This is a genomic window from Streptomyces nigra, assembly GCF_003074055.1.
Lineage (GTDB): Bacteria > Actinomycetota > Actinomycetes > Streptomycetales > Streptomycetaceae > Streptomyces > Streptomyces nigra.
The window spans coordinates 455370-512207 of the sequence record NZ_CP029043.1 but is presented as its reverse complement, the minus strand read 5'-3'; the positions used below and the strand labels follow the sequence as shown (position 1 = coordinate 512207).

Sequence of the window (56838 nt, the reverse complement as noted above, 5' to 3'; positions counted from 1 at the left end):
GGAAGCGACGGCCGAAGGTGCGTTCGCTCATGCCGACGCGCTCCGCCATCGCGGCGACGGTCACCTCACCGGCCAGGTTGTCCTCGATCCACTCCAGCACCGGTTCGAGGACCGAACCGCGGGGCACCGGCGGGTTCTCGTGGACGATGAACTGCGCCTGCCCGCCCTCCCGTTCGAGCGGGACCACGGACATCCGGGCGCAGTGCGCGGCCACCGCCGAGCCCAGGTCGCCGCGGATCATGTGCAGGCACATGTCCAGCCCCGCGGCGGCCCCGGCCGAGGTGAGGACGGAGCCGTTGTCCACGTAGAGCACGTCGGGCTCCACCTTCACGGCGGGGAAGCGCCGGGCCAGTTCGTCGGTGGCCATCCAGTGGGTGGTCGCACGCAACCCGTCCAGCAGCCCGGCCTCGGCCAGCACGAAGGCGCCCGTGCACACGGAGGCGATCCGGGTGCCGGCCCGCGCCGCCTCGCGCAGTGCCGCCACGACCGCGTCCGAGGGCGGCCCGGAGTGGTCGCAGCCCGGCACGACGACGGTGTCCGCGTCCGCGAGCCCGTCGAGACCCCGGTCGATCCGCAGGCCGAAGCCCTCCGTCCGCACCTCGGGCCGCTCGGCGCACAGCCGCACCCGGTAGGGACGGCGTCCGTCCGGCAGCCGGGCCCAGCTGAACAGCTGGAAGGGCGCCGCCAGATCGAACGGCACCACGTCGTCGAGGACCAGGATCGCCACGGTGTGCATGGACGCCACCCTAGGCGGGTTCCCGCCACACGGGGAAAGCCTGGTCGCATGCCATGGGACTCGGACAACGGCAGGTGCAGCCGATTGGCGGGAACCCGTGGGTACCTGTCGTTTCCGCCGCTGTGCGCGGCCGGGGGCGATCTCTAGCGTGGGCGCTGCCATCAGCCGCCCACCCCGAGGACCCCGTTCCCCATGACGAAGTTCCTGCTCACCCTGCACGTCCTGGCCGCCATCCTGGCCGTCGGACCCGTCACCGTGGCCGCCAGCATGTTCCCGCCCGCCGCGCGGCGCGTCCCGGCGGCGGACGGCGCGGTCGAGGTGGGCACGGTCCGGCTGCTGCACCGCATCTGCCGGGCGTACGCCGCCCTCGGGGTGTCGGTGCCCCTGCTCGGTCTCGCCACCGCGCTGGCCATGGGCGTGCTCGGCAGCGGCTGGCTGATCGCGTCGATCGCGCTGACCGCGGCCGCCGCCGGTCTTCTCGTCGCGTTCGTCCTGCCCCGCCAGGAGGAACTGCTGGAGGACCTGGACGCCGGACGGACCGTCGACCGTCCCGCGACGGTCCGGCTCGCCATGTTCACCGGGATCTTCAACCTGCTGTGGGCCACCGTCACCGTCCTGATGATCGTCCGGCCGGGCTCCACGACGGGCGCCTGAGTCCCGACGCATAGCACCGGTTCGTCGCCCGTCAAGCGCTCTGGCAGAATTCGTACTTCAGTGTGCGTCGGCGCCTAGACTTCACAGCCGTGCCCAAAATGCACACAGGGCCACGACAGGAAAGGCGCGTCGACGGGTGTTCCAGGATTCCCCCATCTACGACCGGCTCATCGCGGAGCGCGGCGACATCCCCACGCAGGTGCGCAGGGAGGCGGAACGCGTGAGCAGGGACCTGGAGTTCGTCCTCGAGCCGCTCCGGTCCCCCTCCCGCCCGCCGGTGTCCGTGGGCCAGGCCGCGCCGGCCCCGGCCTGGCAGCGTGCCGCGCTTCCGCCGGGGCCGCCCCCGCTCTGATCCCGGCCGGTCAGACCATCGTCGCGTCGGTGCCGTCGGTGTGCGCGGACCGCCCCGGTGCCGGGGCGGCGAGCCACTCGGCGATGGTCCGGGCGATCGGCTGACCGGTGTCCACCTCGATGAACCCGAACTGGCCGGACTGGTTGCACTCCAGGAACCACCAGATCCCGTCGGCGTCCTCGGCGAAGTCGAAGGCCCCGTAGGCGAGTCCGGCCTGCCGGAGGTAGGACTGGACGGCTTCTGCGACCCGTGGCCGCACCTCGACGGGCTCCCACGGGCTGTCCGACTTCGCGAACCGGACGTCGACCTCGGCGTCGGCGCCGGTCGGCTTACGGGCCGCCAGCAGCCGCCCGCCGACCGCGGTCAGCCGGATGTCGGCGCGCTTGACGATCCGCCGCTGCAGCAGCGTCGGCCCGAACGCCACGGCGGAGAAGTCCGCGTCCGGGGCCACCCTGCTCGTCGGCACCGCGCGCGGCGGGTCCTGCGGGTGCGCGCCCGACACCGGCTTCACCACGAGATCCGGGTGCCGCGCGGCGAACTCCCGGGCGGCCTGCGGGAAGGTCGTGATCAGCGTGGCGGGGACGGGCAGCCCGCAGCGCTGGGCGAGCCGCAGCTGCCACGGCTTGTAGCGGGCCCGGCGGGCCGCGTCCGGATGGTTCATCCAGCGCAGTTCACCGGCCCGCAACATGCCGTAGAGGGCCTGCCCGGCCTCCTCCGTGAGCCACGGCGAGGGCGCTGCGGCCCGCGTCGCCGCGCTGCCCGGCCGGCGCACCCAGACCGACCGCAGGCCGCTCAGGGCCACCGTCCGCCCACCCGACGACAGATGCCCGTGGAAGGCGCCGTACGCGTACTCGCCGGACAGGGCGACACCGCCGGTCAGGTCGGCGGGATCGAGCCGGACCACCGGAACACCGGTGGCGTGCAGATGCACGACCACCATGTCCGCCGTCACGTCCTCTTCGTTGGTCAGAATCAAGACGGTCATCTTCGGCGGCCTGCGTTCAGTCGTCGAAGTGGGTCTTGGATCCCGCCGTGGACGTCGTGGTGCCCAACTCCCGCAAGAGCGCGTGGTCGCGGGCGGCTATGCGCCCGTCACGCAGCACGTTCAACTGCAGACCGGAGTCGTAGACGTACACAGCGGTGATCTCCAACTCCGCTGCCGGTCGTGCGTAGTTGAGCGCGAACGGTTGCATCGTCTCTCCCTCACAGGTGCTGCTCCGATCGAGCCTGGCCACCCAGCGCGTCACGCTGCCCGACGACGCCCTGCGGTATCCACTTACTTAAACGAATCGAACGAGTGGTTGGTTTCCTTACTTTCCGTGACCAACGGCGTCCGTCGTCCCGACCCGGGCGAACGGCGCAGCGTGCGCAGTGCCAGCAAGAGCACGCCGATGTCGTCCAGATACACGGGATCGGGCATCAGGTCGGTGGGCAGGACGAAGTAGAGGACGGCTCCCCAGAAGACCCAGCGGGGGCCGGCCGGCAGCCCGGCGCGGCGCATCGCCCGCCGGGTGCGCACCAGACGCGTCAGGACCGCGAAGGCCGCGACGAACAGGACGACGGCCAGGACCGCCACCACGGCGATCCACGGGGTGCTCGGCTCCACGGACCCTCCTCCCGGCGGTGGCGCACGCCACACGCTCCGCAGGTCGGATTCCCCCTCGCGCCCCGCACATGGCATGACGGGGGTCACCCGGCCGCATCACGTCACCCGTCAGGACGGAAGACGCGCGAACCGGGCCGGTCACCTGCTCGGGCGGGCGTGCGAAACCGGTCGGCGCCGCACCGGAACACCTCCGCCGACCGCCGTACGCCCCACCGGGGCATCCGGCGCAGCGGCCCTACGCCCCGCCGTCAGCGGTCGGCGTTCTCCCGGGGCCGTTCGGCGGTCTCCTCGGGAGCGGGGGCCTGCCGGCGGACCCGGGCGGAGGACTTGAGCCGCTCGAAGGTGCGGGTCAGCTGCTGCAGCGGGGACGGGGCGGGGTCGGCGGGCGGCGCGGGCGGCAGCGCGGCCACCGTGTCGGCGGTCTCCCGGAAGGCGGCCAGCGCGGCGTGCGCCTCCTCGGCGGCCTCCCGGTACAGGTCGCGCGACTTCGTCATCGCGTCGAGCGCGTCGGCGTACATCTTCACGAGTGCGCGCTCGCGCTCGAGTTCCTCCTCCACGGTGAGCAGGCTCCAGTCCTCGCGCAGTGCGGTCAGGGTGTCCTCGGCGCCGGGCGGGAGGGCGTGCGGCAGGGCCGCGTAGCGGGTGACGGCGTGGATGAGCTCGGCCGGCTCGGTGCCGTCGAGGAAGACGGTGCGGACGGTGAAGTCGTCCGGGTCGTAGCCGGCCGGGGCCGGGGTCCCGGGGAGCACGACGGCACCGCCGCGCGGCAGCTGCGGGCCGAGGTCGCGCAGGGCGTAGTTGACGACGCGCAGCTGGCTGGGGACAGCGCGGTGCTCCACGACCCGGTGGCGCAGTCCGGGCGGCAGCATGCCGGCCAGCGGGGTGCGGCCGCGTTCGTCGGTGGTCATGGCCTCGTGGACGAGGACGTGGATGCTTCCTCCGTCGCGGACGGCGTCCCGCAGCAGCCGGCGTACGGCCTTGTCGTCCGTGGGCAGGAGGTTGACGGTGCGCAGGGGGAGGCCGGTGGCGGCGTCGCGGGCCCAGGGCGTGTCGTGCCCCTCGGGCCAGAACAGGGTGGCCGGCGACGGCCAGCGGGGGTCCCAGGGGGCGTCGGCCTCCGCGACGAGCGTCCACGCGTGCGTGCCGTCACGGCTCGTCTCCAGGGCCAGCCGGGCGCGGACGGTCGTCGGGGTGCCGGCGATCCGCCAGCGGGCCTCGAAGGCCGTCGCGTCGCCGTCCTCGGGGCCGGGCCGTTCGCGGAAGTCGTCGAGGGCTCCGTCGTCCTTGTGCCGGGTCAGGGCGCCCAGCAGGTCGTCCCGCGCGGCGGGTCCGACGTGACGGCCGCGGGCCGACCACACGGTGGGGGGAGTCACGGGGCGGGTGCGGGAGGAGCTGGGCATGAGTCCATCTGTGGCCGGGGGCACGTGCTCCTCCCAGTATCGTCACCGGGCGCGCGAACCGGGTGAGCGGGGGGTGCACACGGGGTGTGTGTCGTGCGCACCGACCCGCCGGCGCTCACCCGTGGTCCGGGCCGTGGACCGTCGTGACAATGGCTCGGTGAGCGGGACCCGTCCACCATCCGCATCGGGACGGGTCCCCTCGCCGGCCGGTCGGCGTCCGGTCAGTTGTGGTACGTGATGTACCCGTTGCCGTCCCGGTCGTTCTGGCTCTTGGTGTAGGAGTGGGTGTCGGCACCCGCTCCCGACGGCTTCTTCAGGTAGATCGTGTCCTTGTCGTTGTTCCACATGAAGTTGCAGTTGTCGCGGTAGACGACGTTGCCCGCGTCGGAGTCGGTGCCGCGGCCGCCCCGGAGCTTCACGTAGTCACCGGGCTGGAGGTAGTGGTCGGCGGTGAAGGTGAACCGGTTGCCGGCCTTGTCCTTCACGACATAGCCCTTGAGGTTGACCGTGGAGCCCGACGAGTAGTTCTTGATCGTCAGGTACTCGTCGTCGGTGTTGCCGGTGGCGCAGGCGTTGGAGTCGCGGCCGGGCGCGTCGTACTGGATGCCGCGGACCTTCAGCGCCGACGAGTACTCGGCGGCCTGGGCCGGGGCGGCGGTCAGGGCCGCGAGGGCGCCGGCGGCGGCGGCGGTTGTGGCGATGGTGCGTATACGCATGGAGAAACTTCCCCCCTGTGTGGAGCTTGTGTGAAGATCAGGAGTGTATACAGCCACTCCGACGGCGACGACCACTTCCCCGGAACGCGGGACGCGGGAGCCTCAGTGGGGGTAGGCGCGAGGCGGCCGCTGGCGGGGGAGCCCGTCCCGGAACTCCTCGATACGCGTGCTGATCTGGCGCATCAGCGCCGTGTCCTCCAGGCGGTCCAGATAGAGGTTGCGTCGGGCCAGGGCAGGCGCGTCCACGCAGAGATACAGCGCCATGAGCGGATTGACGAACAGCTCGCTGTCCTTGGTGCGCTCGGTGAAGCGCACGTCCCCGAACTCGCCGCGCACGGCCGCCGCGACCGAGCCCTGGACGATGCTCGGATACTCCGGCGTCTCCCGCCGCGCGTACTCCACCGCGTCCAGGAACAGCCGCCCCTCCTCGCTGGCGCGCGGCAGGGAGAACGCACCGAGGTAACCGCCGTCCCGGTCCAGGGCCGCCAGGTTCTCCAGCACCAGGGCGTGGCTGACCCCGTGATAGGCGTCCACGCCGAAGCCGAGGCAGGCCACCAGCCGTACGGCGACCTCGTCGAGCCCGGCCACCGCGGCCAGGCTGGCCATGTCCTCCTCCGGGGTGCCCAGCCCGTGCTCGTCGCCGCGCATCAGGATGTCGGTGCCGCCGTCCACCAGCACCACCGCGTCGACGCCGCCGAGGTGGTCCAGCAGCGTCCGGTACGCGGCCCGCAGCGGCCGTACGCCGGTCAGCGGGAACGCGTACACCGTGGCGGGCAGGTCGTGCGCGGCGAGCCAGCGGGCGAGGCTCCGCTCGGGGAAGTAGTGGCCGCGTGCCTCGGTGTCCGGGCGTATGGCGGCGACGTCGAGGTCGACCCACACGCCGTCGTCCAGGCCGAACAGGTCCGAGAAGGAGAGGCTGGCGAGGTGCACCTCCTTGCCCGCCGTGCGCAGCGCCAGGGCGAGGGGCAGTCCGGCATAGACGTCGAAGCCGCCGCCGGCACCGGCCACGAGTACGCGCCGCGCGTCCCGGAGCCGGGTCAGGAAGGGGGGTTCCAGAAGCGAGAACATCAGCGGAAGTTAACAGACGGTCACCTTCCGGGCGCGGCTGTCTCCCGTGCGGGCATGACGAAGGGCCGGGGTTGGCGGCCCCGGCCCTCCGTGCGCTGCTCGCGGACGCGCTTACGCGCCGCTCTCCCGCAGCATGTCCTCACGCTCGACGATCTTCACGCGCTCACGGCCCTGGGGCTCGCCCAGCGCCTTCTCGGCGGCGTCGAGCTTGTACCAGCCCTCCCACGTCGTGAAGCGGACCTCGCGCTCGGCCAGGAACGCGTCGACGGCCTCCGGCTCGGGCGAGCCCGGCGTCTGAAGACGGCCGTTGGCGAAGTCGTCCAGCAGGTTCGCCACCGTCTCGTTGGCGTCGCCCTTGGTGTGGCCGATCAGGCCCACCGGGCCACGCCGGATCCAGCCGGTGACGTACGTCGACTGCAGGTGCTCGCCGGACTCCTGGACGACCCGGCCGCCCTTGTCCGGGACGGTCCCCGAGTCGATGTCCCAGGGCAGCTTGGGGAGCTTGTCGGAGAGGTAGCCGACCGCGCGGTAGACCGCGGTGACGTCCCAGTCCTTGAACTCGCCGGTGCCCTTGACGTTGCCGGTGCCGTCGAGGGCGGTGCGCTCGGTGCGCAGGCCCACGACCCTGCCGTCCTCGCCGAGGATCTCGGAGGGCGACTCGAAGAAGTGCAGGAACAGCTTGTGCGGCCGGTCGCCGACGTCGCGGATCGCCCAGTTCTCCAGCGTCTTGGCGACCATGTCGGCCTGCTTGTTGCCACGCCGCGTCTCGATGGAGCCCGCGTCGTAGTCGATGTCCTCGGGGTCGACGATGACCTCGATGGTGGGGGAGTGGTCCAGCTCGCGCAGCTCCATCGGCGAGAACTTCGCCTGGGCCGGGCCGCGGCGGCCGAAGACGTGGATCTCCTTGGCCCGGTTGGCCTTGAGACCGTCGTGGACGTTCGGCGGGATCTCCGTCGGCAGCAGCTCGTCGGCCGTCTTGGCCAGGATGCGGGCCACGTCCAGCGCGACGTTGCCGACGCCGAGGACGGCGACCTTCTCGGCCTCCAGCGGCCAGGTGCGCGGCACGTCCGGGTGTCCGTCGTACCAGGAGACGAAGTCGGCGGCACCGTACGAGCCGTCGAGGTCGATGCCCGGTATGCGCAGCTCGCGGTCGGCGGTGGCGCCCGTGGAGAAGATCACGGCGTCGTAGAACGCCCGCAGGTCGTCCAGGCTGATGTCGTTCGGGTAGTCGACGTTGCCGAAGAGGCGGATCTGCGGCTTGTCGAGCACCTGGTGCAGGGCCGTGACGATGCCCTTGATGCGCGGGTGGTCGGGGGCCACGCCGTAGCGGATCAGTCCGAAGGGCGCGGGCATCCGCTCGAACAGGTCGATGGACACACCGGGTTCGGCGGCCACCTCGGACTTGAGCAGCGCGTCGGCCGCGTAGATCCCGGCGGGGCCGGCTCCGACGATGGCTACCCGCAGGGGGCGGGGCATGATCAGGTTCCCTTCGAGAGGCGATAGATCGACTCGGGGGAAGCCTAAACTAAGGCAAGCCTTACCCGGTACGCGGGTCCGGTCTATGAGCCCATAGATCCATTCTATGACCGGCCGCGGGGTGGTCGGCCGCCGCCCCCGAGCGGGGCGGGGGCGGCGACCGGGTCGGGTGTCAGCCGATGTGGAAGCTGTCGCCGTAGACCTTCCAGTCCAGCGGGGTCCTCAGGTCGAGGTTGCCGGCGCGCAGGAAGACACGCTGGGCGGTGTCGACCCTGCTGGTGTCGCTGTGGGCCTCTTCCTGCTGCATCGCCCAGACCCGCGCGTCCAGGAAGGCATGGAGGTAGGTCACCTCGTCACCGCCCTGGGCGGGCGGCCGGGCCCGGTCCAGGGCGCGGCGGCGGATGCTGCGGAAGCTCGTGGGGTCGGTGCCGTCGCCGTGCATGACGATGGCGTCGTAGTAGGCGAACTGGCCGAGCACACGCAGCCCGTCCGCCTTGCCCTGGCGGACGGCCGGGTCGAAGTACACCCGGTCCCGCTCGTCGTTCTGGGCCTGCTTGAACGCCTCGTCCTCGGCGGCCCGCGCCCAGTCGCGCGGGTAGTACGGGTCGAGCCCGTCGTGCGAGTCGGTGCCGTCCACCCGGCGCAGGGCCGGGAGGTAGGAGGCCAGGACGTTGCCGGGGCGGCGGTCCGCGTACAACTCGACCAGGTCGAGCATGTCGCCGGTGCCGGAGCAGAAGCCGATGATGCCGGCGGTGTAGCCGCGGCCGTCGCCGATGTCCTCGATGTAGCGGTACTGCGCCTTCCAGTCGAGCGAGGAGTTCTCCGCGCTCGACACCAGCTTCATGGCGATCTCCTTCTTCGCCGGGTCGTCGAGTCCGGCCGCGTGGTGCGCGGCGGCGGGCGGGGGGTCGAGGAACGGGACGGCCGCCAGGGCCGCGCCGAACACGGTCAGCAGGGTGCGGCGGGGCAGGGCAGTGCCAGGTGTCGTGGGGTGCTTCACGGCGACTCCGCATCTGAGTGGGGGGAAGGAGGGTTTGCCGTACGTGCACTGATAGGAAGGTTTCCTATCAGACGTCGGCCATGGCGAACAGCGGGTGCGCCGAAGGTTCGTACCAACGAACAAAAGAGCCGACGATCCGGGCCGTTCTACGGCAGGGGCTGGGCCGCCCAGATCACCTTGCCCGCCGGCAGATAGCGGGTGCCCCAGCGCTCCGCCAGCTGGGCGACCAGGAACAGGCCGCGGCCGCCCTCGTCCGTCATCGCCGCGTACCGCAGATGGGGCGAGGTGCTGCTGCTGTCGAAGACCTCGCAGATCAGACTGCGGTCGCGCAGCATCCGCACCCGGATCGGCTCACCGCCGTACCGGATGGCGTTGGTCACCAGCTCGCTGAGGATCAGCTCCGTGGCGAACGTCAGCTCGCCCAGCCCCCAGTCCTCCAGGGTCCGGGTCACCGCCGCCCGCACCCGCGCCACCGCCGCCGGGTCGGACGGCACGTCCCACTCGGCGACCAGGTCCGCGCCGAGCGCGCGGGTGCGCGCCACGATCAGCGCGACGTCGTCGTTCTGCCGGTCCGGCAGCCGGGCCTCCAGCACCGCCCGGCAGGTCTCGTCGGGGGTGCGCCCCGCGCCCGCGAGCGCCTCCCGGAGCAGTTCCAGGCCCTCGTCGATGTCGTGCTCGCGGTCCTCCACGAGCCCGTCGGTGTACAGCACGAGCCGGCTGCCCGGCGCCAGGTCGAGCTCCGCCGCCTCGAACGGCAGCCCGCCCAGCCCCAGCGGCGGACCCGTCGGCACGTCCGGGAACTCCACCGTGCCGTCCGGACGGACCACGGCCGGCGGCGGATGCCCGGCCCGCGCGATCGTGCACCGCTGGGACACCGGGTCGTAGACCGCGTACAGGCAGGTCGCCCCCGTCACCGGGGCGGTGTCGGTGTCCTGGCCCTCGTCCTGGTCGATCCGGGCCACCAGCTCGTCCAGCAGCCCCAGCAGCTCGTCCGGCGGCAGGTCCAGGGCCGAGAAGTTGTGCACCGCCGTCCGCAGCCGGCCCATCGTGGCCGCCGCGTGCAGACCGTGGCCGACGACGTCCCCGACCACGAGCGCCACCCGGGCCCCGGACAGCGGCAGCACGTCGAACCAGTCGCCGCCGACGCCGGCCTGCGCCGGAAGATAGCGGTAGGCGACGTCCAGCGCGTTCTGCTCCGGCAGCCTGCGGGGCAGCAGACTGCGCTGCAGCGTCACCGCCATACCGTGCTCACGCGTGTACCGGCGGGCGTTGTCGATGGACACGGCGGCCCGGGCGACCAGTTCCTCGGCGAGCGCCAGCTCCTCCGAGTCGAACGGCCTGGCCTTGCGCGACCGCCAGAAACTCACCACGCCCAGCACCAGGGACCCGGCCCGCAGCGGCACCGCGATCAGCGAGTGGATGCCGAACTCCATCACCTGGACCGACCGCTCCAGATCCTGCGCACGCCAGCCCGGCGCCTCGTCCAGCCGTGGCTCGACCACCGCCTGCGCGCCCGTCAGCGCGCGGGCCTGCGGTGACGAGTCCACGAAGCGGATCTGCCGGCCCACCGGGTACAGCGGCGCGTCCTCGCGTATCCCGCTGAGCGCGCACCGCCGTACCAGCGTCGCCGGTTCCGGCTGCCCGCCGTCCAGCACCGCGTCGAACAGGTCGACGGTCGCGTAGTCCGCGAACCGGGGCACGGCCAGCTCCGCCAGCTCCTCGGCGGTCCGGGTGACGTCCAGGCTGGTGCCGATGCCCACCCCGGCGTCGTACAGCATGTCCAGGCGCTCGCGGGCCTCCTCGGCCCGGCCGGACAGCGCTCGCAGCTCCGTGGAGTCGCGGACGGTGGCCACGCTGCCGGACGGCCGGCCCCGCAGATGCGTCGGCCGCTGGTTCACCGCCAGCAGCCGGTCCTTGACCAGATGCACCTCGTCCGTGGCCATCCGGCCCGAGTGCAGCAGCTCTGCGGTCTCCGGGGCGAGCCCCAGGTCCAGGACCCGGCGGCCCTCCGCGTCGTCCGGCAGGTCGAGCAGCCGGTGCGCCTCGTCGTTGGCGAGCAGCAGGCGGCCCTCGTCGCCGACGATGACGACGCCCTCGCGCACCGCGTGCAGCACGGCGTCGTGATGCTCGTACATGCGCGTCATCTCGTCCGGCCCCAGGCCGTGCGTCTGCCGCAGCAGACGCCGGCTGACCAGGGCCGTCCCCGCCGTGGACAGCGCCAGCGCGACGGCCGCGGCGCTGAGCACGAGCGGCAGCTGCCGGTCGGCGGTGCCGCCCACGGTGTCGGTGGTGATCCCCGCCGAGACCAACCCCACGACCTCGCCGTCCGGGTCCTCGACCGGCACCACGGCCTGCACGAGCGGGCCGATGGTCCCGGTGATCTCCTCGACGACGACACCACCTGCCTGGGCCGGACCCAGGGTGCCGACGAACGTCTTGCCGATGCGGTCCGGCTTGGGATGCGTGTAGCGCAGCCCGTCGGTGTTCATGACGACGATGAAGTCCACGCCCGTCGCCCTGCGGGCCGCCTCCGCCCTCGGCTGGAGGACGTCGGTCGGCTCGGGGTCGTCCAGCGCCTCCCGGGTGCCCGGCGCGTTCGCGAACGCCTCGGCGACCGCCACCGAGCGGTTGCGGGCCTCCTGCGTGCTGTCGTACCGCACCTGGAGCACCAGCGCGACGACCGCGGCGACCACCAGCAGCAGCACGATCACGACCTGGAGGACGAACACCTGACCGGCGAGACTGCGCCCGCCGACCGTCGACCGCACCGCGGAGAACCACCCCCGGTGCCGCCCCCGCTCCGTCGCCGGGGACTGCCCGCGCCCGGACACGCCGCCGGCGCGACCGGCCGACCGGGCCCCCGAGCGACCCCGTGATCGGACCATGTGCCATGTCTACACTGCCGGGCCCCGGGAGGCGAGACCCCGCTACGACGGCCGCAGCGGCATGGTGCGCCGGGTCGCCAGCAGCAGCGCGATGTCGTCGGGGCGGTCCGCCATGTGCCGGGCCGCCGCGGTGAGCCGGTCGGCCACAGCCGACAGCGAACGCCCTTCCGGACGCCCGCCCAGGGCGCCGGCCCTGGCCAGCGCCACCCGCAGCGCGCTGATCCCCACATCGATGTCGAGGCCGGGCCGCTCCACCAGCCCGTCGGTGTAGAGCGCAAGCACGGCACCGGGCTCGACGAGCAGCTCAGCCACCGGGTACTGCGCCTGCGGATCGACCCCCAGGACCACCCCGCCGGGCAGATCCAGCACTTGAGTGCGCCCGTCGGGACTGCGCAGCAGCGGCCGCGGATGCCCGGCCACCGCGGCCCGGGCGAGACCGGTCGCCGGGTCGAGACGGATGTAGCAGCAGCTCGCGAACAGCCCCGCGTCGAGGTCGATCAGCAGATGGTTGGTGCCGCTCATGACCTCGTCGGGCGACCGGTCGCCGAGCGCGAAGGCGCGTACCGCGCTGCGCAACTGGCCCATGGTGGCGGCCGCCTGGACGCCGTGCCCCTGCACATCGCCGATGACCAGCGCCATCCCGTCCCCGGCGGCCACGACGTCGTACCAGTCGCCGCCCACCTCCATGCCCTGGGTGCCGGGCAGATAGCGGCCGGTGGTCTCCATCAGCGGGTGCTGCGACAGACGCCGGGGCAGCAGCGCCTGCTGCAGCCCCCGGGCGAGGGCCGCCTCGCTCTCGTAGCGCTGGGCCTTCTCCATGGCGTGCGCGATCAGCCCGGCCAGGGCCGTCAGGACCGTGCGTTCCTCGTTGCTGAAGCTGCGCGGACGGTCGAACCCGAGGATGCAGGAGCCGACCGGGCGGCCGGACGCGATCAGCGGCAGGAAGGCGCGGGCCCCCTCCCGCGCGTCCAGCGCGATGCCCGGATAGGCGTCGGCGAGCTGCTGCATCGAGTCGAAGAAGAGGGGGCGGCCGCTGGTCAGGGTCTCCACACCGGGCAGCCGCTCGTCCATCCCGACGCCCTCGAACGGCGCCAGGAACCCCTTCGGGAAGCCGGTCTCCCACGCCAGATACAGATGCCGGTCCTGCAGCAGGTAGATGGCCAGCCGGTTCCCGCCGAACGCGGGCAGCAGCTCCCGCATCACCACGGCGGACACCTGCCGGGCGGTGACGGCCTCGGTCAGGGCGATGGCGAGGACGATCGGGCGGTACAGCGGCGAGAGGGAGGGCGTGCCCGGGGACTGGGACCCGGACTGCTCCTCCGGGGGACCGGACGGGGCGTCCGCCACCCGGTGTCCCAACCGGACCGTGCAGGTCAGGAAGTCGGCGCCCGGATAGACGGACAGGGCGAGCCAGTCGCCCGCGAACGGGTGCGGCGGGCGTTCCCGCCCGTGCGTGGACGGTCTTCGGACGTGGAAGTGCACCGGGTCGGGGGAGAGCAGCGCCCCGCGCAGATGGTCCTCGAGCGTGGGCTGGTTCAGCCAGGGCACGCCCTCCCACAGCGTGCGGCCCAGCAGCTCGGTGCGCGGACGGCGCAGCAGCCGTGCCGCGTGCGGGTTGGCGTAGACGACATGGCCCAGCCGGTCCAGGCACAGCACCCCCTCCGGCAGCAGATCGGCCGCCGCGTCCGCCACGGATCCCGGGCCGGGGTCGAGGACGACACCCCGCACCGCCGCCGGCACGGCCGGGCCCGGCGCGTCCGTGCGCGGACCCCACACCTCGACCAGGCGGGGCGCGCCGTGCGGGGCGCGGACGTACAGCGGCAGCGCGGGCGGCCGGCCCCCGGCCGCCTCGCGCAGCACCGCCAGGACCCGCTGGGCGTCGGCGGGCGCGACCGCCGACGCGAACGTCTCCGCCGTGAGCGGGGCGTCCTCGGGCGGCGTGCCCAGCGCGCCGCTCAACCACGCGTCCGCCACGACCTCGCCGGTCGCCGGATCCCAGCGGAAGCGGCCGACGTGCCCGGACGGCTCACGACTGGCCGGCGGCCGTACGCACAGCGGGCCGCCGTCCCAGGTGACCGTGTCCGGGTCCTGGCCGTCCAGCTTCTCCAGCGCCGCCCCCAGCTCCTCGGCCAGCCGTCCCAGGCGCTCGCGCACCGGCACCAGTTCCATGGCGTCCGTCGTCGAGGGCCGCAGCACGGTCAGCACCCCGAACACCTTCGACGCCCCGGCGACGGGCACGGTCAGGGAGCCGAACTGGAACGGCAGGGCGGCCGCGAACTGGGGATAGCGCCGCATGGTCTCGGTGGCGTTCGGAAGGGCCACCTCGACGCCCAGCCGGTAGGAGTCGGCCACCGGGAAGGGACGGTCGGAGTGCACCCGCCACCACGGCCGGAACAGGGGGCCCGGCAGCCCCTCCAGCACCGCCAGCCGCAGCAGCCCGGGCGTGCGGGAACGCAGATAGACCCCGGCCGCGTGACCGCCGGACGCGCTGATCGCCTCCGCCGAGACAACGATCAGCAGTGCCGCCAGCCTGCCGGACCTCCGCTCCGCGCTCTCGGCGCTCCCAGTCATCGGTCCTACCTCGTCCGTACGCATCGCGCGTGCGACACAGCAAGAATGCGCCAGGACGCACCTCGTCCGCACCTGGGCGGACCGGCTCGGCCACGGCGGCCGCATGGATCGATGGACGCCACATGCCCGGGGCGGGTACCCCGGCCCGGCGCGGTCAAGCCCTGGGCGGCGAACAGGGCGCGTGACGCGCGGGCCGACCGGGCACATCAGCAGAAAAGGGACCGGCTTCCGCGTCCTCGGTGCGACACCCCGGCCCCGCCGGCCCGGCCCCCGGGCCACGGGCGGCGGCCCGGCACAGGCAGGAGAGCGACGATGGACTACTACGAGCTCGGCACCCGCACCCGCCCCGTGACCACGTCCTCCGCGCAGGCCCAGCTCTGGTTCGACCGCGGCCTGACCTGGACGTACGCCTTCAACCACGAGGAGGCCGTCGCCTGTTTCGAGGCCGCCGCCGAGGCCGACCCCGACTGCGCCATGGCGTACTGGGGGATCGCCTACGCCCTCGGCCCGAACTACAACAAGCCCTGGGAGGCCTTCGACGACAAGGACCTCGCCGGCACCGTCGAGCGCACCCACGCCGCCGTGGAACGCGCCCACGAGAAGGCCGCGAACGCCACCCCGGTCGAACAGGCCCTGATCTCCGCGCTGCGCGCCCGCTACCCCCGGAGCAGGGCCGTGCCGGACTGCTCCGTCTGGAACGCCCCCTACGCGGACCGTATGCGGGAGGTCTACGAACTCGCCCCCGAGGACCTGGACGTCGCCACCCTCTACGCCGACGCCCTGATGAACCTGACCCCCTGGCAGCTGTGGGACCTCAGGACCGGCGAGCCGGCCGAGGGCGCGCGCACCCCGGAGGCCAGGAGGGTGCTGGAGCGGGCACTCGCCGACCCCCGCGGGCGCGACCACCCGGGCGTGGTGCACATGTACATCCATCTGATGGAGATGTCCCCCGCGCCGGAGGAGGCCCTGGTCGTCGCCGACCGGCTGCGCGACCTGGTGCCCGACGCCGGGCACCTGCTCCACATGCCCTCCCATCTGGAGGTCCTGTGCGGCGACTACCGGCGCGTCGTCGCGGACAACACGGCGGCCATCGCGGCCGACGAGAAGTACCGCGCGCGGGCCGGGGTGATGAACTTCTACACCCTGTACCGCTCGCACGACTACCACTTCAAGATCTACGGAGCGATGCTCCTCGGACAGAGCGAGGTGGCGCTGGACACCGTGGCCCAGCTCGAGGAGTCCATCCCTGAGGAACTGCTGCGGGTGACCAGCCCACCCATGGCGGACTGGCTGGAGGGCTTCCTCGCCATGCGCGTCCACTCCCTGATCCGTTTCGGCCGCTGGGACGACATCCTCGCCCTGCCGCTGCCCGCCGACCGCGACCTGTACTGCGTCACGACCGCGATGACGCACTACGCGCGCGGGGTCGCCCTCTCCTCGACGCACCGCGTGCGGGAGGCCGAGGAGGAGCGGCGGCTGTTCCACGATGCGGTCGCCCGGGTGCCGGACACCCGCATGCTCTTCAACAACACCTGCGCCGACATCCTCGCCATCGCCGGTGCGATGCTCGACGGCGAACTCGAGTACCGCAAGGGCGACCACGACGCCGCGTTCGCCGCGCTGGAACGCTCCATCGAACTGGACGACAACCTCCCCTACGACGAGCCCTGGGGCTGGATGCAGCCCACCCGGCACGCCTACGGCGCTCTCCTGCTCGAACAGGGCCGGGTCGCCGAGGCCGAGGCGGTCTACCGGGCCGACCTCGGACTCGACGACACCCTGCCGCGCTCGTGCCGGCACCCCAACAACGTCTGGTCCCTGCACGGTCTGCACGAGTGCCTGGTGCGCCTCGGCCGGATGGGGGAGGCGCACATGGTGGCCCAGCAGCTGCGGCTCGCCACCGCCCTCGCCGACGTACCGGTCGAGGCGTCCTGCTACTGCCGGCTGGAGAAGACCGGCACGGGCACCGGGGACGACTGCTGCTCCGGGTGACGGGCTCCGTCGTACAACCCTTCGGTCCCCTCGGACGTCTTGGGGGTGAACCCGGCGTTCCGCCGTGGTTCACCCTTCCGTCACCGATGTTCGATCAGAGGACCTCATGTTCCCCACCGCCCCAGGACTTCGTGTGCACCGCAGGATCGCCGGCGCGGTGGGTGCCGTCTCCCTGCTGGCCGTGTGCGCGGCACCCGCCGCCGCGGACGACCCCGCCCCCGCCCCCGGACTGGTGCTGGAGAAGACCGCCCCGATCGACGGGGTGCGGGCGGGCGGCACGTTCACGGTGCCCGGCCGCTTCTGGTACACCGGCGCCGAAGCGCTCGACAAGGTCTGGATGACATACACCGTCAGCCACGGACTGTCCCTGAGCGAGGTGCCCTCCAACTGCCGGGCCTTCAAGACCTGGGGATACGACGAGATCCCGACCGGCGCCATGGCGCTGTGCGAGTTCGACCAGCAGGTGGAGCCCGGTGTCACCTACGCTCCCGAGGGCGGCCTGAGGATCGGCGCCATGGACCGGGCGCTGTACGAGCGCCTCGTCGTCTCCGTCACCGACTACGAGGCCTACCCCGGGGACGAGGCCACGTCGGGCCCCATGCCGGGCACGGGCCCGGCCCTGAAGCTGGTCGAGCAGCCCGACGTCCCGGCGCAGGAGCCCGGCACACCCGTCGACGAGGACGCGCACTTCCAGCAGATACCCGTGACGGCGAAGAACACCGCTGACTTCCAGGCCCTGGGCGGAGCGCTGAAGGGCCGTGTCGGGGAGACCGTGGAACTCAAGGCCGGATTCCGCAACGCCGGTCCCGCCTGGGTGCAGGTGTACCGGGACGGCGTCCCGCTCGCCGAGGTCGAGGTCAAGCTGCCCGCCGGCACGACGGCGACGAAGTACCCGAACTGCGAGAAGGTGGCCGCCCGGACCTACCGCTGCCCCCTCGACCTGCCCTGGGCCGACGAGAACCAGGACTACGCGCGGACCTTCAAGGTGCGGATCGACAAGGCCGTCGACGGAGCCAAGGGCTCGGTGGCGCTGGTCGGCAAGCTCGGGGAGTGGGACACCGAGCACGGCAACGACAAGGCGCCCATCACCCTCCAGGTGACCGGTGGCGGCTCCTCCACCGGCGGCGGCTCGTCGTCCGGCGGTGGCTCCTCCACCGGCGGTGGCGGCGGATCCACCGGCGGCTCCTCGTCCACCGGCGGATCCGGCACGGGCGGCACCGGCGGCGGCTCCTCCACCGGCGGCTCGACGACCGGCGGAGCGGACACCGGCGCTTCCGGCGACCTCGCCAGCACCGGGTCCAGCTCGGCCCTGCCGATCGCCGGTGCCGCTGCCGCCGCCGTGGGCGCCGGCGCGGCCGCCGTCCTCGTGGTGCGCCGCCGCCGCGCGGCACGCGGCTGATGTGACACCGGTGCGGGCCGGGCTCAGGGGAGCCAGGGTCTTTCGTCTGGATCACCCCGCGAGCCCGGCATGATCCAAACGAGAGGCCCTTAGGCCGTGTCCGCAAAGTCCCGCCTGCCGTTCGACGCCCGGCACTCCCCCAAGCTCTTCGAGCAGGGGGACCCCCACTCGCCGCACCGGCCGGGCTCCCGCGTACAACCAGTACGCGGGAGCCCGTCCGGCGCTCCCCCAACTCTTCGAGCAGGGGGTACCCCCAGAGCACGCACCGGACGCCGCTCGGCCCGCCCTACGGGCGGACGACGCGACTTTACGGACACGACCTAGGCCCGCGCGGGCGTGTCGTCCAGGAACCCGCCCGACTGGTGCTGCCAGAGCCGAGCGTAGGCACCGTCGGTGCTGATCAGCTCCGCGTGGGAGCCCTGCTCCACGATCCGCCCGCGGTCCAGGACGACGAGCCGGTCCATACCCGCGACCGTGCTCAGCCGGTGCGCCACCACCAGCGCGGTGCGCCCCTCCATGAGCCGCCACAGCGCCTCCTGGACGAGGATCTCGCTCTCCGAGTCCAGCGCGCTCGTCGCCTCGTCCAGCAGCAGGATCGGCGCGTCCCGCAGGATCGCCCGGGCCAGCGCGACCCGTTGGCGCTGACCGCCCGACAGCTTGATCCCCCGCTCGCCGACCATGGTGTCGAAGCCCTGCGGCAACGCGTCCGCGAACTCCGTGACATGCGCCGCCTCGGCCGCGCGGCGGATCTCCGCGTCACCGGCGCCGGGCCGGGCGAACGCGATGTTCTCCCGCAGGGTGCGGTGGAACATCGCCGGGTCCTGCGGCACGTACGCCATCAGGCTGCGCAGGTCGGCCTGGCGCATCCGGCTGATGTCCTGACCGCCGATCAGGATGCGGCCGCCGTCGACGTCCGTCATCCGCAGCAGCAGCCGGGTCAGCGTGGTCTTGCCCCCACCCGACCGTCCGACCAGGCCGATCCGGGACCCGACGGGCACCTCCAGGTCGAGACCGTCGAACAGGGGGCGCCCTCCCCGGTGCGCGAAGGTGACCTTCTCGAAGCGGATGTCGAGGGCGCCGCACGGCGCCGGCTCCGGCACGGGCGGGTCCAGCACGGTCGCCGGTGTCAGCAGCAGTTCGGTGAACTGGGCCGCCTCCGTCATCGAGTTCTCCAGGCGGCGGTAGATCTGATTGAACTCGAACATGATCCGGGTGGCGTTGCTGTAGTAGGTGAACGCGACCACCACCGCCTCCACGCCGTGCTCGCCGCCGCCCAGCGTCACCGCCAGCAGCAGCCCCAGCGCGTTCGTCAGGACCGACATCGGCGCGACCAGCGTGTCGATGCGCAGATTGCCGTAGTCCCATGAACGCAGCGTCAGCCGACGGGAGGTGGCGACGCGGGTACGGTGCTCGGCGGCCTCGCGCTCCTCGGCGGCGAACGCGCGCACGGTCTCCATGTTCGTCAGGCTGTCGGCGACATGGCCGGCCACCCGGGCGATCGCCTCCTCCCGCCGGTCGACGAGGGCCTGGCGACGCCGGATGAGCGGCACCACGCAGACCGCCGTCACCGAGATCATCACCAACAGGCCGACGACGAGCAGCGGTTCGTAGCGCCACAGCACCACGGCTCCGAAGACCAGTGGCACGAAGCTGCCCATGATCTGGAACGTCAGTGTGTCGACGAACTGCTCGAAGCGGGCGGCGAAGCTCAGGACCCGCTTGGTGAGCGAGCCGGCGAAGTTCTCGTGGAAGAACGCGGCGTCCCGGGCGAACAGTTCGTCCATCCCGATGACGTACAGATGCTCGATGCCGAGCGCGTCCAGCCGGTTCAGGCAGTGCAGGGCGATCCGCCACAGCGTCTCGGCGAGCAGCAGTACACCGATGAAGCCGAGGACGTACGGCAGGGCCGAGGAGACGGTGACCTCCCCGTCGCCGGCGATGTCGCCGACGAGCTTGGCCACGATGAGCGGAGCGATGTAGTTGATGCCGATGTTGCCGAGGGACGTCAGCAGCATCGCCGGGATCGTCAGCCACTTCAGGCGGACGAGCTCCCGGCCGTAGTGGCGCAGTGCGAGCAGCACCGAGCGTTTGCCCGGCAGGGTCCTGCGGGTCTCAGGCGTTCCCATCCCACCCCTGTACAGGTTCAGGCGACTACGTGGAGTCACGGTGTGAGTACGGCAGTGTCCCGCGCCGACTCCCGCTCCGTCCAAGGCTTTTCCGGCCGTCGGCCGTGTTCTGCGAGGAAGTGATCAATGAGGGAAAGCGGCTTCCCACTACCGTAAGTAACATGATCCACTTGCTCCCCGGGTGTCTCACGCGGTCTGCCCGGGCGTCGCGCGGCGTCCGCCCCGTGAGCCCTCGACCGACCATCCGAACACCCCCGAGGACATCGATGTCATCTCCCGAAGAGGCGCTGCGCCAGGCGCGCGCCGACTACGAGCAGCACATGCAGACGTGCCGTCAGTGCCATGTGGACACGGCCCCGTGCGCCGTCGCGAAGCACCTGCTACGTCTGTACAACAACGCGCGCCGGGGCGCCCCCCGGCGCTGAGCCGGACTCCCGCGCCCCAGGAGGACTTGATGCGATCCCTGCCCCGCTCGCCGGCCGGCTGGACGATGGCGGTCTTCGGCGCCCTCGCCGCCGTCATGGGGGTCGTCGGCCTTCTCGCCCCGGACGTCCTGCTGGACGTGATGGGGTTCACGCCGGTCGCGGAGGCGGGGCGCGCCGAGGGCGACCACACCCTGGTCTTCGTGACCGCGTCGTCCATGGCGGCGCTCAACATGGGCGTGTACTACGTGCTGGCGGCCCTCGCCGACTGGCGGCCGTTCTTCCGCTGGACCGTGCCGTTCCGGCTGCTGACGTGCACGGTGTTCACGCTCGCCGTGATCGCCGGCCGCGCCCCGGCCGGCTTCCTCGGGGTGGGGGTGTGGGAGGGCGTCGGCGCGCTGGCCACGGGGCTGGCCCTGCGCCATGAACGGCGCGGGGTGCGGGCGCCGGAGCAGCGGCCTGCGGGCGCGCCCGGGCGGTGAACCGGACGGGGATCGTCCGGCCCGCGCACGGGCGTGAACGGGGCCCAGGCCGTCCGGCCCGCGCGCGGGCCGGTGAACCGGACCCGGGCCGTCCGGGCGGTGACCGTACGGGGGCCGTCCGGCCCTTGCCCGGGAGGTGAACCGGACCGGGGCCTTCCGGCCCGCGCGCGGGCGGTGAACCGGACCCGGGCCGTCCGCCCGGAGCGTGTCACCACGGCCGGGCGGGCCTCACGCCAGCACCGTCTCCCAGGTGTCCACCGCGAAGTGCACGTCCAGGCCGTGCCGGGCGTAGAGCGCCGGGGCGCCGGTGGCGTTGGCGGTGTCCACGCCCAGCCCGATCGTGTCCCGCCCGCGCGCGGCGAACGCGGCGAACGCGTGCCGTAGAAGCAGTCCGCCCAGGCCCCGCCCCCGCGCCTCGCTCCGTACGCCGATGCTGCGGATCCAGCCCATCGCCTCCCGGTCGTCTCGGGACAGCAGGAACCCGGCGTCGCCGAGGTCGTCCGTCTCGACGAGCCACACCAGCGACCAGTCGAGCAGATCGGCGTCGATGTCGTGCAGCCACTGCTCGTAGGTGCGCGGCTGGAAGTCGAAGTGGGCGGCGAAGGTGGACTGGTGCAGCGCGTGGACCCGCGCCCGGTCGTGCTCGTCGGCGCAGGCCCGCAGCCGCACGCCGGGTGGCACCTCCGGAACCAGGTCACCGGCCGGGTCGAGCGGGCGGCGCAGCACGTGATAGCGGCGTACGGCGGACCACCCGCGCCGCTCCAACAGAGCTTTGTCGGTGGTGGGTTCGGCGTTGAGGTGCAGATGCACCACCGCCCGGCCCGCGCCGTTCTCCGTGGCCTTCTCCCGCGCCCGCGCCTCCATCGCGTCCAGCAGCAGCTCACCGGCCCGCTGGTGGTCGGGGAGCACATAGTGGTCGACGTCGATCCGCTCGCCGCCCGACTCGTCCCACAACAGGCCGTACGCCACCAGCCGTTCGCCGTCGAACGCCAGCCACGAGTCCCGCTCGAGGGTGATGTCGGGTCGCTTCAGGTCGGATTCGACGGTGTGCAGGTCGGTCTCGGGCCGGCCTATCTCGATCCGGTCGATCTCGTTGAGCAGGTCGGTCACGGCGGCCGCGTCGGCGAGGCCGGCCGGGCGAAGTGCGTAGGGCATGGGCCAAGGGTCCGGGGGAGGCGGGGGTGGCCGCAACGGATTTTCGACGCGTCCGGTCCGGAACCCCTTGCCCGAGTCCCGTATCGGGTGTCATGACCGGCGCAACCGATCACCCGAGGTGAACGTCCTTTTGAACATGTTCACTGCCACCGGCCCCGTGGGTGCCCCCCTGCGCCAGCTGCTCGACTTCGCGTGGATACAGACGCGGTCGTGCGCCTTCGCCATCGCCCTGATGTCCGGCGTCGCCGCGTCGGGCCTTCTGCGCGGGCTCCCCGTCGCCCGCTACGACCTGCTCGTCGTCTACGGGGTCCTGCTCACGCTGCTGTTCTGGCTGCGCGGCTGGGAGAACGGCCGGGACGTCGCCGTCATCGCGGTCTGCCATGTGGTCGGCCTGGCCTTCGAGATCGTCAAGGTCTCCCTCGGTTCCTGGAGTTACCCGGAGCCAGCCGTCCTGAAGTTCGCGGGCGTCCCGCTGTACGGCGGTTTCCTCTACGCAGCGGTCGGCAGCTACGTCTGCCGCGCCTGGCGCCTGTTCGACCTGGAACTGGTCCGGTACCGGCCCCGCTCGACCGCCCTGGTGGCCGCGGCCGTCTACGTCAACTTCTTCACCCACCACTGGCTGCCAGACGTCCGCTGGCCGCTCGCCGCCCTCCTGCTGGCCGTCACGGCGGGCACATGGGTGCGCTACACCGTGCGCGGGCGGCGCCTGCGGATGCCGCTGGCCCTGTCGTTCGTCCTCATGGGCTTCTTCCTGTGGGTCGCCGAGAACCTCGCCACCTATCTCGGCGCCTGGCGCTACCCCTATCAGCTCGACGGCTGGCAGCCGGTCGGCGTCGAGAAGTTCGGCGCCTGGTCACTGCTGATCAGCGTGACGTTCGTCCTCGCGGCGGTCGCCCGATCCCGGCGGCCCCGCGTATAGCGAAGCGGAGGGCGGGGCCGATCGCCCCGCCCCGGCCTCACGCTCCCTTGGGCCCCGCCTGCTGCACGACCTCGAACGACCACAGCGTCGAACCGGCGGCCGCGGGCTTGGGCCGCTCGCCGCCCTCCTGCCCGCCACCCTGGTGAGCCGCCTTCATCGGACCCTCCATCCACGCCTGGAAGGACTCCTCGTCCCGCCAGCGGGTGTAGACGAGGTAGGTGTCGGTGCCCTCGACAGGCCGCAGCAGCTCGAACCACTCGAACCCGTCGGAGTTCTCCACGGCGCGCGCCCGCGAGGCGAACCGCTTCTCCAGCGTCTCGCGCTGCTCCTGCGGGACGGTCAGCACATTGATCTTGACGATACTGGGCACAGCACACCTTTCGTAGCACGAGGACCCGGACGGGCCCCTCCCCGGATCATGGGCCGAAGTGTCCTACATCCGGCCGTGCAGGGGTGCGTGCGCCCCGCCCAGCGTGCGCCCCGCCCAAGCGTGCGCCCGCCCGGCATGCGCGCCGGTCAGCTGCCGGGCGTGACGAACTCGGGCTGGTCGAGCACCCGCAGCCAGCTCCCGTCGGGCTGGCGCCTCACCACCTGCGCCCGCGCGCCGGCGCCGTCGGACGGCGGGGTCGAGGTCAGGGCGATGTCCCCGCTGGCCAGCGTCGGCAGCGGCGGTTCCGGCGCGAAGCGGGGACGGTTCGCGAGCACCTTCTCCCACAGGGCGCGGATCGCCTCCCGCCCCACCGTCCGCTCGCCCGGCGGGTAGGCCAGCACCGCGTCCTCCTCGTAGAGGGCGGCGACCCCGGCCGCGTCCCCGGCGTTGGACCGCTCGACGAACAGACGTGTGATGTCCTCCGGCCGCATGGCCTTCTCGTACTCCGGCATGGATTCCTCCTGGGGGCGAGACGACGTTCCCTCGCCTTCCAGCCTGGTCACCCGGCGATCAGAAGTCCAACAGATGGTTCTTCTGCGTTCTAGAATCCACAGTCATGGAGCTGAGGCAGCTGGAGTACTTCGTCGCGGTGGCCGACGAGCGGAGCTTCACCCGCGCGGCGGAGCGGGTGCACATCAGCCAGTCCGGGGTCAGCGCACAGATCCGGCAGCTCGAACGGGAGCTGGGCGCCGAGCTGTTCGACCGGTCGGCGCGGGCCGTCACCCTCACCGTCGCCGGGAAGGCCGCCCTGGAAAACGCCCGGGCCGCACTCGCCGCCGCCGGCGCGGTCGGCCAGGCCGTCGGCGAGGTGACCGGCCTGATCCGGGGCCGGCTCACCGTCGGCATGGTCAGCGGCTGCACGCTCACCCCGCTCTTCGACGCCCTGGCCGCCTTTCACCGGGCACACCCCGGAGTGGAGCTGTCGCTGCTGGAGGACAGCTCGGACCGGCTCACCGAGGGGGTGCGCGACGGCACCCTCGACACGGCGCTGATCGGCGCCGCCACCGCTCCCGAGGGGCTGGACACCCTCACGGTCATCAGCGAACGGCTCGTCGTGGCCGTGCCGCCCGGGCACCCGCTGGCCCGGCGGCGGAAGGTCGTCCTGGACGATCTGACGGGCCATCCGATCGTGTGCATGCCCCCCGGCACCGGACTGCGCGCGGTGTTCGACCAGGCGTGCGCCGCGCGGGGACTGCGGCCCACGATCGCGCTGGAGGCCGGCGCCGGGGACGCCCTGGCCGGACTTGCCGCCCGGGGGCTCGGCGTGGCCGTCCTGAGCGCCTCGATGGCGGAGGGCCTCGACGACGTCCTCGTCGCCCGGACCCTCGCCGACGTCGAGACACCGGCGCTGCTCGCCCTGGTGTGGCGGCCCGTCCACGGCCCGGCCGTACGGGAGTTCCTGACGCACGCGCGACGGGCGTTCACGCACCCCTGACCGAGGTCACCCGGCCCGGGCGGCGGTGCGGACCTCGGTGACCGTCGACCCGGCCGTCAGCCCCGGGATCAGTACCACCGCCACCGCCATGTGCATCAGCGCGAGGGTGACGCGGGTGCCGGCGTCCATGCCGTCCCCGGTCAACGGCAGGAAGGACACGACCAGTACGGCGACGGCCACCCCGGTCCACACGGCGCGGGCGCGCCGTACGCCGGACCGCTCCAGGGCCGCCAGCAGTGCCCAGCCGGCGAGCGATGCGAGCAGGGCGACGAACACGATCGGCCCGGCGCCGATGTCGAGCGTCCGGTCGCCGTCGGTGATCCTCAGCCGATGGCCCAGCAGCGGGTCAGCGACCAGCCACACCAGAACGGGAGCGAGGGCGGCCAGGGCGCAGGCCACCGCGCGTCGTGCCCGCCCCTTCACCGGCCCTCGCTCGAGACGGCCCCGTGCAGGAAGACGTCGACCAGTTCCGCCGAGGTGAGATCGGGTTCGTCGTCCGTGCGCGGCTGGGTGAACAGCAGGCCGAAGAACAGGGCCGCGATCTGCTCCGGCGGTCTGCGCAGGACGGCCCGGTCGGGCTCCAGCAGATCGGCGAGGGCCGCGCGCAGACGGGCCGTCGACTCCTGGCGGCCGGCGCCGCGCACGGTCCCCGGATGCCTGCCGCCCCGGTGCCCCAGCGAGCCCATCACCGCGCCCATCCTCGCGAGGTGCGCCTGCAGCGCCTCGGCCGCCTCGGCGAGCCGGTCGGCAAGGGGTTGTGCGAGGTCGATCGCGTCGAGCTCGCGGATCGCGTGGTCGGGGGAGAGCGCCTCGGCGACGCAGGCCTGGATCAGTTCGTCCTTGTCGGCGAAGACCCGGAAGATCGTGCCCTCCCCGATGCCGGCGGCGCGGGCGATCTTCGCGGTGGTCACCGTGCCGCCGTACTCGGCGATCAGCGGGATCGCGGTCTGGATGATCATCTCGCGGCGCTGCTCCGGCGACATGGCGGGCGCGCGGCGACGGGCGGGCTGGTTCTCCTTCGGTGTCATGCCGGGAAGCCTACGGAGTGAGTACTCACTCCGTCAATGAGTGAGTACTCACTCCGGCCCTTTGGTGTGGGAAAGGCCTCGTGTTGGCATGGGAAAGGCCCCGTGCCCGGCCGGAGCCGGGGCCGGACACGGGGCCTCGATCGGTGGTGTGCCTGGATCGGGCGGTGTCCCGGGGTCAGGCGGTGTGGAGGGTCAGGCCGTAGCGGCCGAGGATCTCGTTGACCGGCTGGAACCAGGTCTCGCCGCCGCTGGAGCAGTTGCCCCAGCCGCCGGAGGTGACGCCCTGGGCCTGGTCGCCGCTGATGAACGAGCCGCCCGAGTCACCGCCCTCGGCGCACACGCTGGTCTTCGTCATCTGGTGCACCGCGCCCTGGGCGTAGTTCACGGTCTCGTTCTTGGCCAGCACCCTGCCGCAGTGCCAGCGCGTCGTCGAGCCCGAGCGGCAGATCGAGGCGCCGACCGGGGCCTCCGCCGAGCCGCGCACCAGCTGGTCCGGCACGGTGCCCCAGCCGAGCACCACCGGCACGGTCCACCAGCCGCTGCCCACGTTCACCCAGGCGTAGTCGTTGTCCGGGAACGAGGAGCCCTGGAAGTTCCCGATGTACGAGCCGTCCCAGCCGCGCACCTGCTGGCCGACGCCGCCGCAGTGGCCGGCGGTGATGAAGCCGCCGTGCACCGAGAAGCCTATGGAGCAGCGGACGTTGCCCGTGTAGTACGGGTCGCCGCCGACGGTGCCGGCCGCGAAGGTGGCGGGCGCGGACGCGACCGAACGCACGGTGACCGGACCGGCCGCCCGGGCCCGGGACACGAAATCGCGGACATCGTTGTCAGCCCGCTCGCCCCGTACGACGTTCACGACGACGGTCCCGGCCGCCGGGTCGACGTGCCAACTGCTCACCCCGGACGGGGCGTCGAGGCGGTCGATACGGGCCTTGGCCCGGTCGAGTTCCCGTGCGGTGTGCTCGACGGTGCGGACGGCGGCGCCGGTGGACTCGATACGGCGCACGGTCGCGGGGGAGGCGTCCGCGGTGACACCGACGGTGAGCCGTTCGCTGCGCGCGTCGAACCACGAGCCGCCGTAGGCGGATCCGGCCGCCTTGCGTGCCCTCGGCGCGAGCGCCGTGGCCGTGCGCTCGGCCGCGAGCCGCTCCACGGCCTGCTCCTTCGACAGTCCGAGGTCCCGGCGCAGGGCCTGGAGCAGTCCTTCGGAGGCGGGCGCGGCGCTCGCCTCGGCGGAAGCTTGGGTGGGGGAGTCGTCGGCCGTGGCCTGTCCGGTCCCGGTCGCGGTCCAGCCGCCGAGCACCAGGAGCGCGGAGAGACAGGCATAGGTGAGTCTGCTGCGTCTCAAGGGAGTTGCCCTTCGTCGTTCCAGCAAGGTGGGGGTGGAACAACCGCAAACTGAGAGCGCTCTCATCGGGTCGGGCCGAGCATAGCCAGGGCAGCCTGTCAGGTCCATACCAGCGACAGAAGCTGGTCCCGGCGCACGAACGGCACCGCGCGCACCCGGAGTCCCGGAGTGCGCGCGGTGCCGTACGGCCGCCTGTGTCAGCCGAGTTGGCCGGTCCTGGCCTCCCGCCACAGGTCGACTCCGCCGTCGGTGGCGTACTTGTCGACTTCGGCCAGCTCCTCGTCGCTGAAGTCGAGGTTCTCCAGCGCGGCCACGTTCTGCTCCAGCTGCTCGGTGCGCGACGCGCCGATCACCAGCGACGTCACCCGCGGGTCGCGCAGCGCCCAGGCGAGCGCCATCTGGGCGAGGCTCTGCCCGCGCCGGGCCGCGATGTCGTTGAGTGCGCGCAGCCGGCCGCGCATCTCCTCCGACAGCCAGCCCTGGTCGAAGGACTTGCCCTGGGTGGCCCGCGACCCCTCCGGCACGCCCTCCAGATACCGGCCCGTCAGCAGCCCCTGGGCCAGTGCCGTGAACCCGATGACACCGAAGCCCTCCTGTTCGGCGGCGTCCAGCAGCCCCTCGTTCTCGATCCAGCGGTTGAGCATGCTGTACGACGGCTGGTGGATGAGCAGCGGTGTGCCCAGGTCCCGCAGGATGGCGGCGGCCTGCCGGGAGCGCTCGGCGTCGTAGGAGGAGATGCCGACGTACAGGGCCTTGCCCTGGCGGACGGCGGTGTCGAGCGCGCCCATCGTCTCCTCCAGCGGGGTGCCGGGGTCGAGCCGGTGGGAGTAGAAGATGTCGACGTACTCCAGCCCCATCCGCTTCAGCGACTGGTCGAGCGAGGCCAGCACGTACTTCCGGGAGCCTCCGCCCTGGCCGTACGGTCCGGGCCACATGTCCCAGCCGGCCTTGGTGGAGATCACCAGCTCGTCCCGGTACGGCGCCAGGTCCTGCCGCATCAGCCGGCCGAAGTTGATCTCGGCGGAGCCGTACGGCGGGCCGTAGTTGTTGGCCAGGTCGTGGTGCGTGATGCCCAGGTCGAAGGCGCGCAGGGCGATCTCGCGCTGGGACTCGAACGGCTTGTCGTCACCGAAGTTGTGCCAGTAGCCCAGCGACAGCACGGGCAGATCGAGTCCTGAGCGCCCGGTGCGCCGGTACCGCATGGTGCCGTCGTAGCGCTCGGGGTCGGCGACGTGGTTCATCGAGGGGTCTCCACGGGGTGCAGTCGGGGTGGTTCCGTCCTGGTGAGGGACGTGTTCACTGTGCTCCTGCCCGATTCTCGCGTCCAACGCATCCTTTTCATCGCATTCAGCGACGCCGTTTCTGAATGTCCGCCGCGGTTCTCTCTCATCGTCCGCTCGTGGTGGCCGCCGGGACGTTGTGGCCCTCCACGTGCACGACCGGCCTGCCGGAGCCCAGGGCGGACGCGGGCCACTCGAGCGTGACCGACCGGGACTCGCCGGGCAGCAGCCACAGGTAGTTGTCGCCGTACAGCGTGGGCAGCACCCGGTGCCCCTTCCCGTCCAGCAGCGACACGCGGACCATGGCCGCGACCGTCGTGCCCCGGTTGCGCAGCCGGGCCGTCAGCCCGTGCCGCCCGCCCGAGCGGTCCGTGCCGGTGACCTCCACCGAGACCCGGGTCCGGGCGACCTCGTTCAGGGCGCGCAGATGGGCGGGCTCGCGGTAGCGCCAGTACGTGTTCTCGGCGAGCAGATCGCCACGCGCGTCCAGCAGCCGCAGACGCAGCAGATGCAGGTCGGGCAGGTCGTCCGTCCAGCCCGAGGTGAGAGCGGGTGCCGTCGAGGAGGCGCCGACGTCCACCTTGGCGCGCCGCTCGGCGCCCAGCCGTCGGCCCGTCAGGTCGTGACGGGTGGCGACGACCGTGGCGCCCTTGATCCGGCGGGGCGTGTGGTTGACGGCGAGCACCTGCCCGCTCACCGGGTCGGCCTGCACATGCACGGCCTCGCTCGCCTTGCGGACGCCGTAATAGGCGCCATTGACGTCGAAGTCGTAGTCGTACGTCTGCCACACCGTGCTGTACCAGGCCGGATGCGACATCCACAGCAGCAGGGCGCTCGCGTCGTCCCACAGGCGGGCGTTCCACGCCTCGAACATGGCCCGGAAGTTCTCGTAGTTGACGAACTGCGCCTTGCGGCAGAAGTCGTCGAGGTCCTTCGCCTCACCGAGCCGGGACTCGATCGCCGCCCGGTAGTTCTGCGGCGCCTGATTCCCTCGGGTGCTCCAGTCGTGGTAGTACCAGGCGCCCTTGACCGGCCACTCAGGCTCGTCGCCCACCAGACGGCGCATCGTCGCCGCCGTCGGCAGCACCGGCATACCGATCTCCGTGTGGAAGCCGAAGTTCCCGCTGCCGTAGGTGTTCGCGGAGAAGTACCGCTCGGGCTCCACCCAGCCGTACGGGCCGCCGCCGGTGACGATGCCGCCCGCCGAGTTGTTCTGGTACAGCAGCTCGGGTGCCTCCGCCCGGACCGCCGCCCGCATCCCGTCGTCGAGCGGGCCGGGCGGATTGCCCTCGTTGGCGCCGCACCACACGACGATGCTCGGGTGCGAGCGATAGCGGCGCACGGTGTCCTGCGCGAGGCTCAGGAACGCCTCGTGGTCCGGCGGGTCCATGGCCCACGCGTTGGGGAAGTCGTTCCAGACCAGCAGCCCGTGCTCATCGCAACTGGCGTAGAACTCCTCGCGGTTGCTGCTTCCCAGCCAGTTGCGGATCATCGTGAAGTTCATGTCGCGGTGCATGCGCACCGCCGCGTCCATCCGCTCTGCCGGCATCCGGCGCAGCAGCTCGTCCCAGCCCCAGTTGCCGCCCCGGCAGAACACCCGGACGCCGTTGACGCTGATCTTCAGCGGCACCGTGGAGTTGTCGACGGACTTCACGTCCGTCCACTGCTCGCCGTCGTCCGAGACCTGGACCGTGTACGTCTTCGCGTACGCCTGCTCCCACAGGATGACGACCCGGTCGAACCGCACCGACGCGCCGAGGTCGACCTGGATGGACTGCTCGTCCTCGTACGCCGACGACCAGCGGGTGTTCGGATCGCCGTCCACGGCGTTGGCGGCCGTGCTGCCCCCGCCCTCCTCCGACGACGCGGTGGCGTCCTTCCGCAGGGCCAGGTCGGTGCCGGGGGAGGAGCTGTCGAGCACCGACAGGCTCCACATGGACGCGCCCCAGCTGGTGGCCCGGCTGTGGCACAGCACCCGGACGTGCCGTGCGGTGCGCGGCTCGAACTCCACGCTCTGGAGCGCGGCCGAACCCGAGCTGCGGAACGGCAGCGGTGTCGCGGTGTTGTCGACGGAGGCGGCGTCGCGCCAGGTGTCGCCGTCGTCGGAGACCTGCACGTCGTACGTCTTCGCGTACGCCTGCTCCCAGGTGACGACGACCCGGTCGAAGGACGCCTCGGCGCCCAGGTCGACCGCGATCCACTGGTCGTCCTCGAACGCCGACGACCAGCGCGTCCTGGGGTCGCCGTCCGTGACGTTGCCCGGCTTGTGCGCGTCCTCGTCCACGGTGGAGGCGGTGGCGTCCCGGTGCAGGGCGAGGTCGGTGCCGGGGGAGGTGCTGTCGATCACCGACAGGTTCCATATCGAGGCACCCCACCGGGTGGCCCGGGTCCGGCACCGGATCCGCACATGACGGGCTTTCTGCCGGGCGAACTCGACGGTCTGCGCGTAGGCGTCGCTGCCCGACTGGAAGGTGAGCGGGACGTCGTACTCGTAGCCGAACTGGCGTATGCCGAACCGGGTCGTGCGCCGGTCGCTCTCCCGGCCGCCGACCGTCGCGGTGAGCGTCAGGTCGTGCAGGGCCGGCTCGCCGTAGCCGTTGGGCCACCACAGCTCGGGGTTGCGCAGCCGCAGTTGCGGGTGGTCTGCCGGGCTGAAGACGACGTCGGCCGTCTCGCCCGCCGGTACGGTGACCGTCCGGGTCAGCCTCACGCCCTCGAAGGCGGCCCGCACGGTGACGGAGCGGGGGGTGGAGTCGGCGTTGCGCACCGGGACGACCAGCGTCAGCTCGGCCGTGCCGGTGTCGGGCAGATCGGGCAGTCGCGTGTCCACCCGGACGTCACCGAGGACGGCCGCGCCGGTCGAGCGGAGCCGTACGTGATTCCACAGGCCGGCCGCCCGGTCGCGCACCGCCGGCATCCAGTCCCAGCCCGAAGCGGCCAGATACGTCGGTGAGTTGCGGTTCATCATATTGGCACCGGCGTCGACGAACGCCAGCCCGGCCGGACCCTTGTCGCCGGGGCTGCCCGGGTACGGCATCGGGGTGATCTTCACGGCGAGGGCCTGCTCACCGCCGTCGGCGAGGAGTTCGGTGACATCGAAGGCGGCGCGGGCGAAGGGGAACTCGACCTCGCCCACGCGGTGCCCGTCGAGCCAGACCTCCGCCTTGTGGTTCACCCCGTCGAACTCCAGCCAGACGTGCCGTCCGGCGCCGGTGTCCAGGCCCTTCGGCAGCCGGAACGGCCGTCTGTACCACCAGGAGTGCCGGGACAGAGCCTCCGGGACGTGCAGGTTGGCGAACCCGGCGACCGGATCGGGCAGATGCCCCTGGTCGACCAGGGAGGTCAGCACGGTGCCCGGCACGGTCGCGGGCAGCCAGCGGCTGGTGTCGAACTCGGGGCGGGACAGCTCGGCGCCCTCGGCGCCGGCCCAGTCGTCCATGGTCAGATCCCAGCCGGACTCCAGCGGCACGGTGCCGTCGGCGGCCGGCTTCAGCGCCGGGGGAGTGCCGTGGTGCACGCCCCAGTCGGTCCAGCCGGTGACGGCCGGGCGCCGGTCGCGGCAGGTGCCGTACACCTGGAAGCCGTTGAGGCCCAGCGGGTTGGCGTTGGAGCGCCTGTGGACGGTCAGACGCACCCAGCGGGCGGTGACCGGCTCGGGCAGATCGATGGCGACGGCCCCGCCCCGCCCGGAGTCCGTGCGGTACACGGCCGTCCACGTCTTCTCGTCGCGGGAGGTCTCGACGGCGAAGTCCACCGCGCAGCTGGAGAGGATCTCCTGGCCCGTGGTGTTGTCGCGGGGGCTGCCGTTCGGAGAGTCGACGTACGGCGGGTCGTCCACGGTCGCCTCGAAGACGAGCCGCACCGACTCCACCTCGCACAGCGCCTGGAGGTCGACGCTGATCCACTGCGGGTCGCCGGCCGCGGCCCGCCAGCCGGTGCCACGCACTCCCACCCTGTCCAGGCCGTCCACGGCGAACTCGGCCGGGGTGGGCGCGTAGTCGGTGGAGGACACCTTCACCGGCCGGTACGCGGCGAGTTCGCCCTGGGCGGCGGCCGGGCGCGGGTGGCCGGTTCCCGCCGCCGCGGCGGCGGTCGGGAGGCCCATGCCGGCCCCGAAGCCCGCGAGGAGCGTCGATCCGGCGGCGAGGACGGTGCGGCGGGACGGCACGGACGGCTGATCCGGCATGGGGCACGGCTCCGATCAGGAAGGTCCCGTGGCCGGCGGCCCCGAGACACTGTTGACAACGTTGCCTGGAGCAGACGGTGTTGGACTTCCCAGAGGCTCTGACAACGTTGCCAAACCCTGCACCCCGGACCCCGGCCCGTCAAGAGTCCGGACAGGGCGGATACGTGTTTCTGTAAATTAGTAATTAATATTGACACGGTTCCGGCCGCGCGCCACAGTCTTCGCCGTGACGCCGACGGCCCCGGCACCCGTAGCGGCCCGCGTCACACCCCTCCTGCTTCCCAACCCTCCGGAGAGGCACGTGACTTCATTCGCCCTGACGACCGCGATCGCCGTGGTCCTGACCGCCTCCGCGTCGCCACCCGCCACCGCGGACACCACCGTGAACGCCACCACGGCAGCCACCGTGGACCAAGGTGCGCCCACCTACTACGACAGCGGTCTCGCGCCGACGCCGTACATGGGCTGGAACACCTACTACGGGCTCGGCGCGCCCACCGAGAAGGAGGTCCGCGCGGTCGCCGACAAGCTCGTCAGCAGCGGTCTGCGGGACAGCGGCTACGACATCGTGTGGCTGGACGGCGGCTGGCAGGCCGACAACCCCCGTGACGCACAGGGCCGGTTGACGGCCCACCCCGACCGCTTCCCCTCCGGCATCCCGGCCCTCGTCTCCTACCTGCACAAGCGCGGCCTCAAGGCCGGCATCTACACCGATGCCGGAGAGTACGACGGCGGGAAGACCTGCGGGCTCGGCAGCCGCGGCCACTACACCGAGGACGCACGGCAGTTCGCCGACTGGAAGGTCGACGCCATCAAGGTCGACTTCCTGTGCGGCATCGGCGCGAAGCTCGACCCGGGGCCCGCCTTCAAGGAATTCAGCGACGCCGTCGCCAAGTCGGGCCGCACGATGCTGCTCAACCTCTGCAACCCGCTCACCGACGACTGGGGCCTGCCGCACACCCCCGAGCAGGACGCGCACAACACGTACGCCTACGCGCCGACCATCGCGGACTCCTGGCGCACCGGCACCGACATCGCCTGGGGCACCCCCAGCCCCGGTCAGTGGCCCAACGTCCTGCGCAACATGGACGCCAACGCCTGGCACCCCGAGGCCCAGGGGCCCGGCCACTACAACGACCCCGACTACCTCATCCCGATGCGCCGCATGGCCGACGGCTCCCTGGAGCTGACCGAGGAGGAGTCGACCACCCAGTTCGTGATGTGGGCCGAGATGTCCTCGCCGCTGGTCCTCGGCTCCGACCCGCGCACCCTGTCCCCGTCGATGATCCGGACGCTGCGCAACCCGGAGATCATCGCCGTCAACCAGGATCCGCTCGCCGTCCAGGGTGTCCGGGTGGCCTCCGACTCCACAGGCGACGTCTACAGCAAGGACCTCGCCGGACGCGGACAGCGGGCCGTGGTCCTGCTCAACCGCTCCGATCAACCGGTCCGCCGCACGGTGGACTTCGCCGACGTCGCACTCGGCGGGACGGTGAAGGTCCGCGATCTGCGCGCCCGCGCCGACCGTGGCACGCACACCGGGTCGTACACCGTGGAGGTCCCCGCGCACGGCACGGCGTTCCTGAAGCTGACCGGCGAGGAGACGCTGCCGGGCGCGAGCCTCGGCGAACGGGCGACGGCGAGCCCGGCCGTCGTCCGCGCCGGGGACACGCTCACCACGTTCTTCCGGGGGCCGGACGGCAGCCTGAAGCAGGTGCCCGGTGACGGCACCGGGCGCCCCAGGGACCTCGGCGGGCCCACGGGCGGCCGGATCCTCGGGCAGCCCGCCGCGTACGCCTCGGCCGGCGGCCGGATCGACCTGTTCGTGCGCGGCACCGACTCCCGGGTGTACCGGCGGGTGTTCGAGGGTGGGCGCTGGGGCGGCTGGCGCAGCCTCGGCGGCCGGGTCACGGACGCGCCGTCCGTCGCCTTCACCGACCCCGGGCACTGGATGCTCGTCGCGCGCGGGGCGGACGGGCGGATCGTGCGGCGCGGGCCGGCCTCGGACTGGTCGTCGCTGGGTGCCCCCGGGGACCGGGAGACCTACGGCCGGCCCTCCGCCGCCGTCGACGCCCAGGGCCGGGTGCATGTCGTCGTACGCACCCCCTCCGACGACATCTGGACGCGGTCGCGCGACACTTCGGGCGCCTGGTCGGAGTGGTCCTCGCTCGGCGGCACGGTGAGCGGCAGCCCGACACTGGTCGCCGCCGGGGACGCGGTGGTGCTGTACGCGCGCGCCGGCGACTACACGCTCTGGCAGCAGCGGTACGAGAACGGCGCCTGGCAGGGCTGGACGAAGCGGCAGGAGTTCCCGAGCGCCGCCTTCGAGGGCGCGCTCGGAGCGGTCGCGGGAGCGGACGGTGCGGTGGACGTCGCGTACCGGGGCGTGGACGGGCTCGTCCACCGGACCCGGCTCAAGTGATCACCGGACCCGGCCCGAGCGGCCACCGGGCTCAGGTCCCGTAGTCACCGGGCCCAAGCGCGGCATTCGCCGGACCCAGTTCAAATAAATTAGTAATTATTCTTGACGTGGCGGAAGCGCCACGCGAACCTGGATCCGCCGCGAGCGGGCCCCCGGCCTTCAGGAAGGCCGGCCCCGCCCGCGCGGATCCACAGGGAGCCCTCCATGACCCACCCCCAGCCCAGCCGACGGCAACTCCTCGCCGGGATCGGCGCCGCCGGGACGGCCGCGCTGCTCAGCGGCTGCGTCACCTCGACCTCGTCCTCCAAGAACTCCTCCTCGGGCGCGGTCACCCTCCAGTCCAACCTCTCCGCACCCCAGGCCAAGGCGGCGATGGAGGACATCGTCGCCGCCTACGGCAAGAAGAAGTCCGGGGACGTCAGCCTCAACACGGTGGCCGCGGAGACCTTCCGCACCCAGCTGCCGACCTACCTCACCTCCGCCAACCCGCCGGACGTGTACACCTGGTACCCCGGCTCCGTCGCGGACGCCTACGCCAAGAAGGACCTGCTGCTCGACCTCGGCGAGCTCTGGGACGGGCCGGAACTCAAGGGCTACTCCAAGGCCCTGAACTCCCTGTGCACCGCGAGCTCCGGCAAGAAGGTCTTCGTCCCCACCACCTACTACTGGTGGGGCATGTTCTACCGGAAGTCCAACTTCGCCAAGTGGGGCGTGAGCGAGCCGAAGACCTGGGACGAGTTCCTCGACCTGTGCGACAAGCTCAAGAGCAAGGGCGTCGCCCCCATCGGCCTCGGCGCCGGCGGCAACACCGCATGGGTGGCCTCCGCATGGTTCGACTACCTCGACATCCGCATCAACGGCGCCGCGTACCACCGTGAACTCCTCGCGGGCAAGCACCGGTTCGACGACCCCCAGGTCCGCCGCGTCTTCGACCGCTGGCGCGAGCTGCTGCCGTACTTCGACCCGAACGGCACCGCGGGCGCCTTCCAGGACGCCACCACCGCGCTGCTCAACGGCCGCAGCGGCATGATGCTCATCGGCACCTTCTTCGCCGACGCCGCCCCCAAGGACGCCCTCGACGACATCGACTTCTTCCGTTTCCCCGTCATCGACCCCAAGGTGCCGCTCGCCGAAGAGGCCCCCACCGACGGCTACTTCGCCAGCGCGCGCACCGGCCGCCGCGAGGGCGTGCTCGACCTGCTCGGCTACCTCGCCACCGCCGAGGCGCAGGAGATCTACATCAAGGGCTCCTCCGGCACCGTCCTGCCCTGCCACCCCGACGCCAAGGACGCCGGCACCCCGCTGGTGACGAAGGGCCGCAAGCACATCGAGGAGGCGGTCGAGATCACGCAGTTCTTCAACCGCGACTCCAGCGACGCCCTCCAGCCCACCGCCGACACCGCGCTGACCAAGTTCCTCGCCAAGCCCAAGGAGATCGACTCCATCCTCACCGACTGGCAGCGCGAGGCCGAGAAGATCTGGAAGGCCTGACCTATGGCCGTCCTCACCGCCCCCCACCGCAAGCCCCCGGTCCCGGCGCCGTCCCGTGGCGGCCGGGCCCGGGGCCCCCGGCGCACCCCGCCGCTGGTCCTCGCCTTCGTCCTCGTGCCGCTGCTCGCCGAGGCCGTCTGGGTGTTCTGGCCCGCGGTCCAGGGCTTCTACCTCGCCCTGACCGACTGGGACGGCGTGTCCGCGCCGACGTTCGTCGGCCTGGACAACTTCCGCGAGATGGCCTCCGACGACGTCTTCCGCGGCGCCCTCGGCCACACCGTCCTGTGGCTCGTGCTGTTCGGCGGCCTCTCCGCCCTCCTCGGGCTCGCCGCCGCCCTGCTCCTCCAGCAGGAGCGGCGCGGCGTCGGCTTCTACCGCGCCGCCCTCTTCCTGCCCGTCGTGTTCTCGCTCGTCGCCACCGCGCTGGTCTGGCAGGCCGTCTACCAGCCCGACGGCGTCCTCAACCAGCTGCTGGAATCGGTCGGCCTCGGCAGCCTGCGGCACGCCTGGCTCGCCGACCAGGACACCGCCCTGTACGCGGTCATCGTGCCCGCGCTGTGGCGGCAGATCGGCTACGTCATGGTCCTCTACCTCGCAGGGCTCAAGGGCATCGACCCCGCCCTGTACGAGGCCGCCAAGGTCGACGGCGCGAGCGCCTGGCAGCGCTTCCGCCATGTCACCCTGCCCCAGCTGCGCAGCGTCAACGCGGTCGTCGTGTCCGTCATCATCATCGACTCGCTGCGCTCCTTCGACGTCGTGTGGTCGCTGACCCGCGGCGGCCCCTACCACTCGTCCGAACTGCTGAGCACCTACATGTACTCGACCGCCTTCCAGTCCCTGCGGCTCGGCTACGGCTCCGCGCTGGCCGTCGTCATCTTCCTGCTGGCGTTCGGCGTCATCGCCTCCTACCTCGTCCGCGCCTTCCGGGAGGCCGACTGATGTCCGCCACCACCACGGCCGTACGCCGCAGGCGGGCCGCTACCGCCGGATTCCATCTGGGCGCCGGCGCGCTGGCCCTGCTGTGGCTGCTGCCCATCGCCCTGGTCCTGGTGACCAGCCTGCGCTCCTTCGACGACATCGCCGCCCACGGGCTCGGCAGCCTCCCGCACTCCTTCACCCTGGACAACTTCCGCCAGGCCTGGGTCGACGGCGGCCAGCAGCGCGCCCTCATCAACAGCCTGCTCGTCACCGTCCCGTGCGTCCTCGCCACGCTCGCGCTCGCCGCCATGGCCGCGTTCGCCCTCAGCCGCTACGACCTGCCGCTGCGCCGCTCCCTGCTGCTCCTCATGCTCGGCGGCAACCTGCTCCCGCCGCAGATCCTGCTCATCCCCGTCTCCAAGCTGAGCGAGATGATCGGTGTGTACGACACCCTGCCCGCCCTCATCGGCGTGCAGATCGGCTTCGGCGTCGGCTTCTACGTCTTCGTGCTGCACGGCTTCATGCGCGCCATCCCCGCCGAGATCCAGCAGGCCGCCGTCGTCGACGGCGCCGGACCCTGGCAGGTCTTCTGGCGGATCATCCTCCCGCTGACCCGGCCCGCGCTCGCCGCGCTCAGCGCCCTGTCCTTCACCTGGATCTTCAACGACCTGCTGTGGGCCATCACCGTGCTGCGCAGCGACACCAAGATGCCCATCACCGCCGCCCTCATCGGACTCCAGGGCCAGTACGTGTCCATGTGGAACGTCATCGCCGCCGGATCCGTCATCGCCGCCGCGCCCACCGTCGCCGTCTTCCTGCGCTTCCAGCGGCACTTCGTGGCCGGCCTCAACCTGGGAGCGGTCAAGTGACACACCCGCGCTGGACCCTGCGCACCGACAACACCACCTACACCGTCCGTCTGTCCCAGGACGGCCCCTGGGCCGAGCTGGACGCCTGGGGCCCGGCCGGCGTCGAGGACGGGCCCTCCGCCCTCGACTGGTCCCACCGCACCCACTTCGTCACCCCGGCCGACGCGGCGCCCGCCGAGTATCTGCCGTACGGCCAGCGGCCCTTCACCGGGGCCGAACTGGTGGCCGCGGCCCCCGACAGGGAGCGCGGCTCCTGGTGGGAGTTCGCCGGCGCCGAGGAGAGCGAGGGCGCGCTGCGCCTGGCGTTCACCGACGACGTCCTCGGACTGCGCACGGTCCTCTGCTACGAGACGGTGCCCGGCACCGACGTGATCCTGCGCTGGACCGAGCACACCGCCACCCGCGAACTGCGCCTGGAACGCCTCGACTCGGCCGCAGTGAACATCCCCGTGACCGCCGGCGCCCGGCTCACCTGTCTCACCGGCCAGTGGTCCCAGGAGTTCCAGCACACCCAACTGCACCTGACCCGGGGCACGTTCACCATGGGCAGCACCCAGGGCGTCCCCGGCCACGCCTACGCGCCCTGGCTCGCCGTGCAGGACGGCACCCCCGGCGACGGCCCCGCCTACGGGATCGCCCTGGAGTGGGCCGGCAACTGGCACATCACCGCCGAGGCCGAACCGGGCGGCGCGATCCGGGTCCGCGCCGGACGTGTCCCGCACGAGGGAGCCGTCGTCCTCACCCCCGGCACCACCCTGACCACCCCGCGTCTCGCCTGCACCTTCAGCGCGGACGGACTCGACGGGCTGTCCCGCGTCTGGCACCGCTACGAACGCCGGCTCGCCGGCGACAGGCTGCACCGCCCCCGCAAGGTCCTCTACAACTCGTGGGAGGCCACCGGCTTCGACGTCGACGCCGCCGGACAGCTCGAACTCGCCAAGGTGGCCGCCGACATCGGCGCCGAGCTGTTCGTCGTCGACGACGGGTGGTTCACCGGGCGCGCCGACGACACCGGGGGACTCGGCGACTGGCACCCCGACCCGGCGGCCTTCCCGCACGGCTTCGACCGGTTCGTCGAGGACGTACGCGGCCTCGGCCTCGACTTCGGCCTCTGGGTCGAACCCGAGGCCGTCAGCCCCGGCAGCCGGCTGCACACCGAACACCCCGACTGGGTGTACCGGGTGGAGGGCCGGCCCGCCCGGCTGGTCCGCAACCAGCTGCTGCTCGACCTCGGCCGCCCCGACGTCCAGGACTTCGTGATCGGCACCCTGGACCGGCTCCTCGGCACCTACGCCGTCGACTACCTCAAGTGGGACATGAACCGGCCGCCCACCGAACGCGGCCGGCCCGGCGCCGGAGCCGTCGACCTGGACGCCGAGCACGTCGCCGGATACCTGCGCGTCCTGGACCACCTGCGCACCGCCCACCCGCATGTCACCGTCGAGGGCTGCGCGGGCGGCGGCGGCCGCGTCGACCACCTCACCCTGGCCCGCACCGACGTCGTCTGGCCCAGCGACAACACCGCCCCGCTGGACCGCCTGTCCATCCAGTACGGCTTCCTGCACGCCCACGCCCCGCACGTCATGAGCTCCTGGGTCACCGACGCGCCCGGCGTCTTCGACCCGCGCCCGCGCAGCCTCGCCTTCCGGTTCGTCAACGCCATGTGCGGTGTGCTCGGCATCGGCGCCGACCTGCGCGCCTGGACCCCCGAGGAGCGCGCCGAGGCCACCCGCTGGATCGCCCGCTACAAGGAGGTCCGGGACGTCGTCCACCACGGCGAGGCCCGCCTGCTCGGCAGCCCCGACGAGCCGACCTGCGGCGTCCAGTACGACGCCGGGGAGCGCACCGTCGTCGCCGCGCTCAGCACCGGACGCCTCGACGGCGCCCCGCTCGTGCCCGGCCGGCCCGCCCGGCTGCGGCTGCGGGGCCTGGACCCGGCGGCCCGCTACCGCGACACGGCCACCGGCACGACGTACGGCGGAGCCCATCTGCTGCACTACGGGCTGCCGTTCGCCTGGAGCGCCGGTCACGACGCCGATCTGGTGGTACTGACACGTGAGTGAGCCGCATATCTTGCCCGGACGGCCCGCCCGCCCGCGCCCCCGGCCCACGACGGACGCACACGAAGGAGACGACCCCACGATGGACCGCTTCACCGGCCGCACCGCCGTGGTCACCGGCGCGGCCTCCGGCATCGGCGCCGCCACCGCCGAACGCCTCGCCGAGGAGGGAGCCGCCGTCGTCCTCGCCGACGTCGCCGGGGACGCCGGCACGGCCGTCGCCGAACGGATCACCGAGGACGGCGGCCGGGCCGTGTTCGTCCGCGCCGACGTGGCCGAGGACGACGACTGGCGCCGTGTCGTCGCCGCCGCGCACACCTTCGGGCCCGTGGACCTCCTCGTCAGCAACGCCTACACCGTCGAGGTCGCACCGGCCGACGCGATGACCCTCACCTCCTGGCAGCGGCAGCTCGACGTCAACCTCACCGCGAGCTTCCTCGGCTTCCGGGCCGTCCTGCCCGACCTGCGCGCCCGGCGCGGCGCGGCCGTGCTCACCTCGTCCGTGCACGCCCGCGTCGGCATCCCCGGACACCCCGCCTACGCCGCGTCCAAGGGCGCCCTGCTCTCCCTGTGCGGGCAGCTCGCCGTCGAGTACGGGCCCGAGGTCCGCGTCAACGCCGTCGTACCCGGCCCGATCCTCACCGCCGCCTGGGACCGGGTGACACCCGAGGACCGTGAGCGCAGCGTCGCCGAGACGGCCGCCCGCCGCTTCGGCACCCCGGGCGAGGTCGCCGCCGCCATCGCCTTCCTGGGCTCCGACGACGCCTCCTTCGTCACCGGCACCAGCCTCGTCGTGGACGGCGGCTGGAGCGTCGTGAAGTCCTCGGCATGACCCCCACCCCCATTCCCTCGCAGAAAGGCTGGACCACATGACGCCCTACGCCCGCCGCGGCGTGCACGGCCAGACCGTGGAGGCCCTCGCCCGCCGCATCCTCGGCGGCCGGATCCCCGAGGGCGCCACGCTCGACCTGGTGGCGCTGCAGAGCGAGTTGGACGTCAGTCTCACCGCCCTGCGCGAGTCCCTGAAGGTGCTCGCCGCCAAGGGCATGGTCGACGCCCGGCAGAAACGCGGCACGTTCGTACGGGCCCGCTCCGACTGGAACCTCCTCGACGCCGACGTGCTGCGCTGGCAGTTCGAGGGCGCCGGCGAGGCCACCGACGCCGACCGGACCCTGCTGCGCAACCTCGCCGAGGTCCGCGCCATCGTCGAACCGGCCGCCGTACGCCTCGCCGCCGAGCGCCGCACCGACGCCGACCTCGAGGCCCTGGAGGCGGCCATCGAAGCGATGGGCGAGGACGGCGCGGGCCCCGGCCAGGCCGTCGAGGCCGACCTCGCCTTCCACCGCGCCCTGCTCGCCGCCACCCACAACGAACTGCTGGAGCGCATGGAGATGGTCATCGAGCCGGGCCTCGCCCACCGCGACCGGCTCGTGCACAGCCACCCGCACAGCGAGGACCCCGTCCCCGCCCACCGTGCCGTCCTCGACGCCGTGCGCGAACGCGACCCGGGCGCCGCCGAGTCCGCGATGCGCGCCCTGCTCGTCCAGGCCGGACGCGATCTGGACCGGCTGGACGGGTCCGGCGAGGCGGCCGGCGACGACGACACGAAAGGCACCGGGGGCAAGTGAAGATCACGCGGATAGAAACCTTCCAGGTCCCGCCGCGCTGGCTGTTCTGCCGCGTGGAGACCGACGACGGAGTGGTCGGCTGGGGCGAACCCGTCGTCGAAGGACGGGCCGAGGTCGTGCGCGCCGCCGTGGACGTGCTCGCCGAGTACCTCGTCGGCCAGGACCCGCTGCGCATCCAGGACCACTGGCAGGTGCTCACCAAGGGCGGCTTCTACCGGGGCGGGCCCGTCCTCTCCAGCGCCGTCGCCGGACTCGACCAGGCCCTGTGGGACATCGCGGGCAAGACCTACGGCGCACCCGTGCACGCCCTGCTCGGCGGGCCCGTACGCGAACGTGTCCGGGTCTACGCCTGGGTCGGCGGCGACGAACCCGCCGAGCTCAGCGAGCAGATAGCGGCCCAGGTCGAGGCCGGGTTCACCGCCGTCAAGATGAACGGCGCCGGAGTCACCTCGCCGATCGCCACCGCCGCCGAGACGGCCGCCGTCGTCGACCGGGTGGCCGCCGCCCGTGAGGTCCTCGGCCCCGGCCGGGACGTCGCCGTCGACTTCCACGGCCGCTTCACGGCCGCCAGCGCCCGCCGCGTCCTCGCCGAACTCGCGCCGCTGCACCCGCTGTTCGTGGAGGAACCCGTCCTCCCCGAGCACGGCCATCTGCTGCCCGGCCTGGTCGAGGCGAGCCCCGTGCCCCTCGCCACCGGCGAACGGCTCTACTCCCGCGCCGAGTTCCTGCCCGCCCTCACCGCCGGCATCGCCGTCGCCCAGCCCGACCTGTCGCACGCGGGCGGCATCACCGAGGTGCACCGCATCGCCTCCCTCGCCGACACCTACGGCGCCCAGCTCGCCCCGCACTGCCCGCTCGGCCCGATCGCCCTCGCGGCCAGCCTCCAGGTCGCCTTCGCCACGCCCAACTTCCTGATCCAGGAGCAGAGCCGGGGCATCCACTACAACAAGGACGCGGACCTGCTTTCCTATCTCGCCGACCCGACGCCGTTCCGCTTCGTCGACGGGCACGCTCCCCGCAACGACGCCCCCGGCCTCGGCATCACCGTCGACGAGACGGCCGTACGGGCGGCGGACCGGGCCGGACACGCCTGGCGCAACCCGGTCTGGCGGCACGCCGACGACTCGTTCGCCGAGTGGTGAGCGGGTGCTGACACCGAGTGCCGCGCATGTGCTGACCCTGACCACCGACCCGGCGCACGGCGGCCGTTGGACGTCCCTGCGCTCACCCACCCGCGAATGGCTCTGGCACCGCCCGGCGCCCGCACGGGACACGGCCGTCCCCGGGGACGCGTTCGTCGACGCGGGCGGCCTGGAGGAGTGCGTCCCCACGGTACGGGGCCGGCCCGACCACGGGGACGTCTGGGCCCGGCCCTGGACCCGGGACGCCGACGGCACCGAGCACGTCCGGGGCGCGTCCTTCACGCTCGCCCGCACCGCCCGGACCGACGGCGACCGCATCCACGTCGACTATCGGCTGACCGCCCCCGCCGGGTTCCGGTTCGTGTGGGCGGCGCACGCCCTGCTGGACCTCTCCGAGGACGCCCGCCTGCGGATGCCGGGCGGCGCGGACACCCGACTCTTCCCGGAGGCCGCCCCGCTGCTCGACCTGCCCTGGCCCGCCGGCGCGCCCTGGATCGCCGGGCCGTGGCCCGCCCCGCACGGGGTGCCCCTGGACCGGCTCGGGCCCGACGACGGCACCGCGGTCGGCGCCGTCGTCGACACCGGCTCCTGCTGCGTCCACGACGGGACCGACCGGCTCGCCCTGCGCCTGCGGGCGGACGGGCAGCCCGTGTCGGTCGCCCTGTGGCGGAACCTCGGCGGGTTCCCGCAGCCGGATCCCTACCGCAGCACCGGCGTCGAACCCATGCTCGGCCGCGTCTTCGACCTCGCCGACGCGGGACCCGGCGACGCCGCCCAGGTCCCCGCCTCCGGCGAGGTCCGCTGGCGGCTCACCCTCACCGGGGCCTGCCACTGCCCCGAGACCCCCGCACCATAAGGAGCACCACCCGTGGACCTCACCGCCGCGCTGGCCACCCACCGCCTGGTCGCGATCGTGCGGGGCGACGATCCCGACGCCGCGCTGCGCACCGTCCTGACCCTCGTCGAGGAGGGCGTCGACCTGGTCGAGGTGTCGCTGTCCGGCAAGGACGCGCTCACCGTCCTCGAACGCGCCCGCGCCACCCTCGGCCCGGACCGCCCCCTCGGCGCCGGCACCGTCCTCACCGCCGAGGACGCCCGGGCCGCGCACGCCGCCGGAGCCGACTTCGCCGTGACCCCCGGCCTGGGGCCCGGCGTCACGGCCGCCCAGGACCTGGGCCTGCCGGTTCTCGCCGGGGTGCTGACCCCGACCGAGATCATCGCGGCCCGCGCCCTCGGCGTGGCCGCGCTGAAACTGTTCCCGCTCGCGCAGGCCGGGGGAGCGGCCTATCTCAAGGCCCTGCGCGGCCCGTTCCCCGACGCTCCGTTCGTGCCCGTCGGAGGCATCGACGAGAGCGTGGCCCGGGCGTGCCTCGCGGCGGGGGCCTTGGCGGTGGGCGTGGGCTCCCCGCTGGTCGGCGACGCGGCCGACGGCGGCAGCGTCGCGGCGCTGAGGGAGCGCGCCCGGCGCTTCCGCGCCATTGCCGAGGAGGCGGGCCGATGACCGCCGTACGACCGCAGTCGGGCCGCCCGGACCGGCTCGAACTCGGCGAGGGGATCCGCTGGACCGGCACGGAGGTGGTCCTGGTCGACATCCTGGCGGGCCGCCTGCTGTCCGCCCCGCGGGAGGAGACGGCACCGCTTCGCACGCTGGCCGAACTCCCCGTCCCGCTGGGCGCCGTGGCCCCGCTCGCCGGTCACCACGGCACCTGGGTCGCGGCCGCCGGCACTGGGATCTGCCTGCTGCGCCGCGACGGCACCGTCGACTGGCTGGCCGGCCCCGAGGACGGATCCCCCGCCCGGATGCGCATGAACGACGCCGTCGCCGACCCGTTCGGCCGGTTCTGGGCCGGGAGCATGGCGTACGACGCCGACGAGGGCGCCGGCTCCCTGTACCGGCTCGACCGGGACGGCACGGTCGTGCGGGTCCTGGACGGCATCACCGTGCCCAACGGGCCGGCGTTCGCCCCGGACGGCAGCGTCATGTACCTCGCGGACAGCGCCCGGGGCGTGGTCCGGCGCTACGCCGTCGACCCCGCCACCGGCGACCTCGGCGCACCGCGCGACTTCGTCACGGTCGAGGACGGCAGCCCGGACGGCATGGCCGTCGACGCCGAGGGCGCTGTGTGGATGGCGGTCTGGGGCACCGGTACGGTTCGCCGCCATCTGCCCGACGGCACGCTCGACCGGACGTTGCGGCTGCCCGCGCGTCAGCCTGCGGGCGTCTGCCTCGCCGGGGACGTCCTGCACATCACGACGGCTCGCGTGGGCCTGGAGGCGCCGGGACCGGACGACGGGGCGCTGTTCACCGTCCGGGTGGACGTGCCGGGCACGCCGACGCCGGCCTGCCGCCTCGACGACGCGCTTCTGGGGGACCCGGCATGACGAATCCCGGCGCTCCGTGGCGCCCCGCGCCGGGTCCGGTCGTCTGCGTGGGCGAGACGATGGCGGCCCTGGCCCCCGACCCGTCGGGCCCGCTGGCCGACGCCGGGCGGCTGCGGATGTCGGTGGCGGGCGCCGAGTCGAACGTCGCCATGTACCTCGCGGACCACGGCGTCCCGGTCGCCTGGCTCTCGGCGCTCGGCGACGACCCGCTGGGGCGCCGCGTGCGCGCCGCGGTCGCCGCACCCGGCGTCGACGTGTCGCACGTGCGCACCGACCCGGCCCGCCCCACGGGCCTGCTGGTGAAGGACCCGTCGCCCGACGGGACCCGCGTGCACTACTACCGGGGCGGCTCGGCGGCCTCCGCGCTGGGCCCGGACCTGCTGGACACGGCGCCCGTCCGGGGCGCCGCGCTTGTGCACCTCACCGGCATCACCCCGGCCCTGTCCCCGTCGTGCCGCCGCCTGACCGAACGGGCGCTGGCGCCCGAACGCCCGTACGCCGTGAGCTTCGACGTCAACCACCGTCCCGCGCTGTGGCCGGACGGCGACGCCCCGGCCATCCTGCGCGACCTGGCCGACCGCGCCGACCTCGTCCTCGTCGGCCTGGACGAGGCCCAGGGCTTGTGGGGAGCGAACCTCACGGCACAGGACGTACGGGCCCTGCTGCCGCACCCGCGCGTCCTCGTGGTCAAGGACGGCTCACGCGACGCGACCGCGTTCACCGCCGAAGGCCCCGTCACGGTCCCCACACCGCCGGTCCAGGTCGTGGAGGCGGTGGGCGCCGGGGACGCTTTCGCGGCGGGATTCCTGGCGGGACTGCTGCGCGGCCGGTCCGTCATGGCGGCGCTGCGCCTGGGCCACCTGACCGCCGGGTCGGCGCTCGGGGTGACGGGCGACCACGGCCCCTTGCCGGACCGGGAGCGGCTGGAGGACCTGTTGGCCCTTCCGGCGGCGGCGTGGGCGGCCCTGACGCCGCAGGTGTGAGGCGGTGCCGGGGCTGCGCTGGGGTCTTGTCTGCCGGGTCCGCGCTGCGGGTGACCGGCGACCACGGTCCCTTGTGGGCACCGGGCCGCCTGGAGGAGTTGCCGGTTCTCCCGGCGGGGGAGTGGGCGGCCCTGACGCCGAACAGCTGAGCCGTGCCGGGCGGCGCTGGGGCACCTGTCTGCCGGGCGGGCGCGCTGGGTGACCCGCGACCACGGTCCCCCGCCGGACCCGGACCGCCGGGAGGAGCTGTTGGCTCTCCGGGTGGGGGCGTGGGTGGCCCTGGCGCCGCAGGTCTGAGCCGTGCCGGGGCCGCGCTGGGCACCTGACCGCCGTGTCGGCGCTCCGCTTGGCCGGCGGTCATGGTCCCTGCCGGAGCGGGAGCGGCTGGCCTCGCGGCGGGGGAGTGGGCAAGCCCTGACGCAGCCGAGGGACTCTGAGACCACCCCCCACCCCCTCACGCGGAGCTGAGCCGTACCGGGGCCGGGCCAGGGCTGGGGCGTTCGTTCGCCGCATCGGGGCCGCGCTGCGGAAGGGGCGCAAGAGCGCCCGGAGGGGCTGCCGGCCTCCGGACGCGGGCGTGGGCGGCGCAGATCTGAGCCGTACCGCGCGGGCTCGCCGCGCATCCCGGCATTTGTCCGTCTATGCTCCATTTGTGTGACGACCATCTTCGAAGAGCTCGTGGCGAAGCAGCGCGCGGCCGAGCAGGCGCACAGCCGCGTGGAGGAACTGCGGGCCAAGTACGGTCCACCCACCCAGGTGGGCGGCTGGAGCGCCCGCCAGACCGAGACCTACAACACCGCCCTGCGGGCCTGGCGGGACCTCGCCAGGGATCTGCAGACGGCCGTGGCCGAGTACGCCCGGAGTCAGGGCACGTCACGCAGCGGGGTCGAGGAGGAGATCCGGAAGGCCGCCCTCCGTGCGGAGGCCCACGGCCACGGAGCGTAGGAGTCGCCCTCGGTGGGCCCTCAGTCGTTCCGTACCACCGCCGCGTCCAGCAGTGGACCGAGCTCCCCGCTCACCGTGGCCAGCGGTCGCACGTCCCGCTGGGCCCGGGCCATGAGGATGGCGCCCTCCAGCGAGCTGATCATGAGCGTGGCGAGCGAGCCGGCGCGCCGGCGCGGCACGCCCATGTCCGCCAGGGCGTCGGCGACCGCGCCCGTCCACTCAGCGAACGCGGCGGTCACCGCCTCTCGCGTCGACTCGGTGCCCTCCGCGCAGTCCACCGTGGCGGCGGCGACCGGGCAGCCGCCCGCGAACCCGGCGGCCTCGTACTCGTCGGTCCACTGGCGCACCATCGCCGCGAACAGTCCGCTGGGCGTCGGCTCCGGGAGGGCGGCCACGAAGCGCGCGACCCGGCGTGCGGCGTACCGGCCGGCCCAGCCCACCGCCTCGTTGACCACCTGCTCCTTGCCGCCCGGGAAGTAGTGCTGGAGCGAGCCCCGCGGCGCCTCTGCGTGCGCGGCGACCTCCCGCATGCCCGCGGCCGCGACCCCGCCCCGGCGCAGCAGCTGGGCGGCGCTGAAGACCATCCGCTCGCGCGGCCCCCGTGCCTGCGGCCCCGTCATCGCCGGCCCTCCGTCCGTCCCGGTGCGGTTCACAGCCCTCATCCTATGACCGGTGTCATATCGTTCCTCTACTATGACCACTGTCATAATGCAGGCGCGACGCGGAGCGAACGGCGGTGCGGCATGGATGTCGGATTCATCGGACTCGGGGTCATGGGACGCCCCATGGCCCTCAATCTGGCCCGGGCGGGGACACCCCTCGTCGTCTGGAACCGCACCCCCGACCGCAGCGCCCCTCTCCACAAAGCGGGCGCGCACGTCGCCGAGAGCCCTGCCGAGGTCTTCGCACGGGCCGGGACGGTGTTCCTGATGCTGGCCGACGACACCGCCGTGGACGCCGTCCTCGGACGCGGCACCCCCGACTTCGTGGACCGTGTCGCCGGACGCACCGTCGTCCACATGGGCACGACCTCCGCCGCGTACTCGGCGGGCCTGTGGGACGCCGTACAGGCTGCGGGCGGACGCTATGTCGAGGCTCCCGTCTCCGGTTCCCGGGTCCCCGCCGAACAGGGGCAGTTGGTCGCGATGCTGGCCGGTGAGAGCGAGGCCGTAGCGGCCGTACGGCCCCTGCTGGCGCCGATGTGCGGCGCGACGTTCGACTGCGGGGACGTCCCCGACGCCCTGCTGATGAAGTTCTCGGTCAACCTCTTCCTGATCACCCTGGTCACCGGTCTGACCGAGGCGTTCCACTTCGCGGGCCGGCACGGGCTCGACCCGGCCCTGCTGCGGGACGTCCTCGACGCGGGCCCGATGGCCAGCGCCGTGTCCCGCGGCAAGGCGGCCAAGCTGGTGGCCCGCGACTTCGACGTCCAGGCGGCCGCCGCGGACGTCCTGAAGAACAACCGGCTCATCGCCGAGGCCGCCCGCGAGGCCGAGGTGGCGTCACCTCTTCTCGACGTCTGCCACGCCCTGTTCGGCGAGACCGTCGCCCAAGGGCACGGCACCGAGGACATGGTGGCCGTACTGCGCGCCCTGGAAGCCCGCACCGACGCCTGACGAACCCGCGCCGCCGGGCAATCAGAGCTCCGAACAGAAGTGGAGTCCGACCAGCTCGCGGCGCTGTTCGACCAGGCCGAGAAGAAGCTGAACGTCGACAAGCCGACACTTCGATATGTGACCCTCAAACCGCCCAGCACCACCTTCGACACCCCGGCCGGTATGGCCGTCTACCTCACGGACGACTACGGCACCGGCTATCTCGTGGCCGACCCCAAGGGCAAGGTGACCCGTCTCTACCCGGCCGAGGGCTGAGCCGGGAAGCCCGCCTCCGGTGACTCCGGTGACGAAAGACGGCGCTGCGACTTGATAGGCAAGTGAACACTTGCCTATGGTGGCGGTGTGGCCGACGACCTCTTCAAAGCCCTGGCCGACCCGACCCGCCGGATCATCCTCGACGAGCTGAGGGAGCGGTCGGGGCAGACTCTGTTCGAGATCTGCGGCCGCCTGGCCATGAAGCACGGACTCGGCATCTCCCGGCAGGGCGTCTCCCAGCATCTCGCGGTGCTGGAGGCCGCCGGTCTCGTCGTGACCCGGCGGGAGGGCCGCTACAAGTTCCACGACCTCGACACCGCCCCGCTGCGGCACATCACCGAGCGCTGGCCCCTGCCCGACCCCTCGCCCGACCGCTTCGCACCCGAGGAGAACCCCTCATGAAGATCCGTCTGACCAGCGTCTTCGTCGACGACCAGGCCAAGGCCCAGCACTTCTACACCGAGATCCTCGGCTTCCGGACGAAGCACGACGTCCCGGTCGGCGAGAAGGACCGCTGGCTGACCGTCGTCTCGCCCGAGGAGCCCGACGGCACCGAACTCCTGCTGGAACCCCTCGGCCACCCCGCCGCCCGCACCTACCGCGACGCGCTCGTGCAGGACGGCATCCCGCTCGCTCAGTTCGCCGTGGACGACGTACAGGCGGAGTACGAGCGGCTGCGCGCCCTCGGTGTCCGCTTCACCCAGGAACCCCTGGAGATGGGCCCCGTCACCACCGCCGTCCTCGACGACACCTGCGGCAACCTCATTCAGATCGCGACCCAGCCGGAGTGACCCGCGCGAGCCAGTCGACGAGGAGGCGGTTCGTCTCCTCGGGCCGTTCCTGCTGAACCCAGTGCCCACAGCCGTCGAGCAGATGGGAGTCGACGAGCCCCGGCAAGGTGGCCGGGAACGCCTCGATGGCGTCGGCCAGCCACATCGTGGAGGCGTCCTCGGTCCCGCCCACGAACAGCGACGGCTGCTTCAGGGGCGCCCCGTCGTACGCGGCCAGGTCCGCCCAGTCGCGGTCCATGTTCCGGTAGCGGTTGAGCGCGCCGGCGAAGCCCGTCCGTTCGAACTCCCCGGCGTACACCTCGAGGTCCGTCTCGCCGAGCCAGCCGGGTAGCCGCCCCTCCGGGAACCGGTCACGCAGCGTCCCGCCCGCGCCGACGAAGTGCGGATCGGGGGCGCCGGGCCCGGCCATGGTGTCGGCGGACAGCGCCGCGTAGAAGCCGGCGAGCCAGCCCCGTACGTCGGGCTCGATCTCGGCCTCGGCGCGGCCCGGCTCCTGGAAGTACGACACATAGAACTCCTCGTCCCCGCCCATCCGGGCGAAGACCTCACCGGGACGCGGCCCGCCGCGCGGCACGTACGGCACGGAGAGCATCCCCACGGCCCGGAACACGTCCGGCCGCACCAGACCGGAGTTCGCGGCGATGGTGGCGCCCCAGTCGTGGCCGACGACCACGGCAGACTCCTCGCCGAGCGCGTGCACCACGGCGACGTTGTCCTCGACCAGGTCGAGCATCCGGTACGCGTCCGTCGCGTCCGGCTTCGCGGACCGGCCGTAACCGCGCACGTCGAGCGCCACGGCCCGGTACCCGGCCGCCGCGAGCGCGGGCAACTGGCGGCGCCAGGAGTACCAGGTCTCCGGGAAGCCGTGCACGAGCAGCACCAGGGGCCCGGTGCCCTGCTCCACCAGATGGATCCGGCCGGCCGGGCCGAGGACCGTGCGATGGGTGAACCCTGCCGAGCCGTCCTGCCGTGCCATGTGTCCTCCCGCGGACCTCGTCGCCTCGCCCGTGCCGCTCCCGTACGAGCCTGAGCGGTCGTACCGATCCTGCGGAGCGCCCCGGCACCCCGGCGAACGCGTTTGCCGGAACGGCAAAACCCGGCACAGGCCCCCCACCGTGTGGCGCATACCGGCTGAAATGGGAAAATCTCGGCGTGAGCAGTCGTTCGCCGAGAGGGAGCCCGTGGATCTGGACGCCGTGGCCGACGAACTGTACGGACTGCGGCCCGAGGAGTTCACCGCCGCGCGCAACGAGCGGGTGGCGGCCGCGCGCTCGGCCGGTGACCGGGGCCTCGCCGACGCGATCGGCAAGCTGCGCCGCCCCAGTCTGTCCGCCTGGGCCAGCAACACCCTGGTCCGCGCCGAACGCGACCAGGTCGAGCCCCTGGTCGGACTCGGCGAGGCCCTGCGGCAGGCCCACCGCGACCTGGACCCGGGGCAGTTGCGCGACCTCGTCCACCAGCAGCGCCTGCTGATCGGCGCGCTGACCCGGGAGGCCGCGCGGCTCGCCGCCGACGCCGGGCATCCGCTCGGCCAGGACGCCCAGCGCGAAGTCCAGGACACCCTCCAGGCGGTGCTCGCCGACGAGGAGGCCGCCCGGCAGTGGGCGTCGGGCCGGCTCACCAAGCCCCTCACGCCCACGGCCGCGTTCCCGGTCACCAGCGGCGAGGCGCCGCCCCGCCGGGCCGAGAAGCCGGACCGCGGGAAACGGCCCGCCCCGGCCGAGGACAAGAAGAAGGCGGCGGCGGCGGAGCAGCGCCGCCGCCGCGAGGTCGCCGAGGCCCGGAAGGCCGCCGAGGAGGCCGACCGTGAACGCGCGGCGCGGGCTTCGGAGGCGGAGGAGGCGGCCCTGCGGGCGGGCGAGGTCAAGGAGAAGGTCGCCGAGCTGAGGGACCGGGTGGAGAGCCTGTCCGAGGAGCTGAAGGAGGCCGAGGCGAATCTCGCCCAGGCCCGCTCGGACGACCGTACGGTCCGCGACGAGGTCCGGGCGGCCGAGCGGCGCGTCCGTGACGCCGACCGCGCGGCACAGAAGGCGGCCCGCAGGGTGGAGGAGCTGTCGGACGACGGCTGACGCCCTGCGGTCAGCCGGCACCGGTCACGAACCGGCCCGCTGCCCGGACTGCCCGGCACCCGGCGACGCGGGCGCCGCCGCCTCCTCCTGCTCGTCCGGCGTCACGGCCCGGCCGCCCGGGTGGCGCAGCGCGCAGAGGAAGGCGAGGCCGAGAGCGATGGCCATGCCGTAGAAGACCCACTGGTTGGCCTCGGCGAAGTCCATGCGGATCGCGCCCGCCGCGTCCCGGATGGCGTCCGCGACGGGACCCGTGCCGGTGGGCTCGGCGTCGTCGCCGTTGCCCGTGATGGACTCGGTGACCCCGTGGGCCACGTCGTCCGACACGCTCTCCGGCAGCCCGCGCCCCTCCAGGGTGTTGCGGACGTTCGTGTTGGTGACGTGGGTCAGGATCGTGCCGAAGACGGCCAGACCCACGCTGGCCGCGAAGTTGCGGATCGTCTGCGTGACGCCCGTGACCTCGCCGTACGACGGCCCGATGGCCCGGTTGACGGCGTCCGTGGACGCGGGGGCGAGGATGAAGCCGATCCCGGCGCCCGCGAGCGCCGCGTACGGCCACTGGTCGTGCATCGACAGGTCCGTCAACTCGCCCGCCCACAGCGCGAACCCGACGGCCCCGATCACACCGCCCATCTTCAGGGCCGGGCGGGCGCCCTGCTTGTCGAGGATGCGGCCGCCCCACTGCGAGGCGATGGCGAAGCCCGCGAAGAAGTACAGCAGGAACAGCGCCGCCTGGTTCGGCGAGGCGCTCAGGGACACCTGGGCGTACACGGACGCGAAGAAGAACACCGGGACGAAGGCCAGCATCGCGAAGAACAGGACCGCGGCGTCCACACTGAACGCCTTGTCCCGGAACACCCGCAGATCGATCAGGGGGTGCCGCACCCCGCGCTCGTAGCGGATGAACGCGCCGAGGACGACCAGGCCGCCCACGATGCAGATCCAGGTGGCCGCGCTGTCCCAGCCCCAGGACCACGCCTGCTGGAAGCCCAGCACGCACAGGCCCATACCGGCCGCCATCAGGACGGCGCCCGGCACGTCGAGTGTGCCCTCGCGCCGGCGGTCCACGATGTGCGCGGCGGCGACGAGCGCGAGCGCCACGACGGCCACCGGGACGTTCACCCAGAACACCGCCCGCCAGGTCCAGCTGGTCAGCCAGCCTCCCAGCAGCGGGCCGATCGCGGTCAGCGCGCCGGAGATCCCGAAGAACAGGGCCAGGGCCCGGCCCCGCCGTTCCCGGGGGAACACCGCCACCACCACGGCCAGCGCGGCGGGGAACAGCAGCGCCGCGCCGAACCCCTGCGTGGCCCGGAACGCGATCAGCCACCCCTGCGCCACATCGCCCTGGGGCACGCAGCCGCACAGCACCGACGAGACGACGAAGACCAGCGTGCCGACGACGACCACCCGGCGCGGGCCGTACAGGTCCGCCATCCGGCCGCCCAGCGCGAAGAACGCCGCCAGCGCCAGCAGATAGGCGTTGACGACCCACTGCATACCGGAGGCGGACAGACCGAGTTCCCGGACGATGTCGGGGGCCGCGATCGACACGATGGTCTGGTCGATGAACGTCATCGCGACCGCGAACATCATGGCCGCGAGCGCCACGGTCTGTCGTGGTGCCGTCGAGGAGGAGGGTGTGGTCGGGCCACGCCCCGCGTACGAGCCGCTCACGCGTCCAGTCTGCGCCCGACTCGGCGGCCCCGCATCAGCAGCGGGCGCGCACGAACTCCCCCCGCCGCGTGGCTCAGACGACGGCCAGCAGGTCCTCCAGCGGCGCCGGGACACGGTCGGTGTCGAGCGCCTCGACGAGCACCCGGCCGTAGTGGATCTTGCGCCCGCTGGTCGTCCCGAAGAAGCGCCGCAGCCGCTGTTGCGCGGTGCGGTCCCGCTGTGCCGGCTGACGCAGGAACGTCGTCAGCGGACGCAGGTCCCCTTCCGCGCGGACGAGTTCCTCCACGCGCCCCACGCCCAGCGCGCGGATCAGCTCGTCCTCCAGGTCCGCCGCGCACACGAAGAAGTCGGGCCGTGGCGCGCCCGCCCGCTGCCAACCCCGGGCGTAGTAGGGGCTTTCGCGCTCGTCGCACAGCCCGGCCAGGCGGATGCCCAGACCCGACGGCCCGAGCAGTTCCGCGAACCGGCCGACGCTCATCGCGCCGCCCATCGGCAGGACGCAGACGCCCTCCGCCGCCAGATCCCTCCCGCGCCGCTCCGCCAGCGCGTTGACCGCCGCCGCGTCGCTGGGCCCCTCCAGCAGCACCGCCACCCGTACGGGCAGCCGCCCGGCCAGCTCTCGCGCCGGACCGCCGTCCCCGCCGGCCGCCCACGCGGTCACCGCCCGCTGGAACGCCCCCATGTCACCCATGGCAGGAGTCTGCGCCCGCACCCCCGGCCACGCCAGTGCTTTTCCCCCACCCCACCTGCCGCGCCGCCCTGACGGGGACTCTCACGCGGCGCTGACAGGTTCGTCCCATAACCTCGTGCCTGAGAAGGCGGAACGCCGAGGGCGCGTCCGTCCGCTGCGAGGAGGCGAGGGTGCGGGGACTCGGCACGCGGTTGCTGGTGGCCGCCATGATCGTGGCCGGTGTGGTGCTGGTCGGCCCCAGCGCGCCCAGCGGCGCCGTCTTCGCGCGCGCGCTTCCCGTCGACGCGGCCGAGGCGATCGTCCCGAACCGTGTGATGACGTGGAACCTCTGCAATCCCTGCGGAGTCAGCGACGTCGACCGGGCGGCGGAGATCGCCACCTACGCCCCGCAGGTCATCGGCGTGCAGGAGGCCTGCGACCGGGACGTCGCGCGGATCCGGGACTTCCTCGAGGGCTACTACGGGCTCAAGTACCACGTGGCGTACGGGACGGTGCTCGACAGCCTGAGCCGGTGCGGCGGGTCGCCGTGGAGCCCCGGCGGCTTCGGGCAGGCGATCCTCTCCGCCGCGCCGATGACGGACGTCGTACGGCGGGAGTACTCCGACGGGGGGTCCGAGGACCGCGGCTATCTGGCCGTCACCACCCTCGTCGACGGCCACTCCGTCCGGGTCTTCAACACCCATCTCGCCCAGAGGCGTCAGGAGTCCGTCCGCGCGGAGCAGGTGCCCGTGCTGGCCCGCGAGGTCGCCCGCCACGACCGCGCCATCGTCATGGGCGACTTCAACGCCGTCCCGGAGGCCCCGGAACTCGCGGCGATGTGGAAGGTGGGCAGCGACGTCGACCCCGAGTGCCGCCCCACGCCCACCGGTCCGTGCGAGCCGACCACGGACTGGCTGAGCAAGTTCGACTACGTCTTCCTGCGCGGCGTCGACCCGGTCGAGCACGGCGTACGGCCCACCGTCTACTCCGACCACCATCCGCTGCTCGCCGACGTGGACGTGCCCTGAGCCCAAAATCGTTCGCGTCCGGACCGGGCGGTCCACTAGCCTCCGCGTGTCCGTGAAGGGGCGTGCCCGCAGGGGGACATGACCGCCGAGCGGTATACCGGCGAGGGGGCCAGGCATGGAGATCGGCGGCTTGCGGACGGACCGGCTGGGCTTGCTGCTCGACCAGTTCGACCGCGCCCGGGAGATGGCGGAGGTCCGGCTGACCGGGCTCACCGACGAGGAGTACCTGTGGGAGCCGGCACCCGGCGGCTGGTCGATCCGCCCGCGCGGCGAGGCGACGACCCCCAGGGCGTTCGGACCGGGGGAGTGGGTGCTCGACCTGGGCGCCGCCGACATCCCGGCGAGCGAGTACGCCGAGGTCGCCCGGCAGGTCGCCGACGGCATGACCGTCGAGAAGGTCGCCGAGGACTGGAGCGTGTCCGTCGAGCGCGTCGAGGAGGTCCTCGCCCACACCGGTCCCGTGGAGCCCGACCGGACGCCGGTCACCACCATCGCCTGGCGGCTGGGTCATCTGCACTACGGTTTCGCCGGGCACTGGGAGTGGGCCTTCGGCGAACGGCGTCAGGACCCCAAGGAGATGGTCGACTTCAGCCCGTCCGCCGCGACGGCCCTCGAGCGGTTCTGGAAGTCGGTCGACCGCTGGCGCGACAGCGTCGGCGCGGTGACGGAGGAGCAGCTCGACACGATCGGCTTCTCCCAGTACCCGTACGGCTCCGACCCGGACGAGCCCTACGCGGCCGTCCTCTGGGGCGCCAACCTCGAGTTCATCCACCACATGGCGGAGATCGCCCTGCTGCGCGACCTGTGGCAGGCGCGCACCGCGTGAGTGAGCGGTCCCGGGAGGCGTTCAGCGGGCGAAGCTCATGAACGCCCCCTGGCCCCGCTCGGCCGCCCCCGTCACGAAGGCCACCAGCTCCTCGTAGGCGGCCTGGATCCACTCCCGCCGCCCGGCGGGGTCGAACGCCCACGGGTTGGGGTGGACGTCGTCCCGCGCCATCCGCGCGGGGTCGTAGTGGGCCGCCGGCCGCTCCCACGGCGTCCCCCGCACCTGGGCGGCGAGCGCGGTGAACTCCTCCACGGTCCACCCGAACAGGGTGCCGTCCTCCGCGATCATGAAGCCGTCCATCAGGAACTCCGGCGGGACGTCCGCCGCGTCGAACAGGAACCGCGGTCCGGCCCAGGCGTTGGCCGGACCGCAGTCCAGGCGGCCGTCCCGCCGGAAGGTCCCGCTG

53 protein-coding genes (2 of these 53 running past the window's edge) are annotated in these 56838 nt (G+C 72.9%); 28 read left to right on the top strand and 25 right to left on the bottom strand.

Annotated elements, in window-relative coordinates; genetic code table 11:
• A protein-coding gene (locus tag DC008_RS02390) for a GlxA family transcriptional regulator (RefSeq protein WP_108710531.1) crosses the window boundary here: on the bottom strand, positions 1–736 show its 5' portion. The gene continues 239 nt to the left of window position 1, outside the view; 736 of the gene's 975 nt are visible here — the first part of the coding sequence; the start codon lies at positions 734–736; its stop codon lies off the left edge, out of view.
• A 192-nt stretch (positions 737–928) separates the two neighbouring features.
• On the opposite strand from DC008_RS02390, the gene DC008_RS02385 reads away from it, so the two are divergent.
• Together DC008_RS02385 and DC008_RS02380 are read left to right on the top strand one after the other, a co-directional pair.
• Entirely contained in the window at positions 929–1390 is a 462-nt protein-coding gene (locus DC008_RS02385) for a DUF2269 family protein (RefSeq protein WP_108705474.1), read from the top strand.
• Between the two features lie 136 nt (positions 1391–1526).
• Positions 1527–1742: a hypothetical protein gene (locus DC008_RS02380; protein ID WP_108705473.1), complete on the top strand. Its 216-nt coding sequence runs from the start codon at positions 1527–1529 to the stop codon at positions 1740–1742.
• 10 nt (positions 1743–1752) lie between these two features.
• Here DC008_RS02380 and tgmB read toward each other — a convergent pair whose 3' ends face one another.
• The 10 genes from tgmB to DC008_RS02330 form a co-directional block, all read right to left on the bottom strand.
• Entirely contained in the window at positions 1753–2727 is a 975-nt protein-coding gene (gene tgmB / locus DC008_RS02375; protein ID WP_108705472.1) for an ATP-grasp ribosomal peptide maturase, read from the bottom strand.
• Between the two features lie 16 nt (positions 2728–2743).
• Positions 2744–2935, bottom strand: a complete 192-nt coding sequence (tgmA, locus tag DC008_RS02370; protein ID WP_055619769.1) for a putative ATP-grasp-modified RiPP — start codon at positions 2933–2935, stop codon at positions 2744–2746.
• Positions 2936–3018: 83 nt separating this feature from the next.
• Positions 3019–3348 (bottom strand): YkvA family protein, encoded by a 330-nt coding sequence (locus DC008_RS02365; RefSeq protein WP_108705471.1) that lies wholly within the window; start codon positions 3346–3348, stop codon positions 3019–3021.
• Positions 3349–3596: 248 nt separating this feature from the next.
• The gene (locus tag DC008_RS02360; protein ID WP_108705470.1) at positions 3597–4748 is read right to left on the bottom strand and encodes a hypothetical protein; all 1152 of its coding nucleotides are present in this window, start codon (positions 4746–4748) and stop codon (positions 3597–3599) included.
• A gap of 221 nt (positions 4749–4969) precedes the next feature.
• Complete coding sequence (locus DC008_RS02355; protein WP_108705469.1) at positions 4970–5464, bottom strand: lamin tail domain-containing protein; 495 nt, start codon at positions 5462–5464, stop codon at positions 4970–4972.
• Positions 5465–5566: 102 nt separating this feature from the next.
• Positions 5567–6532, bottom strand: a complete 966-nt coding sequence (locus DC008_RS02350) for a DUF1152 domain-containing protein (protein ID WP_108705468.1) — start codon at positions 6530–6532, stop codon at positions 5567–5569.
• A 111-nt stretch (positions 6533–6643) separates the two neighbouring features.
• Entirely contained in the window at positions 6644–8008 is a 1365-nt protein-coding gene (locus DC008_RS02345) for an FAD-dependent oxidoreductase (protein ID WP_108705467.1), read from the bottom strand.
• Between the two features lie 172 nt (positions 8009–8180).
• Positions 8181–9008, bottom strand: coding sequence for a chitosanase (locus DC008_RS02340; protein WP_108705466.1), 828 nt, complete (start codon positions 9006–9008; stop codon positions 8181–8183).
• Positions 9009–9154: 146 nt separating this feature from the next.
• Positions 9155–11893: a SpoIIE family protein phosphatase/ATP-binding protein gene (locus DC008_RS02335; protein WP_108705465.1), complete on the bottom strand. Its 2739-nt coding sequence runs from the start codon at positions 11891–11893 to the stop codon at positions 9155–9157.
• Between the two features lie 42 nt (positions 11894–11935).
• Positions 11936–14464, bottom strand: coding sequence for a SpoIIE family protein phosphatase (locus tag DC008_RS02330; RefSeq protein WP_108705464.1), 2529 nt, complete (start codon positions 14462–14464; stop codon positions 11936–11938).
• A 312-nt stretch (positions 14465–14776) separates the two neighbouring features.
• Here DC008_RS02330 and DC008_RS02325 point away from each other — a divergent pair, with 312 nt between their 5' ends.
• Positions 14777–16456, top strand: coding sequence for a hypothetical protein (locus DC008_RS02325; protein WP_108705463.1), 1680 nt, complete (start codon positions 14777–14779; stop codon positions 16454–16456).
• Between the two features lie 133 nt (positions 16457–16589).
• The gene (locus DC008_RS35655; RefSeq protein ID WP_244221325.1) at positions 16590–17855 is read left to right on the top strand and encodes a hypothetical protein; all 1266 of its coding nucleotides are present in this window, start codon (positions 16590–16592) and stop codon (positions 17853–17855) included.
• Between the two features lie 320 nt (positions 17856–18175).
• On the opposite strand, the gene DC008_RS02315 is transcribed toward DC008_RS35655, so the two are convergent.
• Entirely contained in the window at positions 18176–19981 is a 1806-nt protein-coding gene (locus DC008_RS02315; protein WP_108705462.1) for an ABC transporter ATP-binding protein, read from the bottom strand.
• 266 nt (positions 19982–20247) lie between these two features.
• Between DC008_RS02315 and DC008_RS35350 the strand changes: the two genes are divergently transcribed.
• On the top strand, positions 20248–20406 hold the full coding sequence (locus DC008_RS35350; protein ID WP_164492249.1) for a hypothetical protein: 159 nt from the start codon (positions 20248–20250) through the stop codon (positions 20404–20406).
• A gap of 29 nt (positions 20407–20435) precedes the next feature.
• Positions 20436–20885, top strand: coding sequence for a hypothetical protein (locus DC008_RS02310; protein WP_108705461.1), 450 nt, complete (start codon positions 20436–20438; stop codon positions 20883–20885).
• A gap of 228 nt (positions 20886–21113) precedes the next feature.
• Here the strand turns inward: DC008_RS02310 and DC008_RS02305 are convergent, their stop codons facing one another.
• Positions 21114–22040, bottom strand: a complete 927-nt coding sequence (locus DC008_RS02305; protein ID WP_108705460.1) for a GNAT family N-acetyltransferase — start codon at positions 22038–22040, stop codon at positions 21114–21116.
• 136 nt (positions 22041–22176) lie between these two features.
• On the opposite strand from DC008_RS02305, the gene DC008_RS02300 reads away from it, so the two are divergent.
• Entirely contained in the window at positions 22177–22959 is a 783-nt protein-coding gene (locus DC008_RS02300) for a DUF817 domain-containing protein (RefSeq protein WP_108705459.1), read from the top strand.
• Positions 22960–22996: 37 nt separating this feature from the next.
• On the opposite strand, the gene DC008_RS02295 is transcribed toward DC008_RS02300, so the two are convergent.
• The gene (locus tag DC008_RS02295; protein ID WP_108705458.1) at positions 22997–23329 is read right to left on the bottom strand and encodes an antibiotic biosynthesis monooxygenase family protein; all 333 of its coding nucleotides are present in this window, start codon (positions 23327–23329) and stop codon (positions 22997–22999) included.
• A gap of 146 nt (positions 23330–23475) precedes the next feature.
• A complete protein-coding gene (locus tag DC008_RS02290; protein WP_108705457.1) occupies positions 23476–23841 on the bottom strand; it encodes a YybH family protein in 366 nt (121 codons plus the stop codon).
• Between the two features lie 104 nt (positions 23842–23945).
• Between DC008_RS02290 and DC008_RS02285 the strand changes: the two genes are divergently transcribed.
• On the top strand, positions 23946–24824 hold the full coding sequence (locus DC008_RS02285; protein WP_108705456.1) for a LysR family transcriptional regulator: 879 nt from the start codon (positions 23946–23948) through the stop codon (positions 24822–24824).
• A gap of 6 nt (positions 24825–24830) precedes the next feature.
• Here the strand turns inward: DC008_RS02285 and DC008_RS02280 are convergent, their stop codons facing one another.
• From DC008_RS02280 to DC008_RS02260, 5 genes are all read right to left on the bottom strand, one after another.
• Complete coding sequence (locus DC008_RS02280; RefSeq protein ID WP_108705455.1) at positions 24831–25247, bottom strand: DUF6069 family protein; 417 nt, start codon at positions 25245–25247, stop codon at positions 24831–24833.
• On the bottom strand, positions 25244–25807 hold the full coding sequence (locus DC008_RS02275) for a TetR/AcrR family transcriptional regulator (RefSeq protein WP_382113653.1): 564 nt from the start codon (positions 25805–25807) through the stop codon (positions 25244–25246). Before DC008_RS02275 ends, DC008_RS02280 begins: the two co-directional genes overlap by 4 nt.
• A gap of 220 nt (positions 25808–26027) precedes the next feature.
• Positions 26028–27200, bottom strand: a complete 1173-nt coding sequence (locus tag DC008_RS02270; protein WP_108705453.1) for a S1 family peptidase — start codon at positions 27198–27200, stop codon at positions 26028–26030.
• A 197-nt stretch (positions 27201–27397) separates the two neighbouring features.
• On the bottom strand, positions 27398–28441 hold the full coding sequence (mgrA, locus tag DC008_RS02265) for an L-glyceraldehyde 3-phosphate reductase (protein ID WP_108705452.1): 1044 nt from the start codon (positions 28439–28441) through the stop codon (positions 27398–27400).
• Between the two features lie 145 nt (positions 28442–28586).
• Positions 28587–32666, bottom strand: coding sequence for a discoidin domain-containing protein (locus DC008_RS02260; protein ID WP_108705451.1), 4080 nt, complete (start codon positions 32664–32666; stop codon positions 28587–28589).
• A 301-nt stretch (positions 32667–32967) separates the two neighbouring features.
• Here DC008_RS02260 and DC008_RS02255 point away from each other — a divergent pair, with 301 nt between their 5' ends.
• The 13 genes from DC008_RS02255 to DC008_RS02195 all read left to right on the top strand — a co-directional run bounded on the left by DC008_RS02255 (position 32968) and on the right by DC008_RS02195 (position 47506).
• Positions 32968–35088, top strand: a complete 2121-nt coding sequence (locus DC008_RS02255) for a glycoside hydrolase family 27 protein (protein WP_244221324.1) — start codon at positions 32968–32970, stop codon at positions 35086–35088.
• Between the two features lie 204 nt (positions 35089–35292).
• Complete coding sequence (locus DC008_RS02250; protein ID WP_108705450.1) at positions 35293–36579, top strand: ABC transporter substrate-binding protein; 1287 nt, start codon at positions 35293–35295, stop codon at positions 36577–36579.
• 3 nt (positions 36580–36582) lie between these two features.
• Positions 36583–37518, top strand: a complete 936-nt coding sequence (locus DC008_RS02245) for a carbohydrate ABC transporter permease (protein ID WP_055619792.1) — start codon at positions 36583–36585, stop codon at positions 37516–37518.
• A complete protein-coding gene (locus DC008_RS02240; RefSeq protein WP_108705449.1) occupies positions 37518–38366 on the top strand; it encodes a carbohydrate ABC transporter permease in 849 nt (282 codons plus the stop codon). The genes DC008_RS02245 and DC008_RS02240 overlap by 1 nt, the downstream gene beginning before the upstream one ends.
• A complete protein-coding gene (locus tag DC008_RS02235) occupies positions 38363–40429 on the top strand; it encodes an alpha-galactosidase (protein WP_108705448.1) in 2067 nt (688 codons plus the stop codon). The genes DC008_RS02240 and DC008_RS02235 overlap by 4 nt, the downstream gene beginning before the upstream one ends.
• Positions 40430–40508: 79 nt before the next feature.
• Positions 40509–41258 (top strand): SDR family NAD(P)-dependent oxidoreductase, encoded by a 750-nt coding sequence (locus tag DC008_RS02230; protein WP_108705447.1) that lies wholly within the window; start codon positions 40509–40511, stop codon positions 41256–41258.
• Positions 41259–41295: 37 nt separating this feature from the next.
• The gene (locus DC008_RS02225) at positions 41296–42054 is read left to right on the top strand and encodes a FadR/GntR family transcriptional regulator (RefSeq protein ID WP_108705446.1); all 759 of its coding nucleotides are present in this window, start codon (positions 41296–41298) and stop codon (positions 42052–42054) included.
• Positions 42051–43196: a galactonate dehydratase gene (gene dgoD / locus DC008_RS02220; protein ID WP_108705445.1), complete on the top strand. Its 1146-nt coding sequence runs from the start codon at positions 42051–42053 to the stop codon at positions 43194–43196. Before DC008_RS02225 ends, dgoD begins: the two co-directional genes overlap by 4 nt.
• Positions 43197–43200: 4 nt before the next feature.
• A complete protein-coding gene (locus tag DC008_RS02215) occupies positions 43201–44052 on the top strand; it encodes a hypothetical protein (protein ID WP_244221323.1) in 852 nt (283 codons plus the stop codon).
• A gap of 12 nt (positions 44053–44064) precedes the next feature.
• Positions 44065–44697: a bifunctional 4-hydroxy-2-oxoglutarate aldolase/2-dehydro-3-deoxy-phosphogluconate aldolase gene (locus tag DC008_RS02210; RefSeq protein WP_108705443.1), complete on the top strand. Its 633-nt coding sequence runs from the start codon at positions 44065–44067 to the stop codon at positions 44695–44697.
• A complete protein-coding gene (locus DC008_RS02205; protein ID WP_108705442.1) occupies positions 44694–45578 on the top strand; it encodes an SMP-30/gluconolactonase/LRE family protein in 885 nt (294 codons plus the stop codon). The genes DC008_RS02210 and DC008_RS02205 overlap by 4 nt, the downstream gene beginning before the upstream one ends.
• Complete coding sequence (locus DC008_RS02200) at positions 45575–46561, top strand: sugar kinase (RefSeq protein ID WP_108705441.1); 987 nt, start codon at positions 45575–45577, stop codon at positions 46559–46561. The genes DC008_RS02205 and DC008_RS02200 overlap by 4 nt, the downstream gene beginning before the upstream one ends.
• 654 nt (positions 46562–47215) lie before the next feature.
• A complete protein-coding gene (locus DC008_RS02195; protein WP_108705440.1) occupies positions 47216–47506 on the top strand; it encodes a hypothetical protein in 291 nt (96 codons plus the stop codon).
• 20 nt (positions 47507–47526) lie between these two features.
• On the opposite strand, the gene DC008_RS02190 is transcribed toward DC008_RS02195, so the two are convergent.
• On the bottom strand, positions 47527–48126 hold the full coding sequence (locus DC008_RS02190) for a TetR/AcrR family transcriptional regulator (RefSeq protein WP_382115558.1): 600 nt from the start codon (positions 48124–48126) through the stop codon (positions 47527–47529).
• 123 nt (positions 48127–48249) lie between these two features.
• On the opposite strand from DC008_RS02190, the gene DC008_RS02185 reads away from it, so the two are divergent.
• The 4 genes from DC008_RS02185 to DC008_RS02170 all read left to right on the top strand — a co-directional run bounded on the left by DC008_RS02185 (position 48250) and on the right by DC008_RS02170 (position 50168).
• On the top strand, positions 48250–49122 hold the full coding sequence (locus DC008_RS02185) for an NAD(P)-dependent oxidoreductase (protein ID WP_108705439.1): 873 nt from the start codon (positions 48250–48252) through the stop codon (positions 49120–49122).
• Between the two features lie 39 nt (positions 49123–49161).
• Positions 49162–49377, top strand: coding sequence for a hypothetical protein (locus DC008_RS02180; RefSeq protein WP_108705438.1), 216 nt, complete (start codon positions 49162–49164; stop codon positions 49375–49377).
• 87 nt (positions 49378–49464) lie between these two features.
• Positions 49465–49779: an ArsR/SmtB family transcription factor gene (locus tag DC008_RS02175; protein WP_108705437.1), complete on the top strand. Its 315-nt coding sequence runs from the start codon at positions 49465–49467 to the stop codon at positions 49777–49779.
• Positions 49776–50168, top strand: coding sequence for a VOC family protein (locus DC008_RS02170; protein ID WP_055619806.1), 393 nt, complete (start codon positions 49776–49778; stop codon positions 50166–50168). Before DC008_RS02175 ends, DC008_RS02170 begins: the two co-directional genes overlap by 4 nt.
• Here the strand turns inward: DC008_RS02170 and DC008_RS02165 are convergent.
• Positions 50140–51144 (bottom strand): alpha/beta fold hydrolase, encoded by a 1005-nt coding sequence (locus DC008_RS02165; RefSeq protein ID WP_108705436.1) that lies wholly within the window; start codon positions 51142–51144, stop codon positions 50140–50142. The two genes, DC008_RS02170 and DC008_RS02165, sit on opposite strands and share 29 nt — an antisense overlap.
• 205 nt (positions 51145–51349) lie before the next feature.
• Here DC008_RS02165 and DC008_RS02160 point away from each other — a divergent pair, with 205 nt between their 5' ends.
• Entirely contained in the window at positions 51350–52237 is an 888-nt protein-coding gene (locus DC008_RS02160) for a hypothetical protein (RefSeq protein ID WP_108705435.1), read from the top strand.
• 24 nt (positions 52238–52261) lie between these two features.
• Here the strand turns inward: DC008_RS02160 and DC008_RS02155 are convergent, their stop codons facing one another.
• Positions 52262–53827, bottom strand: a complete 1566-nt coding sequence (locus DC008_RS02155) for an MFS transporter (RefSeq protein WP_108710528.1) — start codon at positions 53825–53827, stop codon at positions 52262–52264.
• Between the two features lie 154 nt (positions 53828–53981).
• Positions 53982–54599, bottom strand: coding sequence for an ATP-dependent endonuclease (locus tag DC008_RS02150; RefSeq protein ID WP_108705434.1), 618 nt, complete (start codon positions 54597–54599; stop codon positions 53982–53984).
• A 206-nt stretch (positions 54600–54805) separates the two neighbouring features.
• On the opposite strand from DC008_RS02150, the gene DC008_RS02145 reads away from it, so the two are divergent.
• Together DC008_RS02145 and DC008_RS02140 are read left to right on the top strand one after the other, a co-directional pair.
• The gene (locus DC008_RS02145) at positions 54806–55606 is read left to right on the top strand and encodes an endonuclease/exonuclease/phosphatase family protein (protein ID WP_108710527.1); all 801 of its coding nucleotides are present in this window, start codon (positions 54806–54808) and stop codon (positions 55604–55606) included.
• Positions 55607–55721: 115 nt separating this feature from the next.
• Entirely contained in the window at positions 55722–56432 is a 711-nt protein-coding gene (locus DC008_RS02140; RefSeq protein WP_108705433.1) for a DinB family protein, read from the top strand.
• A gap of 21 nt (positions 56433–56453) precedes the next feature.
• On the opposite strand, the gene DC008_RS02135 is transcribed toward DC008_RS02140, so the two are convergent.
• On the bottom strand, positions 56454–56838 hold the 3' portion of the coding sequence (locus DC008_RS02135) for a DUF1877 family protein (protein ID WP_244221322.1). It continues 95 nt past the right edge of the window; 385 of the gene's 480 nt are visible here — the last part of the coding sequence; the start codon falls outside the window, past its right edge; the stop codon is at positions 56454–56456.

Coding starts and splice junctions, on each gene's coding strand:
- tgmA (WP_055619769.1), bottom strand. CDS start 2,935: ATGCAACCGTTCGCGCTCAACTACGCACGACCGGCAGCGGAGTTGGAG.
- DC008_RS02230 (WP_108705447.1), top strand. CDS start 40,509: ATGGACCGCTTCACCGGCCGCACCGCCGTGGTCACCGGCGCGGCCTCC.
- DC008_RS02360 (WP_108705470.1), bottom strand. CDS start 4,748: ATGCCCAGCTCCTCCCGCACCCGCCCCGTGACTCCCCCCACCGTGTGG.
- DC008_RS02190 (WP_382115558.1), bottom strand. CDS start 48,126: ATGACGGGGCCGCAGGCACGGGGGCCGCGCGAGCGGATGGTCTTCAGC.
- DC008_RS02245 (WP_055619792.1), top strand. CDS start 36,583: ATGGCCGTCCTCACCGCCCCCCACCGCAAGCCCCCGGTCCCGGCGCCG.
- DC008_RS02200 (WP_108705441.1), top strand. CDS start 45,575: ATGACGAATCCCGGCGCTCCGTGGCGCCCCGCGCCGGGTCCGGTCGTC.
- DC008_RS02225 (WP_108705446.1), top strand. CDS start 41,296: ATGACGCCCTACGCCCGCCGCGGCGTGCACGGCCAGACCGTGGAGGCC.
- DC008_RS02170 (WP_055619806.1), top strand. CDS start 49,776: ATGAAGATCCGTCTGACCAGCGTCTTCGTCGACGACCAGGCCAAGGCC.
- DC008_RS02240 (WP_108705449.1), top strand. CDS start 37,518: ATGTCCGCCACCACCACGGCCGTACGCCGCAGGCGGGCCGCTACCGCC.
- DC008_RS02290 (WP_108705457.1), bottom strand. CDS start 23,841: ATGCCGGAGTACGAGAAGGCCATGCGGCCGGAGGACATCACACGTCTG.
- DC008_RS02145 (WP_108710527.1), top strand. CDS start 54,806: ATGATCGTGGCCGGTGTGGTGCTGGTCGGCCCCAGCGCGCCCAGCGGC.
- DC008_RS02185 (WP_108705439.1), top strand. CDS start 48,250: ATGGATGTCGGATTCATCGGACTCGGGGTCATGGGACGCCCCATGGCC.
- DC008_RS02355 (WP_108705469.1), bottom strand. CDS start 5,464: ATGCGTATACGCACCATCGCCACAACCGCCGCCGCCGCCGGCGCCCTC.
- DC008_RS02275 (WP_382113653.1), bottom strand. CDS start 25,807: ATGTCGCCGGAGCAGCGCCGCGAGATGATCATCCAGACCGCGATCCCG.
- DC008_RS02325 (WP_108705463.1), top strand. CDS start 14,777: ATGGACTACTACGAGCTCGGCACCCGCACCCGCCCCGTGACCACGTCC.
- DC008_RS02300 (WP_108705459.1), top strand. CDS start 22,177: ATGTTCACTGCCACCGGCCCCGTGGGTGCCCCCCTGCGCCAGCTGCTC.
- tgmB (WP_108705472.1), bottom strand. CDS start 2,727: ATGACCGTCTTGATTCTGACCAACGAAGAGGACGTGACGGCGGACATG.
- DC008_RS02385 (WP_108705474.1), top strand. CDS start 929: ATGACGAAGTTCCTGCTCACCCTGCACGTCCTGGCCGCCATCCTGGCC.
- DC008_RS02165 (WP_108705436.1), bottom strand. CDS start 51,144: ATGGCACGGCAGGACGGCTCGGCAGGGTTCACCCATCGCACGGTCCTC.
- DC008_RS02140 (WP_108705433.1), top strand. CDS start 55,722: ATGGAGATCGGCGGCTTGCGGACGGACCGGCTGGGCTTGCTGCTCGAC.
- DC008_RS02260 (WP_108705451.1), bottom strand. CDS start 32,666: ATGCCGGATCAGCCGTCCGTGCCGTCCCGCCGCACCGTCCTCGCCGCC.
- DC008_RS02335 (WP_108705465.1), bottom strand. CDS start 11,893: ATGGTCCGATCACGGGGTCGCTCGGGGGCCCGGTCGGCCGGTCGCGCC.
- DC008_RS02345 (WP_108705467.1), bottom strand. CDS start 8,008: ATGCCCCGCCCCCTGCGGGTAGCCATCGTCGGAGCCGGCCCCGCCGGG.
- DC008_RS35350 (WP_164492249.1), top strand. CDS start 20,248: ATGTCATCTCCCGAAGAGGCGCTGCGCCAGGCGCGCGCCGACTACGAG.
- DC008_RS02205 (WP_108705442.1), top strand. CDS start 44,694: ATGACCGCCGTACGACCGCAGTCGGGCCGCCCGGACCGGCTCGAACTC.
- DC008_RS02330 (WP_108705464.1), bottom strand. CDS start 14,464: ATGACTGGGAGCGCCGAGAGCGCGGAGCGGAGGTCCGGCAGGCTGGCG.
- DC008_RS02150 (WP_108705434.1), bottom strand. CDS start 54,599: ATGGGTGACATGGGGGCGTTCCAGCGGGCGGTGACCGCGTGGGCGGCC.
- DC008_RS02310 (WP_108705461.1), top strand. CDS start 20,436: ATGCGATCCCTGCCCCGCTCGCCGGCCGGCTGGACGATGGCGGTCTTC.
- DC008_RS02250 (WP_108705450.1), top strand. CDS start 35,293: ATGACCCACCCCCAGCCCAGCCGACGGCAACTCCTCGCCGGGATCGGC.
- DC008_RS02350 (WP_108705468.1), bottom strand. CDS start 6,532: ATGTTCTCGCTTCTGGAACCCCCCTTCCTGACCCGGCTCCGGGACGCG.
- mgrA (WP_108705452.1), bottom strand. CDS start 28,441: ATGAACCACGTCGCCGACCCCGAGCGCTACGACGGCACCATGCGGTAC.
- DC008_RS02315 (WP_108705462.1), bottom strand. CDS start 19,981: ATGGGAACGCCTGAGACCCGCAGGACCCTGCCGGGCAAACGCTCGGTG.
- DC008_RS02285 (WP_108705456.1), top strand. CDS start 23,946: ATGGAGCTGAGGCAGCTGGAGTACTTCGTCGCGGTGGCCGACGAGCGG.
- DC008_RS02305 (WP_108705460.1), bottom strand. CDS start 22,040: ATGCCCTACGCACTTCGCCCGGCCGGCCTCGCCGACGCGGCCGCCGTG.
- DC008_RS02155 (WP_108710528.1), bottom strand. CDS start 53,827: ATGATGTTCGCGGTCGCGATGACGTTCATCGACCAGACCATCGTGTCG.